The organism is Streptococcus sanguinis, assembly GCF_050225395.1.
In the GTDB taxonomy this organism is placed as follows: Bacteria; Bacillota; Bacilli; order Lactobacillales; family Streptococcaceae; genus Streptococcus.
On sequence record NZ_CP071431.1, the window covers coordinates 2,013,735 to 2,071,405 of the forward strand.

Consider the following 57,671-nt stretch of genomic DNA (forward strand, 5'->3'; position numbering starts at 1 on the left):
GGGTTGAGCAAGAGCTAAACCTCCATTTGCCAGTGCACCGATGATAGTATAAAACTTCGTTTTCTTATCCAGATAGTGAAATATTTTATTCATAATGCCCTCCTAGAAAAAGAGAGAGGCTAGCACTCCTCTCCATTTTTATTATATAAACTTAACAAATATTACAATTATTGCTTACAACTTCAGGTTTTTTTACAACCTTTTTGTTTTTCTTGATAGACATTTTTGCTTACCCCTCTCTAGTCCACATCTAAAATATCTTCATAGCATCCGGAAATAGCATAAAGTGCTAGATTTTTACGAATTTTCTCTTGCATATTCTTACAAATCACAGAAGAGCTTAATTTCGTAATATGCTTGGCCATTGGACAAAAGCCTGATTTACAAACCAAAACAAAGGGACATGTTTTACAATCTTCTCTAACAGATAGAAACCATCCTTTCATTTTATCTTTGTTAATAAATCCAGTATTGATATTTCCAAAAACATTTTGATTATCGTACAAAGCAACTGTACATGCTTGTACAATACCTCTAACATTAAACATATAGTGGTTTAAACGATTGGCATAACAAGAAAAGGAATTGTGAACCACAATGCTTGGCAAAGATAGATGGTATCCCAAATCAACTGCTTTCTTAGAAATACCAAAACTCATATCATTTTTAAATACTGTAACACAGTCGTCTTTAGAACGATCTCCTTGTCCCCAGTTACCAATATTATGATATAGAAGAAAAAATCTATCATCATTCTTAAAGTAACGGCCATCATTTAATAGAAATGACTCCATATGGTCATAATTTTCTTTCGATATATTGAATCTTAAAGTACAAATAAAATCTAAATCACTATCCTTCATTTTATGAAGATTGTTTAAAATTCGCGCATAGGAACCTTTTTGATTTTTTAACACACGTTGAGAATCATGACTCTCTCCATCACCATCAATAGTAATCTGAAAATTAGTAACATCATACTCTCTTACTAATTTTTCAAATTTGGAAGATGTTAACAAAAATCCATTAGTAGTAATACTTGCTGAATACGTTATTCCAAATCGCTCGCAAATTTTCAAAAATTCTAGTGAAAGCCGTTGAATTGTTTTATAGCCTAACAGAGGTTCTCCACCAAACCATGCTATCCTTAGGAAATGATATTGAGAATTACTCAATTTTTCTTCAGCAAATTTTAAAATAGCATTTTCTGTTTCAATAGACATTCCAATATTTTTAAAGTGTTCATAACAATACTTACATCGAAAATTACAATCTCCATGAGTAAGAATTGTAAACTCTAGTATCTCATTATTCCTATCTTCTATCTGTTTTAAATATTTGTTTACCTCATTTTCTTCAAGTAAATATTTATTCTCTTCCAAATAGGCAATATATTCACTTTCCGTTGTTTTATTTTCTTGTATATTCTTCTTCAATTCATTAGTAATCAAAAATGAATGATTATTTTTGGTATTAAAATATACACTACCATCTTCAGTATCATACCTTAAGACATATCGTGATAATTTCATATTACCACCTCTTTATTCTTTGATTTCTTTACATACATTATATACCTATTAAAATGATAATTCAAACAAAAGTCAGAAAATTAGAAAAGTTCTACATTTTAATAATTTTCAATCAAGTACAAACTAATTTCAAATCTCCTTATCTACTACTATACATGCCTTACTATCACATTTCTGTTCGTAGAGACACAATCTCGCTATTCCTTCCTCTGACGATTCTTATGTCCAACGTCATACTTAAAACGGGTCTATCACGAGACTGTTTTAATCCGTTACCTCACGATAGTCAAGCTCAGAAGTCACTATTAGGTTTACCTAAAAAAGACCGGGTTTCTCCGATCTTTCAATTGTTCATATTCTCACATTCTGTTTTAAGAATGATTAAGGTCAACTTCAAATGACTAATCGTCCTATTTCATTCGATAAAAATCAATCACTAGACCAGCAGGTCCTTTAACTAGTAGCGATTCCGTACCCCAATCAGTTACAGCTGGGCCGTGTAAAATCTCGGCACCAAGCTCTTTCAACCGTTTGTAGTTCTGCTCTACATCCTCAATCTCGATGTGAAGAATGATGCCTGACTGAAAACTTTCCAAAGGAATCAAATGATTTTGTGACAACATGAGGCAGTGACTGCCAATCGTGAACTGAGCAAAACTGTCGTCAACATAATCGGCTTTTTTATCAAAAATACGCTCCAAGTCAGCACAGACTTGGGGAACATCTGAAACAATAATATCTAATTGATTTAAATTCATTGACTATTCTCCATAAAAAGACCAGATTGCTCCGATCTTTTCAAGTTCTGCTCTAAGAAAATCAAAGAACAAAGTCTACAAAATTTACATTTGATTTTCGACGAGAGGAATTATTTAATTGCACGTGATTGCAATCCTTCTTCTTCCAAGAAGAGGCGGAATGGTACGAGTTCTTCTGCTTCGTATTTTTCCTTGAAGGCTTTGATTGCTTCTTCTGAGTGAAGTTTTGGATCTAGTTCAAGTACTTCTACTGGAAGCGGACGGTGTTGAGTGATGCGAGCATCGATAACAACAGTTTTACATTCTTTATTCAATTTAACAGCTTCTGCAACGACTGCATCGATATCTTCGATACGGTCAACTGTAAATCCAACGGCACCTTGAGCTTCAGCAATTTTAGCGTAGTCAGCGTTTGTGAAGTCTACACCAAACAAGTGTTTGTTTGTGTCTTCGTATTTGTTCTTGATGAAGGCATACTCAGCATTTGAGAAGACAAGGTTGATAACTGGAAGGTCGTATTGAACGTTTGTGATCACGTCTGGATAGCACATGTTGAATGCACCATCACCCATGATGTTCCATACTTGGCGATCTGGATTGTCTTTCTTAGCAGCGATACCACCAGGAAGGGCGATCCCCATTGTCGCAAAGAGTGGAGATGTACGCCACATGTTCTTAGGTGTCATGTGAAGGTGACGAGTAGATGTTTGAGTTGTGTTACCTACGTCAATTGAGTAGATAGCGTCTTGGTCAGCGTATTTGTTAACTGCATTGTAAACTTGGTACAACTGCAACTCACCCTCAGTTTTACCTTCGAGTTTGTTCATGTAATCACGCCAGTTTTGGTTGTTCTTAACGTTTGCACGCCACCATGGAGTAGATTCAACTGGGTTTACTTTGTCAAGAATCGCTTTAGCTGCTTGACCTGCATCACCAAGGATAGAAGCGTCAAGGGCATGGCGTTTACCAAGTTTGTAAGGGTCAATATCCACTTGGATGAATTTTTCAGTGTTCTTGAAGGCTTCGTACACTTCAGCAAATGGGAAGTTTGACCCAAGGAAAAGAACGGTGTCTGCTTCAAAGACTACTTCGTTGGCTGGTTTCCAACCAACACGGTAAGCAGAACCTGTCAAACCTTCATAGTTCCATTCGAAAGCTTCAAAGTTTTTACCAGTTGTGATGATTGGTGCTTTGATTTTACGTGACAATTCAGTAATCACTTCACCAGCTTTAACACCACCAAATCCAGCGTAGATAACAGGGCGCTCAGCCTTGTTCAAGATTTCAACTGCTTTGTCAATTTCAGTTTCGTTCAAGGCAGGAGCAATGAATGAACGCTCGTAAGAACCTGATCCGTAGTATGAGTTTTCGTCGATTTCTTGGAAACCGAAGTTTACTGGAATTTCAACAACGGCAGGACCTTTTTTAGAAACAGCAGCACGGCAAGCTTCGTCAATTACTTTTGGCAATTGCTCAGCGTAAGCGACACGTTTGTTGTAGACAGCGATACCGTTGTACATTGGGTTTTGGTTCAATTCTTGGAAGGCATCCATGTTGAGTTCGTTGACTGGACGTGATCCAAGAATAGCAAGGAATGGAGTGTTATCCATAGCTGCATCGTAAACACCGTTAATCAAGTGAGTCGCACCTGGGCCACCTGAACCAACTGCAACCCCGATTGAGCCGCCGAATTTAGCTTGCATCACCGCTGCAAGAGCACCAGTTTCTTCGTGGCGAACTTGCAAGAAGCGGATATCTTTGTCTTCAGCCAAAGCATCCATGAGTGAGCTGAGTGTTCCTGATGGGATACCGTAGATGGTGTCTACGCCCCATGTCTTCAATACGTTGAGCATTGCTGCAGATGCAGTAATTTTTCCTTGAGTCATAATAATAACTCCCCTTCAATAAAATAATTTTTCAGTTATTGAAAACATTTCCACTTGTGAATGAAAACGCTTCAAGCAACTTTACTCTATCAATTTATCATGTTTTTTCGCTCTTGTATAAGAATATGCTCATAGATGATATAGAACTATTACATAACACACAGCCCTAAATTTTTTCACAAAGTCCAATGTGTTTTATAATAATTTTCATAATCCCTTTGAAATCAAGCATCATTCACAGAAAATTTTTGTAAGTTAAGGAAAATAAAAAAGCTCTGTTCTGGTAAAACAGAGCTGTATCCTTACGAAGAAACTACAAATATTCCTGCAAAGCCTTGGACAGAGCAGCATAGCCAGAAATGGTCAGATGGAGGCCGTCAGTTGTATAATCTGGGCGCAGCTGGCCTCCCTCGTCCAGAAAAGCATCGTAGAGATCAATAAACTGGACATTCATGTAGGCGCTAGCCAGCTGGCGATAGGCTTGATTGAGGGCCTGAATCTTTTCATTGCTGCGGACATAGACCGTGCTCTTGTAGGCCGGAGCTTCATTGACGGGAAGGACAGACAGCAACTGGATCTGAGCCAGAGGATAATCACGAGAAATCTCCTGAATAATGGCTTCTAAATTGGCCAGCGTTTCTGTCTGAGGCATCTCCTTGCCAATATCATTGGTACCTATCAGGATAAAGACCTTATCCAAAGCCTGCCCAAAGAGATGGGCATCCAGATTTTCTAAAAGCAAATCAGTCTTATAGCCCCGAATGCCGCGGTTGACCAGTCTTTTATCCGTCTGCAATAGTTCCTGCAATGGATAGTATTCTACGATAGAATCTCCGATAAAGATGATGTCTGGATCCTTGACGGAGAGTTGATTGAGTTCTCTGTAGTTTTGCTGCAATTTTGCCTGCTCCTTGAGAAGCCATTCTTCTAATAATTGTACTGCCATTATCCTTTTTCCTCTTCTAAGTATTGCTCAAGCACCTGTAAAACACCGGCTTCTGTATTGACCGGCGCTAGGTAATCTGCTACCTTTTTGACTCGCTCATCGCCATTCTCCATAGCGTAAGAAATACCAGCTAATTCAAGCATTTCTATATCATTTTCACTATCGCCAAAAGCCATGATTTCCGAGCTTTGAATCTGCCACTTAGCCATCAGTTGCTGCAAGCCCCAAGCCTTGTGCATCCCATCTTGGAGGATGTCAATGGCTCCATAACCACTAGCAACCGCGCTCAATCGGCCTGCAAAATGCTGATTAATCAGACGAGCATACTCTGCTGCTGCCGCCTCTTCTACCATCATACTCATTTTCAAGACCTTGTCAAAGGAATAATCCTGAAGGCTAGGCACAAAGTTCATCCGTTTGTGGAAAAGCTGGGCCATTTCCTTGGTCATAACCTTTTCAATCAAGGGAAACTCTGTTCCCTCTTGAACAAAGCCGCCTCTTTCGGAGGTCACAACCAGCTGAAGCTCCCTTTCATGACCGGAAAAATAAGCCAGCGCATCCCTAATCAATCCAGGTTCCCAGAAGCTGCTCATGCTTAGCTGGTTCTTTTCAAAAATCCGGGCTCCGTTGGCGACTACCAAGGTCATGCGTTCTACCAAATCTCTCAATAGCAGACGCATCCGTGGAATTTCATTACCAGTAGCCACCACAAAGCGAATGTCTCTCTTCTCCAATTCATCTAAAATAGTAGCCAGACGCGGCAAATCCAGCTGTCCCTGTCCGTCTAGCAAGGTTCCATCCATGTCTGTCGCTATCATCTTTACAGTCATCTTTTTATCCATTTCTATCTTTATCATCTGGTTTTTACTGTTCCTTTTCCAGCAAGTTCCAAGAACCGCTGGCTTCGTAGGCGGTGATTATCTCCCTGGCTGTATCCGTGATCTCTTCTGGATAGTTCAGGCTCTCTAGTGTATTAACCGCATTCTTGGTCAAAGCGCTGCCTTGCTTAATCTTATAGTCAAAGACAATCTCTCCTGCTATATATTGACTGTCAAAGTGATATTGAGCATTGAGCTGACCAGAGGCTGCTACCAACTCCACATCATGACTCGAAATCATGTAAAGACAGGGCTTCTGAGCTAGCCAATCAATGATTGCCAGCCCTGCACCTATCCGCTCAACAGTATTGGTTCCCTTAAAAAGCTCATCGATGAAAAAGTAGTGCAAGCCCTCTTCTTCCAAGGAATCTATCATGCGCTCAATAGCCCTGCTCTCAGCGATAAAGTAACTATCCCCAGAGCCGATGTCATCGGTCACATCCATTGAGCTCAAGACATGACCATGCTGCAAGGTCATCTTCTCTGCGCAGGCAAAGCCTAAGCCCTGAGCCAAGATAGCATTGATAGCTGCTATTCTCAGGTAAGTCGATTTTCCAGAAGCATTATCACCACTAATCATCATATTCTTAGAAAAGTCCAAATCATTGCTGACAGGTCGCTCTAAGAGTGGGTGATAGAGACCCTTGCCCTTCATTCCAGATGAGCTTGTAAAACTAGGTTTCGCATAAATTGGCAGGCTTTCCTTGTAGTTAAGTACAGCAATCGCTGCCTCTAAGCGACCTAGAATCTCCAGCACTTGCCTAGCCTGTTGATTGGCCTTGACCAGACGATTGGAGATATAGGCCTGAGCCAACTGAGGTATCAGCAAGACGGAGTTGAGATAAAGATAGAAAATCTCCAGCTCAGAGGCACCCGACTGGGGCCGAAAGACTTCTCCAAAAAGCTTTATTCGGCTGAAAGAAGCCAACGCTTCTTTCAGGGCAGCTTGCTGGGGCAAGGGCAGGCGGGCAATCTTTTTACCAATATAGAAGATCCGTACCAGATAGCTCATGCTGTCCAACTTCATCTCGAGAGACCAGCGCGTGGCCATGGAGTAAACAATATTAAAGGCCATGCTGATGATGAGAACTATGTATCCCAGACTTGGATTGATAAAATAGAGGAAAGGAGAAAGTAGCGGAATCGAAGCCAAAAATAGGTATAAACTTCCCCTGTGATTAGCTTGAGCTGGTTTATAGATCAGTTTCTTTGCTTGATTGTGATTTTTCTTGCCAATCTCAGAAAAAAGTAGCTGCAGCTGACTGCGCACCTCTGGATGCTGAGCCAAATAGGACTGCAAATCATCAAATTCCTGATCTGCCTCGAAATGTAGCAGGCGGAGTTTGCTGTAAAGGTACTCTGAACCTAGACTGGATTGAGCTGCTGTATCAATATCCTGAAAAATATCAAAAAAGTCCAAGTCTCCCCAAGTCTGGTCGTCCACCAAACTATCATAGGTTCCAGCTTCTTCGTCTAATAAAAAGGACTCATATAGACTGGACTCACTGTCTGGCCGGCAATCCACCCGTTCACGACTTCCCCAAGCAGTAGCTAAACGTTTCTTAAAACGAAGCTTTCTCCGAATGGCAGAGACTATGACAAGCACCAGTACCGCCAAAAAGCCCGGTAATACCAAGATAAATTGTGACATAAATGTCCTCACCCCTTCCAGAAAACCTCTGACTTTTAGACATATTATACTACTTAAAAAAGTAAAAAGAAAGGCAAGAAGAGGTGGATAAGACGGTCGATTTTACAAAGGGCACTTTTCAATCTTCCAGTTTTATATTATAATCATAGCTATATTCCTGTCGTAAAATTGGAGGTCCTCATGAGCAAAAAAGAAGTCGCATTCCCACGCTACCAGCAGATTGCCGTCGCCATTGCCGAGCGAATCGTTGACGGCAAATATCCCATCGGCAGCAAAATCTATGCCCGCTCTACCCTAGCCAGCAACTTCAATGTCTCCCCTGAGACAGCCCGCAAGGCTATCAATGTGCTGGTAGATCTGGAAATCATGGAAGTCCGTCACGGCAGCGGGGCCTTCATCTCCTCCAAGGAAAAAGCTCAGCAGTTTCTCGAGACCTATAAAGATGTCAACTCTCTGCAGGACCTCAAAAGCAAGCTCCACCAAAGCATCCAGCGCCAAGAGGAAGAATTTGCCAACTTTTCCCAGCTGCTCAATCAGCTTCTCAGTCGAACTAAGGATGTCCAGCAGCGCTTCCCTTTCAATCCCTACGAGCTCCAGCTCTCAGCAGACGCCATCAACCTAGGAAAATCTATCAATGAGCTCAATATCTGGCACTCGACTGGCGCTACCATTGTCGCAGTCCAGCAGGGAGACCAACTCCTAATCTCGCCTGGTCCTTATACCAAGCTGGAAGCCGGCAATACTATCTACTTTGTTGGCAACGAATTATCAGTCGGTTTGATGCATAATTTATTTTTTAATGAAATTGAAACAAACAAGTGAAACAGCACTTGTTTTTTCTTTGTCAAAAAACAGAATAGACAGACGAATCCGCTGTCTGACAGGGTTTTTGCGGCTTTCAGAAATATTCCAGAAAATCAACCTCCTTTTTTATAATAGCCGAAAAATGCCGGTCTGACGGCCTTTTGGGTTTGACAAAGTGACCACACGATGTTATACTGTGATGGTCTTTTAAGTGACAACTTATCAAAATAAACATGTAGTCACTTGTGCAAAAGGAGAAATACGTTGAATAAACTAGAAGTAAAACATTTGACTAAAATTTTCGGTAAAAGGCAAAAGCAGGCACTGGAAATGGTGCAGCAAGCCAAAAGCAAAACGGAAATTTTAGAAAAAACCGGTGCTACTGTCGGAGTTTATGATGTAAACTTTGAGGTCCAGACCGGAGAAATTTTTGTCATCATGGGACTGTCCGGTAGTGGGAAGTCTACTCTTATCCGCCTGCTCAACCGATTGATTGACCCGACATCAGGCGACATTTACATAGACGGCCAGGATGTAGCTAAGATGAACGAAGAGGAGCTGCGTGACGTTCGCCGCCACAAGCTCAATATGGTCTTCCAGAACTTCGGACTATTTCCGCATCGGACCATTCTGGAAAATACTGAGTTCGGCCTGGAAGTCCGAGGTGTTGATAAGGAGGAGCGCACGCGCCTAGCTGAACAAGCTCTGGACAATGCCGGTCTCCTGTCCTTCAAGGATCAATACCCCGATCAGCTCTCCGGTGGGATGCAGCAGCGGGTCGGCCTAGCTCGAGCCCTGGCCAATAATCCTGACATTCTCCTCATGGACGAGGCCTTCTCAGCTCTAGATCCCCTCATCCGACGAGAAATGCAGGATGAGCTGCTGGATCTGCAGGCAGAGCATGAGCGTACCATTATCTTTATCACCCACGATCTCAATGAGGCTCTGCGTATCGGTGACCGCATTGCCATTATGGCTGACGGTCAGATTATGCAGATTGGCACTGGTGAGGAAATCTTGACCAATCCAGCCAATGACTTCGTTCGAGAGTTCGTTGAGGATGTGGATCGCTCCAAGGTCTTGACTGCCCAGAATATCATGACAACGCCACTGACTACCAACATTGACATCGACGGACCAACCGTGGCCCTTAATCGGATGAAAAAAGAAGAGGTCAGTATGCTGCTGGCTGTGGATAGGAAGCGGCACCTCAAGGGCAGTCTGACTGCCGAAGCTGCCCGCGATGCCCGTAAACAGCATCAAGCACTGGCTGAAGTGATTGATAAGAACGTCCGCAAGGTCACTCAGGAAACCCTGATTACCGATATTTTCCCGTTGATTTACGATTCACCAGCGCCTCTGGCCGTTGTAGATGATAAGGACAAGTTAGTCGGCGTTATTATCAAAGGTCGAGTCATCGAAGCCTTGGCCAATACTACTGAATCTGAAGAATAAGGGAGGTTCGCATTTTGAATATTTTACAACAGCCAATCCCCGTTTCTCAATGGGTTGAGGCCTTTACTAACTGGGTAACAGATACCTTCTCTGGGCTTTTCTCGGTCCTTCAGGCTATCGGAAATGCCATCATGAATGGAATGACAGATACCCTGCTCTTCATTCCGCCCCTGCTCTTTATCGCAGTCATCACTATCTTTACCTATTTGATTTCCAAGCGTAAGCTGGGGCTGCCCCTGCTCACCTTCCTAGGCCTGCTCTTTGTTTACAACCAAGGCCTCTGGGAAAATCTCATGAATACTGTGACCTTGGTCATCGTCTCCAGTGCCATTTCCATTATCATCGGTATTCCTCTGGGGATTTGGATGGCTAAGAGCAACCGTGTCGAAGCTGTCATTAAGCCCTTGCTGGACTTTATGCAGACCATGCCGGCCTTTGTCTACCTGATACCGGCCGTGGCCTTCTTCGGTATTGGTATGGTGCCTGGGGTCTTTGCCTCTGTCATCTTTGCCCTGCCACCGACTGTCCGCTTTACCAATCTAGCCATTCGTCAGATTCCAACCGAGCTGATTGAAGCGTCAGACTCTTTTGGGGGCACTGGCAAGCAGAAACTCTTCAAAGTCGAGCTGCCTCTGGCTAAAAATACCATCCTAGCTGGGGTCAATCAGACCATCATGCTGGCTCTGTCCATGGTCGTTACTGCCTCTATGATTGGGGCGCCAGGACTTGGCCGCGGCGTTCTTTCCGCCCTGCAGCATGCCGACATCGGTTCCGGCTTTGTCAATGGGGTATCTCTGGTTATTCTGGCCATTATCATTGACCGCCTGACCCAGAAGCTCAACCAGCCTCTGGCTAAAAAATCACCGGTCACTGCCAAGGAAAAACGCAACAAGATTATGCTCTGGTCTGCTCTGGTTGCTGTCATCCTGACAGCCTTTGTCGGAAATCAAGTGACCAAGCTTCAGCAAAGCAAAAAAGAAAAGGTCAACCTTGCCTATGTTGAATGGGACTCCGAAGTTGCCTCAACCAATGTCGTAGCGGAAGCTCTCAAGGAAATGGGTTACGATGTCACCATCACACCGCTGGACAATGCCGTTATGTGGAAGTCCGTTGCTAATGGCGAAGCCGATGCCATGGTTTCTGCCTGGTTGCCGACCACCCACGCTGCTCTCTATGAGGAGTACAAGGACAAGCTAGTGGACTTGGGGCCAAACCTTGAGGGCGTTAAAACAGGGCTAGTCGTACCAAGCTATATGGATGTCGACTCCATCGAAGACCTGTCAGACCAAGCCAAGAAAACCATCACAGGTATTGAGCCCGGCGCTGGTATCATGACCGCAACTGAGAAGACTATGCAAGAATACAGCAATCTCAGTGGCTGGAATCTTTCTTCTTCCTCAACAGGAGCCATGACTACTGCTCTGGATCAGGCTATTAAGAATAAAGAAGATATCATCGTAACCGGCTGGTCACCACACTGGATGTTCTCCAAATACGACCTCAAATACCTCAAGGATCCTAAGGGAACCATGGGCGGCAAGGAAGCTATCCACACTATTACTCGGAAAAATCTAGACAAGGACTTACCAGAAGTCAACAAGGTCCTAGACAACTTCAACTGGACTCAAAAGGACATGGAAGAAGTTATGCTTAAGATTAACGAAGGCAGCTCACCAGAAGCTGCAGCCAAAGAGTGGATTAAAAACCACCAGAAAGAAGTCGAAAGCTGGAGGAAATAAAAGCATAGAAAACCCTGAGATAACAGTATCTCAGGGTTTTTGATTGGCTTCTTCCTTGCCTTACAAGACTTTGGCATCTATTAAAGATTGCTTCTATTTGGAGCATCATTCTTTAATAGCATCTTCGTATCTGTCAAAGGCATAGTGGCTCTGTGCGTAGAGTGGATTATCCATGGCCAATAGCAAGTATTCGTTTTCTGTTTTATCGCTGTCTCCATCAGAGTCATTCCAGGTAACATCTAAAGCCAGCCACTGACCATCTACTTTTGCGAAGTTCCAAGTATGCGGGTCAAAATCATCTGTATTTCCACTCACATACATGGTTTCGAGACCAGCTTCCTGAGCAAGAGCCTGGAAGGTTACAGCATAAGCTTGACAAACTCCCTTACCCTCAAATAGCGGACCAGTAATATCAAAACTAGATTCATACTTGCGAATACCGTCCTGCATATCCTTAAACGCTTTTGAAATAGCTTCTTCTGATTCTTTATTCTCAATAGATGTTTTGTAATTCAAAAAGCCTTGGTAAGCAGCCTTATCATAGCTAATATGCTCAATCATATACTGATTAATTGCCTCAATCTTTTCTCTGTCGCTCATCTGGTCTTTGATGATGTCTTTAACAATCTCTTTGACTTTTTTCCGGGCCTTCTTATATTTGGCTGTTTCATCAGCATCGTATTTAAAACTTACCACATGTTGCTTAGCATCAATGGCAGGAACCACTCCCTGCTGAATGACTGGATTTTGCTCTAAAACATCGTGAAGCAATTCACTGACATCTCCTTCACTCAGCTCTGGAAACTCACTGTAATCGACATATTCTGCATCGGACAGAAGAGCCTTAGCAAAATATTCCTGCGCCGCACTTCTGGCTGCCACTCTTTCCTCAATATCACTAACATCATGAACGACTGTTTTACCCTTGAGATCCAAGTCAGCCTGCTCTACACTGATATATTTCTCTGAAACACCTGACTTGCTTTCCTCTTTATTGACCTTTTCATTATGCTTATCTACAACAGGCTGCACTTCTTCGACACTGGCCTGTTCAATGAAAAAGTCCGTTTTGACAGTAGGCATGCCCTTGATAGAGACCAGACATCTGACATCCCGACCTTCTTTTTCAATTTTTTCATAGACGATTGGAAAGTTCTGAGTCTGGCCATCCATCATCTGCAGTGGTGCTTCTTCAGGAATGTTTCCCTTCTGCCGTAGGGCGGAAACCTGGTCAGAAAAAGTCCGAAAATCGATTTGATTCGGCATCAGTTTCGCAAAGCTATCAGATGAGATAGGATTGCTGATCGTGCCTAAAGCTTCTTTGTCTTTGAGGGGAACAACAAGGAGTTCATAAGGCTTTTTCTCAACCGTTTTCTTACTGTAATCCTGATCGTAAGCCTGCAGCAACCGTTGTCTGGCAAGTATCGGATCATCTCCGGAACGGCCCCCGTTGCGGCTATCATAGTGGGTAGGCAAATCTGTCCGATACACTGTCGAAGTGACCCGATCGACCTCTTTATAGTTATAAAGACCTGTCTTGGTATCACTGCCAGGTATGGTTACATACTCTCTTTTTATAATGGAATAAGAGTCCGCTCCCGGCACTTCCGTCCATTCCAGCTGCAAGCGACCATCTCCGAGCAGACTGCTCTTGGTCTTCAGAGCTAGCTTATCGCGCCCTTTCTTATCTATCTTAACGATCCAAAGTTTTGGCTTTTTAAGCTTTTTACCTGTGCGCTCATCATCCCGTTGCAGCAAATAGAGCGTATCAAAGACACCCCAGCTCTCACCTTGCTTGGCTAGACCATATTCCGTATGCTCTCCATTTGCCTCCACTCTAGTCGCAGAGAAATGATAAGCTGGCTCAATCACTATCTGCCGCTTATCATTCAGCTTAAAGTCACCTCCTAAAATAGCTCGTAAGCTGCTATCCCCATAAATTTCAAAGGAAGAAATCAACTCAGTCTGTCCTGCATGTGGCAGTGTCTCAAAATCGTTAGGTTTTTGTACCTCTGTCGGAAATGTAATAGGCTCATTTTCCTTGATCTGAATGACCTTTTCTTGGACATCATAAGGAGTATTTTTGCTGTATTTTTCTCTCAGCTTACGAACACTTTCCGAAAATTGGCTGCCTTGCTCTCCTGGACCGCCACCGTTCTTTTGAAATAGACTGCAGCCCATCAGAAAACAAATCAACAGAGTAAGCAGAGAAATGAAACGGATTTTCCTACTCATGATTTTCCCTCCTGAAATAGATATTCTTAACATATTATACCATATTTTATTTGAGGCGTCTTTGTTTTTTTGCAAACGGATTCATGTATCTGTAATTTTGCAAATAAATTCTTACTTTTTTATAGAGACAGCTTTCCTTTGAAATCAAGAAGGTTCAACCAATTCCCATCTTAAAATATAGAAAAACCAAGCCAGATAGGACTTGGTTTATTTTATAAGGAGAGATTTTATTTTTTACAAGACTTTCAATCCCGATAAAGACTTTCACCATTCGACGCGATAACTTCTCTGTACCAATCAAAAGATTTTTTCTTATAACGGGCTAGAGTTCCGCTACCGTCATCGTTGCGGTCAACGTAGATAAAGCCGTAGCGCTTGCTGAGTTCTGCCGTGCTGGCTGAGACCAGGTCAATACAGCCCCAAGTTGTGTAACCTAGCAGTTCTACGCCATCTTCCAGCGCTTCTCCTACCTGCTGCAAATGCTGTTTGAGATAATCAATGCGGTAGTCATCTGCAACCGTTGGGCCAGTTGGACCATCCACCAAGACATCCTTGGCTCCGAGACCATTTTCCACGATGAAGAGAGGCAGCTGATAGCGGTCATAAAAGCTATTCAATACCAAACGCAGGCCAACTGGGTCAATCTGCCAGCCCCATTCTGAGCTAGCCAGATGAGGATTCATAATACAACCTAGCAGATTGCCTCGGCCGGAAGAATAATTTTCCGGATCATGAGCCGCAACCACACTCATATAGTAAGAGAAGGAAATGAAGTCTACAGTATTTTCAGCCAAAAGCTCTTTGTCACCTGGCGCAAACTGAATCTCAATCCCATTCTCCTTGAAGAAACGATTGATATAGGCAGGGTATTTCCCACGCGCATGGATATCAGAGAAGAGGTAGTTTTGATTTTCAAATTCCCGAGCTGCCAGCACGTCTTCAGGCTTAGGTGTCATGGGATAGGCTGGCATGGCGAGAACCATACAGCCAATCTTAAAATCAGGATTAATCTCATGACCAATTTTCGTTGCTAAGGCAGAAGCCACTAGCTCATGATGGACTGCTTGATAGAGGTCCTGCTTGGATAGTTCTTCAGCTGGCGTGGCAATGCCTCCGCTCATAAAAGGTGCATGGAGAACAGAGTTGATTTCATTAAAGGTCAGCCAATACTTGACCTTATCCTTGTAGCGAGTAAAAACCGTGCGGACATAGCGCTCGTAGAAGCTTATCAAATCACGGTTGGCCCAACCATTGTACTGACGAGCCAAATGCAGGGGAGTTTCATAGTGAGACAGGGTAATCAGCGGCTCAATGTCATATTTGGCCAGTTCGTCAAAAAGATTGTCATAAAATTGCAGACCAGCTTCATTGGGCTCCAGCTCGTCCCCATTTGGAAAAATCCGAGACCAGGCAATAGAAGTTCGGTAGACCTTGAAACCCATCTCCGCAAAGAGGGCAATGTCCTCCTTATAACGATGATAGAAATCAATCCCTTCCAGCTTGAGATTATCTGCTGTCGGCCCCTTGGTAATCAAAGGATTGCGGTCACCTGGCTTGGCTGGCACTCCGCCTTTTGGAGTCACATCCTGAACAGACAGGCCTTTTCCATCCAGATTATAGGCACCTTCATACTGGTTGGCTGCAGTTGCACCGCCCCAGAGGAAATTCTGCGGAAATTTACCCATTTGCATTTTCTCGCTTTCGTTTTTTTTATATTTATATTATAATAGTTGTCAAACATATTTTCTAACACAATTATCTTAATAAATTGTACTATTCTATGAAAGAGTGTCCCCATGATTGATTTAGGCCAACTACATAAAAATACCGTTTTCAAAAACCAAGGAACCCCTTATTCTCTGACTCGCACCATCACTGAGAATGGTCATCCAGATATTCTTTTCCACTGGCATACCGATGTTGAAATGATTTATGTCCACGAAGGAAAAGCACAATTTCATATTGACGACGACTACTTTAACAGCGAAAAAGGTGATATTATCCTGATTCGCCCCAATGCCCTACACTCCATCCACCCCATCAACGACGAGCACCATTATATGGACGCCATTAATTTTCATCTGGATCTGATGGGCTACTCTGCCATGGATCAGGCCAGCATCAACTACCTGCAGCCCCTCTACAATGGTCAGCTGGACTTGACTCATGTGATCAAGCCCAATGATACAGCCTATGCGGAGATTCGCCAGTGCCTCTTAGCAGCTATGGAAACAGGCTATTTCCGCAAATCTCACTACGAGTTTCAGCTCAAAGCCCAACTCAACCAGCTCTTCTACCTGCTCTTTGAGAACGGCTATGTCATTTCCAAAGACCTGTCACCCGAAGGCTACCGCAAGGAAGAAAAAATTCGCTCCATCATTGACTACATCAATGCCCACTACCAAGAAGACCTGAATATTGACCAACTGGCTGGCATTTGTGGCTACAGCTCCACCCATTTCATGAACTTCTTCAAGAAGCATCTGGGCGTTTCCTGCATTGAGTACCTAATCCAATTCCGTCTGCGCAAGGCAGCCGAACTCCTGCAGCACTCTAATCTCTCTGTACTGGAAATCTCCAGCCAAGTAGGCTTTAATAATCTGTCCAACTTCAACCGCCAGTTTAAAAAATACTACCAAATGACACCAAGCCAGTATCGGAAGAAATGAAGCTCTAAAATAGAAAATAAAAACGAATACCTGTTAACCAAAATATGCTGAGGGTATTCGTTTTTTTATGCTGATTTCAAAGAAAGACAGAAACAGCAGCATGTTTTGTAAGATATTATTCTATATCTCGATCCCTACCTTCTGAGCCATAGACTCTGTGATAGGCTTTGACATAAAAAGATATGGGTTTATCTGATTCGTTTTGGACAGTGATATCTTGATCACTGTCACTTACACTAAAAACAAACGCTCTATTTTGGGTAAAGTTGACATCAATGCTATAGCTTTCGTTAAACTCAACACCTAAATCGGATAAAGCCTGTTCGTTTGGGATTGTTATCCCTCCATCCTTTTCATTATAGTAGTAAACAGACTTTTTTTCTGCATCGTAGATATACTCATTTTCACCTATCTGCTCTCTCAAATAAGAATCGTATATTCTAATTTTCCCATCTGTTTTATCTTTAAATTTTAAAACACTGACTCCTGAACCCTGTATTAGCTCAAAATTAGGCTTTTTAATCTTTACATAAACAGCTTCGCCTGGTTTTAATTTTACTAATTGGTAAGAGCCGCCATGATCTTCTCCGCAAAAATAAACAAGATTCCAAATCAAAGTTCCCAAAAAGAGTAGACTAATCACTTTCCCATAAATGCTTTTATAGAAAGGCTTCTTTATACAGATATAAACTATCCATGAAACAATAAAAACAACAAAGATAAACAAGAGCGGTAAAAAGTGAATTAAAAAGTCTATTAAAAGAAAAAGTTGTTCAAAAAAGTTCATATTTCGCCTTTCTTTAATTTTCAATCAATATTTAGTTTTAACCAACAAGGATAAAGTTAGTCCCCATCATCCAATCATTTCATTTGGATTGTTCTCATTACGACCTCATCGTTTCTATACTAGCAAGTTCAACAGAAGATTGAAGAGCCCCAGCCAAAAGATAGCTAGTAGCAAATTGCGTCCCTGCTTTTCCTTGAAGAGATTTCTTCTCAGAAACAGGCAGAAAATCAACAAGACCAGGGAGCACACTAGCAACAAAAACAAGATAAACATGGGTATAATATACAAAAGCAGCCACAAACCAAAATGCATTTCATTTTCTTTCTAATCAAATAAGTCAAAATAATAGACGAGCTCGAAAGCTGTCAGTTTCACTCATTAACAGTTCTATAATCCTTTTTAATTATAACAAAGTCCTCAATTTTAAAACAGCAAAAACCAGATTGGCAAATCCAATCTGGCTAAAAATCTTAGTCAAGTAATTTATTGCCCCGGCCAATTCAGTCCAACATGAGAATTCATTTCCTGATAGGCGGTATCAATCCGTGCTCTGGTTTCTTGATCCAGTTTGTCTCGATACTTGCCACCTTCGACAAAGTCGTCCAAAATCCAGGTCTGGTAAGTGTATAAAGGTAGACCGTCTGCCGAAGTAGTGCCTTTTTCCACTCGGCTGACCCAGCTCGGATGAGCCTGAGCACTTTTTATCTGCGTGCCCTTTGTTGTCTTTTCAATGGTAACATCCATCAGCACTCCGCGCTCGGTCCAATGAGCATTTTCAATTCCCTCCATAGTTTCGATGCGCTGATTGGAAATAAAATTCCCCATAGAATACATAATCAGCTTCTTCTGGCCGTCTTTCTCTAAACTCTCCGCCGGCTGAACCACATGCGGATGCCCTCCAAAGACGATATCTGCTCCCCAGTCAACCATTTTATGGTAAAGGGTCATCTGCTCTTCTGTCGGCTCCAGCTGGTACTCTATCCCCATCTGAGGCATAACAACCGTGATGTCCGCTTCCTTTTCTGCCCGCTCAATCTCGGCTCGCATCTTTTCTTCATCCAGATCGGACAGGCGATTGTCATAGTCTTCCTGACTGAGAAGCCCCTCCATTCCATTGTAACCATAGGAGTAAGCTAGCAGTGCAATCTTAATGCCTTTAACTTCCTTTATCAAGAGCGGTGCCTGACTGCGGCTTTCATGCGGATAAACACCAATGGGAGTGATTCCCTCTTTTTCAAAAGCCTGAGCTGTAGTGAAAACTCCCTCCAAGCCAGAGTCTAAAATGTGATTATGAGCTAGGTCCATCACCTGATAGCCAGCATCCTTGATTGCTGGAACTACGGCTTCTGGAGCATTAAAAAGCGGATAGCCATTCAAGGGATAGTCCGGCCGAATCGTGCCTTCAAAGTCCCCTAAGACCAAATCTCCCTGCCGAAGCCATTCCTTAGCATATTGGAAATTCTCAGAAAAATCATAAGTGCCATCTTCTTTCTGAGCACTCAGATAAAGGCCGTCGTGATAAAGCAAATCTCCAGTCGCCATGATACGAACCGTCTGATTCTGTGAGGAATCTGACTGCTGCTCTTTCTTACTAGGCAACAGAAAGGAGAAGTCCTGCACATGCTCTGACAGCAGAATTAAGCCAGCTGACAGTCCAACAACTGTTAAAAGCACTCCGACAAACTGCCGATTGCTAAGCTGTTTTTGAAAGAACTTAGGACGAGGAAGCGGCAACTTCTTAATCCAATCCCGCCAAGCTTGGTAGGCATCTGTCAGAAGAGTGTGCTCCGTAGCAAAACCCGATATCTTTTTCCAAAGTTCCTGAAAAAAAGTCTGAATCTTCTCCCAAAGAAATTTTTTATCCATCGCATTTCTCCGCTTTTTCTTGCTTGATAACAGCACATCAACCTTTACTATATTGTACTATTTTTACTGCCAAAAGAAAAGGAAAGCAAAAAGCAGAAGCTGGGAGAAGCATGCTACAATCTTCAAATTGCGGCAATCTCTCCCAATCTCCTGCTTCATTTTCTATTTTTTCAATTCTAAGAGCTGATTGCCGAGCTGAAACTCGACTTTCATTCTTACACAAAACTCCCTACATCAACGGTCAGCACTTGGCCGTTTCGGACAACCTGCTGTCCTGCAATGTAGACATCCTGAACATCGCTGCCTTTGACTGCGTACACTAGGTGCGACAGCATATTTTCCAAAGGATAAAGATGAAGTCGTCCCTTAGGCTGAATGACAATGAAATCGGCTTGTTTGCCCGTTTCCAGACTGCCGATTTTTTTCTCTAAGCCCAGAGCTTTGGCTCCTTCAATGGTCAAAGCTTTCAAGGCCTGCTCAATCGTAAACTGAGTCGCATCTCCTGCTCGCATCTTCTGAAGGAGGGCAGCTGTCCGACCTTCTTCAAACATATCCAGATTATTATTGGAAGCGACAGAGTCCGTCGCTAGGCCAACGGTCACCCCAGCGGCTAGTAAGTCGGTCACCGGAGCTACACCAGAAGCCAGCTTGAGATTGCTGATAGGATTGTGGGCGATGCTGACTGGTGAAGTCGCTAAATCCGCAATCTCAGACGGATTTAGTTCAACCCCGTGAGCAAAAATACCTGGCTGCTCCAAGTAGCCCAACCCCTTTAAGAAAGCCAGAGGCCGTTTACCATAACGCTCCAGAATGATTTTATTTTCTTCCTGTGTCTCCGCCACATGGATATGAAGCTTCAAATCCAGCTCACGCGCTAACTCAAGACTGCCCTTGAGCAGTTCTTCGTCACAGGCATAAGGCGAGTGAGGCGCCACCATGACCTGAAAATCTCCATCATTATAGGATCGGATTTTCTCAATAATACCACGAGTACGAGCCAGAGTCTCTTCTGCTGTTTCTGACTTTGAGCTAAAGAGTGTTGGTGAGAAATAGCAGCGCATACCAGACTGCCGCACAGTCTGATAAATCCGGTCAATATCCACTCCCTGAGGATTATACATGTCGTTAAAAGTCGTTGTTCCTGACAGCAACATTTCAGCGAGAGCCAGCTGGACAGCCTCGGTCGTTAGATCCTCCGTGAATTGACTTTCTGCTGGCCAGATATAGTCCTCCAGCCATTCATGCAGATTGCTGTCATCACGAATCCCGCGCAGCAAGGTCATGGCCGAGTGAGTATGACAGTTGACCAGCCCTGGCATGATCCAAGCACCTTCATAATCCACTGTTTCACTGCATTTCCCTAGCCATTTTTCATCATAGGGACCACAGTAGGCAATGCGGTCGTCTTCAATCACTAGCAGCCCGTCCCGGTAAACACGAAATACGCTGTCACAGGTCACCAGATTGACATTTGTATAAGCTTTCATCCGCCATATCCTCACTTTCCCAACAATTGGCTTCAAGAGATTTTAGCTATTATAACAAGCCTAATCTAATTGTGCAAGTCTTTTAATAAAATCATGGCATAAAAAAGAGCCCCAGCTGTGGCCCTAGTTGTCAATCATTATCTATGACTAATCTTCCGTGTCAGGAAATCCCCAACAAACTGAATAAAGAAGATGAGCAGCAAAATAAGAATGGTCGCAAGAATAGTCACATCATGGTTGAAACGCTGATAACCATAAGTCAGGGCAACATTTCCCAGTCCACCAGCTCCAATCGCTCCGGCCATAGCAGTCTCACCAACCAGAGAGATGAGCGTAACTGTCGTCACACGAATCAAATCCGGCAGACCTTCCCGCAAGTAAACACCAACAATGTCCCAGAAGGTTGCTCCACTAGCCTGTGCCGCCTCAATGACTCCTCGGTCTAATTCGGATAAGACCACCTGAACCTGACGAGCAAAGAAAGGAAAAACAGCCAGTGAAAGAGGCACCAAGGCCGCAGTCGGTCCAATCCCAGTTCCCACAATAATCCGAGTAAAGGGATTGATAAGGGCTAGGAGAATGATAAAAGGAATTGCTCGGAAGATAGAGGTAACCTTGTCTAGGACGAAAAAGACCAGTCTATTTTCCAAAATACCTCTCGGCCCTGTCAAGACGAGCAAGAGACCAGCGATAAAGCCTAGAATCCCTCCGATAAAGAAAGGAATGATAGTCATATACAGAGTCAGGTAAATAGCTGTTCCCCAGCCAGCCTGCCCAGACCAGCCCATTCTATAAACATTGGGCATAAATTGTTGAATCAGCTGTAGCATTAGTTACTCCCTTCTTTCAGAACATGCAGCTCTACTCCTGCTTCGCGCAGACTTTCCTGCACCGCCGCCAGTTGCTTGGTCTCTCCAGATAAGATAACGACCATTCTCCGACTGGTACATGATCTAAAATCTCAATATTGGCGTGAAGAATATTGGCCGATATTTGATACTGCTTGTAAATGTCGTTTATAATGGCTGTGTCCGTCACCACACCTGAGTATTTCAGGTGTGCCAGAATGGAATTTTCCGGCAGTTTTTGCACAATCTTTTGCTGGTTGATTTTGATCATGGCCTCATTGATACCGGTTGCGGTCGTAATGAAATCTTGGGTCAGCTCATTCTTGGGATTAGAGAAAATATCCAGAACTGATCCTTCCTCAATCAGTCGGCCATTCTGCATAACTGCTACTCGGTTGGCAATGTCCTTGACAATCTGCATTTCGTGGGTAATGAGGACAATAGTCAGGCCTAATTTTTGATTCAAATCCTGCAATAAAGCCAGAATTTGCTTGGTCGTCTTCGGATCCAGAGCAGATGTAGACTCGTCCGAGATTAGGATTTTGGGATCATTGGCCAAGGCCCGCGCAATAGCCACCCGCTGCTTCTGACCGCCAGACAGCTGGGCAGGATAATTGTCCGCCCGATCTGCTAAGCCTACCAAGTCTAAAAGTGTATGAACTTTCTTCTCTTTTTCAGCAGCTGATAAAGGAGAATGCTTGAGCGCAAAGGCAACATTTTCCTTGGCTGTCATCTGAGCCATGAGGTTAAAATGCTGGAAAATCATCCCGATATCCTTACGCTTTTGACGTAGCTGAGCCGCAGTAAGCTGAACCTGATGATGATCATAGAAAACCGTATCATCCACCGTAATCTTACCAGCAGACGGCACCTGCAGCAAGTTAATGACACGGACCAGGGTAGACTTGCCGGCACCAGAATAGCCTACAATTCCATAAATATCTCCCTGATTAATATGAATGGTCACATCTTCTACAGCTTTAATGTCTTGCTTTTTTTGATTAAAAACGACATCAATGTGATCCAATTTGATAATTTCTTTGCTCATAATTTCCGATTCACTCCTTGATTTGTCCAATATGAGATTTAGCCACTATAGCCTTTTTTGTTTGATTTCGCCTGTCGCTTGACTAGGGAAATGTGATGCCACAAGCCGCAATCTTTACCGACCTAACCCAAAGCCAGATACTGTTCAAACTAAATGACCATAATAGCAGATAAAGGGCTGGAGAAGCTAATCTCCGCCCTTCTTAATCATTTCATTTATTCAATACAATGACCTTCTGCAACTTAAAAATTACCAAACTGGTTGATCCATACCATCTGATGATTCTTCGATAACTTTTTTCACTTCATCAGTGTGGTAAGCCTTGATAATTTTTTCAATCGCGTCAGCCTTGTCTGATTTCTTCCAATCTGGTTTCGCTGCAATCAGGTTATACCATTGTTTTGAGTTCTCATTGGCTTCTTCTTTGAAGAGGGCCTTCTTGTAGTCAATGCCTGCTTCGCGAACGAAAGTATTATTGACAACTGCAGCATCTGCTGAAGTCAGAGAAGCTGGTGTTTGAGAAGCATCCAACTCAGAAATTGTCAGATTCTTCTTGTTTTCTTTGATGTTGGCAACAGTCGCAAGTTCCTTACCTTTAACATCAAGCTTGATCAAGCCAGCTGATTCAAGAAGATAAAGAGCGCGGCTCTCATTTGTCGCATCATTTGGAACGGCAATCGTACCATTTTCTGGGATGTCTTTCACATCTGTATATTTATTTTTGCCGTCCTTTGTACCAGAGTAGAGACGAATAGGAGCGATATAGGTATCTGCAACAGACACAAGGTCTGCTCCCTTCTCTTTGTTCCAGTTTTCAAGGAAATTATAATGTTGGAAAGCGTTGATATCCACATCACCGTCAAGCAGAGCTTGGTTAGGCTGAGAGTAGTCGGTAAACTGCGTATATTCTAATTTAACGCCTGCATTTTCTTTGTCAAGAATCTCTTGAACCTTGTTCCAGCGCGCTTCTTCTGTATCACTCAGGCTCATCACCCCAACCTTAACGGTTACAGGTCCGTCTGCTGATTTGCTCTCCTTACTAGAAGAGCCGCCGCAAGCTGCCAAACCCAAGGCTGCAAGGCCGACTAAGCCGACTGAAAAGATTTTTTTCAAATTCATCATTGATTCTCCTTTGATGGATAAAATTCTAAATCTTCTATTTTATAAGATTACTTCTCATTTTACCATGTTAAAGAAGACTTGGCTTATATAAATAATTTATCGCCGTGATAAAAAATTTATATGACTGATTGAAGCATTTGAGTTGATTTTATGCCTTTTTACTGCATGAAAGTCAGCAGATAGCCATATCCTTCTGCTTCCATTTTTTCTTTTGGAATAAATCGCAGAGCTGCTGAGTTGATACAGTAACGTAGGCCTCCTGCTGCTTCTGGACCGTCTGTGAAGACATGACCCAGATGGGCATTGCCAGAACGGCTACGCACTTCGATACGCTCCATTCCATGGCTCTTGTCTTCATAGTATCGCAGAACTTCTCTGGCAATAGGCCGGCTAAAGCTAGGCCAGCCGCAGCCAGACTCAAACTTATCTCCAGCAAAAAAGAGGGGCTCTCCAGTCGTCACATCTACATAAATTCCTTCTTCAAAAGTGGCATTGTAGGCATTATGGAAAGGACGCTCTGTCGCACTATTCTGAGTCACCTGGTACTGCTCTTCCGTCAGCTGGTCTTTTAGTTCCGCATCTGTAGGCTTCTCGTATTGGCCAGGATCGACCAAGGGCTGATAGGCATCATTGACATTGATATGACAGTAGCCACCAGGATTTTTCTTGAGATAATCCTGATGATAGTCCTCAGCTAGAACATAATGGCGCAAAGGTTCTAGCTCAACAGCAATCTTTCGGCCCAGCTGCTTTTCCTGCTCAGCAAAGACCTGCTCAATGACTGTCTTATCGGCTTGATTGGTATAGTAAACGCCCGTCCGATATTGACGGCCAACATCATTGCCCTGCTTGTTGACAGACAGAGGATCAATAACTCGGAAATAATAGAGCAGGATTTCCCGCAGACTGACCCGCTCTTCATCATAAATCAGATGAACCGTCTCTGCATGGTCCGTCTGGTGAATAAGCTGGTAGTTAGTTGATTCCACCTGTCCATTGGCGTATCCCACTGTCGTCTCCTCAACACCCTCAATGCGGGAGAAGTACTCTTCCAAGCCCCAGAAGCATCCGCCTGCTAAATAAATTTCAGCCATAAAAACACCTCATTTCTTTGCACCTATTTTCTCATAAAAGAAGTTGAAATTATAGCAATTTGATTAGAACTTTCTTCAAATTGATATGAAAAAGCTGGGTCTTAATGACAATCAACCCAGCCATGTTCTTCATTTCAAATCACAACAACTCTTGTATAGAAGATTACTCCTCAATATACTTCAATTTCCCTCGGAAATCTTCTAAGCTTTCATAGCCTTTTTCTTCCATAATAGCCTTGAGTTCTGTGGTGATACGCTCGAAGGCTGCCACTCCTTCTTTATGAAGGGTTGTTCCTACCTGCACCATACTGGCTCCACAGAGGATATGCTCAAAGGCATCGCGCCCCGTCAGAACACCACCTGTTCCAATGATTTGGATTTCTGGTTTCAGGCGTTGGTAAAAAGCATGGACATTGGCCAGAGCAGTCGGCTTGATGTATTGACCTCCGATACCTCCAAAGCCATTTTTCGGACGAATGACCACTGACTCATCTTCTACATAAAGACCATTTCCGATAGAGTTTACACAATTGACAAACTTGAGCGGATATTTGTTAAAAATCGCAGCGGCCTGGTCAAAATGCACGATGTCAAAATAAGGAGGCAGCTTGATGCCTAGAGGCTTTTCAAAATAAGCAAAAACTTCTGACAAGATTTTTTCCGTCGTTTCAAAGTCATAAGCAATCTGCGGCTTGCCAGGGACATTAGGGCAGGAGAGATTGAGCTCAGTAATGCCTTTAAAGTCACTTGCCTGCACTTTCTGAAGAATGGCGTGGGTTTCTTCTGGCGACATACCGACCAAAGAGAGGAAAAAAGTGCGATTTGGTTCGCTTTCCTGGAGTTCCAGCAGGTAGTCAAGATAGTAGTCTAAGCCATTGTTGGGCAGGCCCATGGAGTTGATAGACCCCAGCGGAACATCCTGATAGCGCGGTTCTGGGTTTCCCTGACGAAATTCCAGCGTCGCTGTCTTGGTCACAAATGTTCCCGCAGCAGAATCTTTGACTACCGCCAGTTCCTCTTTTGTCATGCAGGCAACCCCAGCTGCATTCATCAGGCAGTTGTCAAATGCAAAACCAGCAATCTGTGTAGATGTCGAAACCATAGTAAAACGCTCCTTTTTCTTCTGAAGGCGAGTGCCTTTAGCTCATTTCCTCTATTATATCACCAAACTCCGCTTTTTCGTTTTTTAAACCAGCAATTCCTGACTAACGTTCGGAAAACATCCAGTTCGCTCAGCTATTTTCTGGAATATTTCAGAAAACAAATTGTGGAAATTTTTAGAAAATTCAACTTTTTTCTTTACAAGAGAAAAAAAGTCTGCTATAATGTTCCATGTAACAAAATATGACATCTAAAAGATGCCTGTTTTAAAAATTTAAACACATCCTCGTCACACAAGCTGCAAGCAGCTTCCGACAGGATGGTTTACTATTTTATTTAAAGGAGAATGACAGATGACAACTGCTAAAGAATATATCCAAAGCACTTTCGAGACCGTAAAAGCCCGCAACGGACACGAGGCAGAATTCCTCCAAGCTGTTGAAGAGTTTCTCAATACTCTGGAGCCCGTTTTCGAAAAACATCCAGAATACATTGAAGAAAACATTCTAGCGCGTATTACTGAGCCTGAGCGCGTTATCAGCTTCCGTGTTCCTTGGGTAGACCGCGAAGGTAATGTACAAGTCAACCGCGGTTACCGCGTGCAATTTAACTCAGCAGTTGGTCCTTATAAAGGCGGACTTCGTTTCCACCCAACTGTAAACCAAGGTATCTTGAAATTCCTCGGATTTGAGCAAATTTTTAAAAACGTCTTGACTGGCCTGCCAATCGGCGGTGGTAAAGGTGGATCTGACTTTGATCCCAAAGGTAAGACTGATGCTGAAGTGATGCGCTTCTGCCAAAGCTTTATGACAGAATTGCAAAAGCACATCGGCCCATCTCTTGACGTTCCAGCTGGTGATATTGGTGTCGGCGGACGTGAAATCGGCTACCTCTATGGCCAATACAAACGCCTTAACCAATTCGATGCTGGTGTCTTGACTGGTAAACCTCTTGGCTTTGGTGGCAGCTTGATCCGTCCAGAAGCAACAGGCTACGGCTTGGTTTACTATACCGAAGAAATGCTCAAGGCTAACGGCCAAAGCTTTGCTGGCAAGAAGGTGGTTATTTCCGGTTCTGGTAACGTAGCTCAATATGCTCTTCAAAAAGCAACTGAGCTTGGTGCAACTGTTATCTCTGTATCTGACTCAAACGGTTATGTTATCGATGAAAACGGTATTGACTTCGATCTTTTGGTTGATGTCAAAGAAAAACGCCGCGCTCGCTTGACAGAATATGCTGCTGAAAAAGCTACTGCTACTTACCATGAAGGTTCAGTATGGACCTACGCTGGGAACTACGACATCGCTCTTCCATGTGCCACTCAAAACGAAATCAATGGTGACGCAGCTAAACGTTTGGTTGCTCAAGGAGTTATCTGTGTATCTGAAGGTGCTAACATGCCGAGCGACCTGGATGCTATCGCAGTTTACAAAGAAAATGATATCTTCTACGGACCTGCCAAAGCTGCCAATGCTGGTGGTGTAGCTGTATCTGCTCTGGAAATGAGCCAAAACAGCCTTCGTCTGTCATGGACTCGCGAAGAAGTTGACGGTCGCCTCAAAGACATCATGACCAACATCTTCAACACAGCTAAAACTACCGCTGAAACTTACGGACTTGGCAAAGATTACCTGGCTGGTGCTAACATTGCTGCCTTCGAAAACGTAGCAAATGCTATGATTGCTCAAGGTATTGTTTAACTAGTCGATACATCCTATCGGAGGACAAATCATGAACTTACGGCCTATGGAAGTGAGAGACAATCTGGCTGTAGCGCAGCTCATTCGAGCCAGTCTAGAAGAATTCGGGCTTGACAAACCAGGAACTGTCTACTTTGATTCTCATCTAGATCATTTGGCCGACTATTATCAACATCAAGAGAGGGCAGCTTACTTTGTTCTGGAAGATGAAGGTCATCTCGTTGGCTGTGGCGGCTTTGCACCTGTTTCTGATAAGATTGCTGAATTACAAAAACTGTATGTTACTAAAAACAGTCGTGGCAAAGGTTATTCCAGTCGGCTGATAAAGCAGATATTCCAAGAAGCCCGCCTAGCAGGTTATGAACAGCTTTATCTAGAAACCACTACTGAACTGGCTACGGCCGTGGCCGTCTATCAGCACTATGGTTTTACATCACTGCAAAAACCAATTTCTAACGCTGCCGGCCACCCAGCTATGAATATCTGGATGATAAAATCCCTCTTATCAGATGAATAGATGTCAGTATACTCTGGCTGTCTCAAGAACATCATGACCAGCATCCCCAACACAGATAAAACTACCGTTGAAACTTACGGACTTAGTAAAGACTATCTGGCTGGTTCTAATATCGCCACCTTCGAAAACGTAGCCAAAGCTATGATTGCTCAAGGTATTGTTTAAGCACTATCAAACTAGAATAAATCCGACTGCTTATAAAAGCAGTCGGATTTTTATATATCTAATTTTTCAAAAAATGTGCCTGCTGACTGCTTTTCTTTTAGCTTCTCCAGCAGCTCATTCTCCAGAAAAGGACTTAGTTCGTCAAAATCTTGACAAACCTTAAAGACAGTTTCTCTGTCCAACTGGCCATAAGTTAGTTCATAATAGTCCTTATTATGATGCCAGTTCTGGTCATAGTTGACATCTGTCCGTTGATAGTAAACAATGTTTTGCTTCGGTGTCAGGTAAATCTTCTGCGTCAGAATGCTTTTCTGATCTTTGGAGAGCTTGCTGCGGCTGAAAATTTTAACACCTTGAAAAATCTTGCGCTCATGGATACCTTGATTTGTGACTTTTAATTCAATTCTTTTATAATGCATACTGATACCTCCAGAAATCACCTACATTATATCAGGTTCTGGTAGATTTTCAAGTAAAAATGTGTCATTTCCAAAAGTCTTTAGTCGCTTCTAAAATTTCTTCTGTCGGTGTCACCGTAGCCTCAGTAATGCTCTTGCCAGTCTTTTTCAGATAAGCTTGTATCAGATGATAGCCATAAGCATAGCCTGCAGCATAGGGCATTCCAACCGGTATTTGACCTTGAATCTCAGCGATTTCATCACCGTAGAGATAAGGAGCCATTTCCGCCATCCCCGTTAGCTGAAGCTGATTTGAGATGATGGTCTTAATCTCTTCTAACTGCTCGGAACTAGTTGAAGTGACCCAAGGTCCGATGAGCTCCTTGCCATAGAGCTCAGCAGCAAAAGACTCTGCCAATCCTTCACTGACTACCCAGTCTGCTAATGTCGTCTGCTGGTTCCATTTGATAAATTGGAAGCGGACATTATGATTGCACTCGTGGGCCAGCGCCGCCTGCACACGTGGCAAAGTATAGTCATTTGGCAGCAGACTAAGCATGAGGTATCCTGGAATTCCACCATCTCCGCTGTAACCCTTATTGAGCTGTAGCATAGGTTTTTCAGGATTGCCCAATAAAATAGTGAAATGATAATCCTCAACCTCTAAGTCATAGCCAGCCTGCTCGAAAAGACTGATACTCCTCTTGATGGTAGTCTGGCAATCTTGCCAGAGTTGATCAGAGCTCAGAGCGTCAATAGCTGGTCTATCCTTCTCTGACAGAGTTCCGGGTAGCTGATTCATAAAACCAAGTAGGAACAAAGCATCAAACCCTCCGGGGTACTTCGCTTTCAGAGGAATATGTTGAGTTTGGTATTTGGGAGCAAAAGGCGCTAACAATTTAGCTCGAAAACATCCCTCTCTCTTTTCCAAGGGCAGCTCGAGCATCTCTTGATAAACTTTATCTGAACGAATGATATTGATTTGCATGGTAATCTCCTTTTCTAATTTTCACCAGTATACACCCTCCTCTAAGGTCAGAGTCAAGAAAAAGATTTGAAACTTTCGCCTCAAATCCTCTTTTATCTATACAGTTTGCTGCCTCCACTTTCAAATCTGGGTGCGGAAAGTAGCAAAGGCATTAGAGTAATAGGATAATTTTCCCTATTGCTCCTTCTTTTTCTCTTTCTGTGTCTTTTGTTTCTCCTTTTGCCACTTAGCATTTTCGTAGGTCACGGTATAGGTATCCTCATCGCCGCCTTCCCCGTCAAAGATTAGGTCAAAGCTGATCGACTTGCCAGGCGCCAGATTGGTGCCGATTTGGGTATTGTCAAAGGTTGAGCCGTCCAAAATATAGACATTTTCTTTCTTGTCATAGAGTCCAAAGTCATAAGGACTGACCAGAATGGGCTTTTTAGAAGTATTTTCAACCGTGATGGTCGCAACGACAGCTACTCCTGTCGACTCATCGCTCATGACTCGCTTGCTGTCTTCCACTGCCGAATGAACTGTCACCTTGAGTCCACTGGAAAATTCAACTGTTTTCTCAAAAGCATGGCTGTTATAGGACTCTAAAGGCGAGTTATGGTAGCCTGTGAGGGACTTGAGATGGTCATTTTCCTCCATAAGGCCAATCGTGGTGATGACGAGGAGAATGCTGAGCAAGGCCAGAAGAAAGATGATAATACCAGACACCAGAGCTGCCCAAAAGAGCCCCTGCTTGTGGAGAGGACGTTTTAAACGGTAAACAAGATTGTCCTCACTGACAATCTCCTGCTGAATTCGCTGATTCATAAGGACCTTTCTAAATCAATAATTACTTGCCTTTTGAAAGAGGTCCAAGCGTCGGAAGCTCAATCCCCTCTCGTAAAAGCGCCTCATGGTAAAGACGGTAGAAGATATGGTAAATAGAAATCTGCATGCCTCCCTGCACTATCATACTGATACGGAAGTTGAACTGGCCATTTGAAGCCATCTGTGGCCCCAAAATATTCGGTTCCTTGAGAATCTCTGGATGTTCTGGCACGGCTTCTTCATTGACCTTAGAAATGATGCGGTAAATCTCGTCCAAATCCGTCTGGGCATAAATGGGGATATCAATCAGAACCCGCATATCTCCACGAGACAGATTACTGACAACCATGATATTGCGGTTAGGCACAAAATGAAGCGTTCCGTCCGCGTCCCGTACCTGCGTCGTCCGAATCCCTACACTGATTACTGTTCCAGCGATGTTGATAGGGCCGTTAGTCAGTCGAACATTGTCACCGACATCTAACTGTCGCTCGAGAAGGATAAAAAAGCCATTGACCAGATCCGACAAGAAGCCCTGGGCTCCCATCCCGATGGCCACCCCGGCAATTCCGGCACCAGCTAAAAGGCTGGAAACCGGCAGTCCCAAGATGGATAAAACCCAGTAAATCAAGAGAAAATACAAGACATAATTAAGCAGATTTTCAATCAAACGAGTAATGGTTTTCTGTCTGGCTACATCCTGCTTGGATAGTTTGAGAGAAGGGGCAATAATCTTGGTCACTGACAAATGCAGGATTTTCTTAACGATGTAAAATAAGATAAAAAGCAGAAGTAAAGAGACCAACTTGGAAAAAAGGTCATCTGCAATCTTGCTCCAGTCAAACTGCTGGATATAGCGGGAAAAGACATTTCCGGTCTTAGACATAGGCTACCTCCAAAAAGATTACTACCATTATACCACAAAGACCAATCTGCGCGGACATAGAATGGTTAGTCCGACCTAGCATTGCCTTCAGCAGCTTTCTATCGTATAATAAAATAAGTATCTAAGTCAAGACAGGAACTGACATGCTCCATCGCTTCATCACCATTTGGAATAAAACCAATCTAATCAAGCGGATTTCCAATGATTTGGCCATGTAGGTAGTCAGCGTCGGCTTTGTCATCGGTGTCATTCAGGACTCCTGCGAGACCGCCCTCAACTCTTCTACTGACGTTCTCTTTACAGCTGTGGCCGAGATGAGCAGCTGGCCAAAAGAAAAACGCTATTAATTTCGACAAAAAACCTCTAGACTTCCATCATTACAGAAATCTAGAGGCTTTTTTATGTGCGAAGATTAGTTCTTTCGATGCTTGTCAAAATATTTCTTTGTTTCACTAATGACAATTGGAGACAAGACTAATAAGGCAATCAAGTTTGGCAAGGCCATGAGTGCATTGACAATATCTGCAATAATCCAGACAGCTTCCAATCCTACAAAACCACCGAGGACAATCATCAGGACAAAGAGCAGACGATAGACACGGATATAACGCACCCCAAAGAGAAATTCAAAACAGCGCTCACCATAGTAGTTCCAGCCCAAGATAGTCGTAAAGGCAAACAGGACCAGAAAGACTGAAAGCAGGACCGGACCAAAATTAGCAAAAACAGTCGCAAAGGCTGCCTGAGTCAGGGACACACCATTGAGATTGCCATCCCAGACCCCTGTGATTAAAATCGTTAATCCTGTCAGACTACAAATAATCAAGGTGTCGATAAAGGTTCCGGTCATAGAAATCAAGCCCTGTTCTACCGGTTCCTTGGTCCGAGCTGCCGCCGCTGCAATGGGTGCTGAACCCAAACCAGATTCATTGGAGAAAACTCCACGCGCGACCCCGTTTTGAATTGCCATCTGGATGGTCGCACCGGCAAAGCCACCGACAGCAGCTGTCTGGCTAAAGGCTGAGCTAAAGACCAGCTGGAGAGTGGGCAGCAGACGATCTAGATTGACCGCTAAGACAGTCACAGTGCCCAAGATATAAATAGCTGCCATAAAGGGCACAACCTTGGTCGATACTCGAGCAATAGACTGGATGCCGCTGAAAATAACCAGAGCCACCAAAATAGCCAAGATAGAAGCTGTCACAGCTGGAGGCAGCTGAATAGTATTCTGCATGGCCTCTGTGATGGAATTGACCTGCGTAAAGGTCCCAATCCCCAAAAGAGCCACCAAGATACCAGCTAGGGCAAAAAAGATGGCCAGCGGGCGCCACTTCTCGCCCATCCCTAGTAAGATATAGTGCATAGGACCGCCTGCCATGGCTCCATGAGCATCCTTGCGGCGGTACTTGATAGCCAAGAGACCTTCGGCATACTTGGTTGCCATTCCAAAGAAAGCAGCTACCCACATCCAGAAGAGAGCACCCGGTCCACCGGTTTTAATGGCCGTTGCCACTCCGATGATATTTCCCGTTCCCACCGTCGCGGCTAGAGCAGTACAAAGAGCCGCAAAGCTAGAGACATCGCCCTGATGCTCCTCGTCTGATACAAAAATTAGCCAAAAGGCACGCGGAAGTCGAAAAATCTGTAGCAAACCCAGACGCAGACTGAGATAGATACCGGTACCAACCAGCAAAATGAGCAGGGGCGGACCCCAAACCAAAGAATCCAGACGATTCAATATTTCCAACATGATATAAGCTCCTTTTCACACCGAGAAAAAGAAAGAGCACATGCAAAACATGTACTCTGGATGTGCTGGAGTAGGGAAAGCCCTGCCTCTTCGCTCTGTCCTTTTACCTGAGAGTTTGAGCGATTCTAAACCGCCTTGCCCCTTCGGTGCCATTCATGGTCTCTCCAGAGTTCCGTCCATTTCACAGTCAGAGGTGCCTGCCTCTTTCTGAAAAACTTCGTTCGGTGTTGATTATTAATTTTCTATTATTCTAAAAGAACATTCGCCTTTTGTCAATATTTTATGAAAATTTTTGAGCATGTAAACGTTTTTTGATACAAAAAAGAAGCCCTCAGGCTTCTTTCAGATCGGAGACAAACATTCCAAATGGTGTTTGTCTTCGGTCTGAAATTCTCTAGCTAAGTAGAGAATTTTTATTTTTCCAAACAATTTTTTAAAATAAAAATAGATTGAGGAACATCTGAGAAAACTTGGCTTAAAAATTCCAAATGTTGCTGATCTTTGCTATCTAAAGCTACGGTGTGCTTGACATTTACAGTGCCATCATCGTTCTCAATGATCTGATGACCAAAAAGGATATCTCCAAACGGAGTCGCTGTTTTATCCCAAAATTCCTCAAAGGGCTTGACAAGTGTCAGCTGATATTCCATTGGGGGCATTCCTTCGAGTTCCATCATCCCACAAGAACCTGTCTTAAATCCACCATTTAATGTAATATTGTTTAAATCTTCTTCCCATTCATACCACTTTTCAATATTTTCATAGTAGGACCATACATCTTCTTTTGCTACTTTCATGCTTAAACTGAAACTAAATTCCATTACAATAACTCCTTTATAATATGTATACTTATTATAAGCGTATTTATAATATTTGTCAAACGTTTTTTCTTTCTAGCACTAGTATTTCTTCTAAAATAGTCTACTTGTTTTGGTTCTGCTTTTCATACTGATAAAATGGGATAAGAACGATATCTTGGTCGTATGGCTTGATATTCGCTCTCTTGTTTAACCATTTAGGCAATAGTGCGATTCCTTTCCCGTTCTCAACTAAGCTGATAATGTTTTCAAAAGAATCAATTTCTACAACTGATTTTAAATGAGCAAACTTCTTTAAGCTTTGTTTTCTAAAAGGACAATTTTCATCTTTATTAACGAATATGGGCATTCCCTCACTAGCCTTTATGATACTCGAACAAGCATAAACTGACTCAATATGTCCGATAGTCTCATCATAATGCTTTAAATTTTCAATTTTTTGAAAGCAAAAAATTTTATCAAAATCTTCCTGATGAGCAATGATTGGTATATCCGAAGTTTTTTGGATATTGATCTCACTTTTATTCAAATCAATTGTTTGTGAATTATTAATATCGTGATTGAACAATAATTCTGAAATTAAGATGGATATTTTCGAGGTTTCACATTTCTTTTTTAATTTCTCTAAATTGTTAGAAGTTTCCTTACAAAATTGATAAAATAAATCTCCACTTTCTGTCGGAATTAAACCATTATATTTTCTGTAAAATAATTTTGTATCTAATTCAGTTTCAAGCACCTTTAATCTAACACTGAGATTAGATTGCGCATATTGTAAGATCTTTGAACTTTTGTTTATTGACCTTGTCTCATAGATTGTCACAAAAATGCTCATATCATTAAAATTCATTTAAAACACCCTATCACTTTTTATGATAATTATATCATTTTTAAGTATTATTCAACATGATATAAATCATTTATACTGTCAATAGTTCATTAGAAAAGGGGTACTGCAATGCAAGCAATGCAATATACTATAAAATTACCAGCAGATTATGATATGGATATCATTAGACAACGTGTCCGAAATACAGGTCATTTGATGGATGGATTCGACGATTTGTTTTTCAAAGTTTATTTAATCTCTGAAAAGCCTGAAGGCTAATTATTTAACAGTTATTGTCCGCTATATATTTGGAAAGATACCAACGGAATGACAAAATTCATATTTGATGGTTATTTTGATCATATTTTAAATTCGTTTGGCTGGCAAAATATTGAAATCGGAGTGACTTCATCAGTCGAAATATCTGATCATTTTGACTCAAGTAAATATGCTACATTAGAAGTCATTGATATAGAAGCATCTGAAAGTTTAAAATCCTTTGCCATTCATGAGCAAATGCAAAATAACGAAAGTGGCAAAGCCGTTATTTTTAATCCTGATAAATGGAAAAAATGTATTTTTACTTTTTATACCAATAAACCCGATACACAACTGCCAACATTTGAAATTTTGCATATTTCACAATAAGTAGCATATGATAAGTAATAGGGAAATGCCTGAGCAAACGATTTTTCATTTTTTTTGCACACTATGATAGTATACTTGCTCTTCCCAAAATTGTATGGCCTTTACTGTCATCGGCTAAATAATGAAAAAATCGTTACGACATGTAACGATTTTTTCATTATGCTATTAACTCAATTCGGCGATAATAGCCTTGAGCTGGTCTTTGGTGTGAACACCTGCGACTTGCTTAACGACTTGACCGTCTTTCTTGAACAGAAGGGTCGGAATAGACATAATGCCAAATTCACGGGCAGTATTCGGATTTTCATCCACATCCATTTTAAGGATTTTCAATTCATCCTCATGGACTTCTCCTGCCAACTGCTCCAAGATAGGCGCCTGCATACGGCATGGACCGCACCAAGTTGCCCAAAAGTCAATCAGAACCAGTCCGTCTTTTGTTTCTTCTGCGAATGTTGCATCTGTAACTGCTGCTACCATAAATTTTCTCCTTTAATAGCTTACTTTTGTTAACATTTTACAACAAAAGCAGGAGAAAGAAAAATATTTGCTACGGGTAGGTTCTTAGTCACTCAGTGAGAAATGGTTGGTCATGAGATTGCTGGCATCCAAGAGAACTTTCTCCAAGAGCTGGTCTGTCGTTTCTTGCACCTTGTCGCTCATAGCTTGATTTTCAGCTTCAAAATCCACATCCTCGCCCTTGGCCAGAGCTCGGTCTACCCGACCGATCATTTCATGGCCCCAAGCCATGGTCTTTTCCTGATAATCATCCAAATCTCCGACATGACCGCTAAAATGAGCATCAGCCAGCCCAGCAATCAGGCGATTGGCCCAGTAGAAAGAATCTGTCGAAACCTTGTCCGTTGTGTTGGCAAAGTAGTCTGGCGTTGTTGAGACTTGAGTAAAGAAAGGAACAGCTGTATTGTAAGGCATGGAGCCATAAGATAGCCACTGGATACCCGTCGTTGCCTGCGGTTTGTTATGGCGCAGCTGTAAGATAGCTGTCTGACTGGTCCGATTGATACCAATAGTCCGGAAGGCCCGTCTGCTGTGGTAATCTCCCTCTGCTCCGTAAGGATCATAAGGCGAATCCTGATAGTGACTGCTCAGAACATACTTGACATCTTCGATCGTGATCTTGCGGTAAGGCTTGCGGCACCAAGGAATGAAGAAACTCCTTGGATCTTGCTCCACTTCTGGATTGAGAAAACGCTGGATATCCCAAGCTCGCGGTGTATTGTAATGACGGTCCTTATCCTTCTGGCTGCCAAAAGCATAGCGTGGATTGAAGCCCTCATCTGAGTAATTCAGATTGAGATGGTTTTCCTCGATAAAGTTTTTAAGATTTGGATGACAGAGGAAGTGCTCAGGATTGTCAAATTCAAAATAATCACTGCCCAGCTGATTGGGATTGGTCACATAGGCATCATCTGGCACGCGCCGCGCCATCCAATGATGCCCCCCAATGGTTTCCAGCCACCAGATTTCATTGACATCTGAGATAGCAATCCCATTGGACTCATAAGTGCCGTACTCCTCCAGGATTTTTCCTAAGCGTAGAACCCCTTCGCGAGCCGTCTTGATATAGGGCAAGACCAGCGTAAGGATATCTTCCTCGCTGATACCTGATTCTATCAAAGGATCAGCCCCCAGTACGCGGCTGTTAGTCGTAATTGTTTCCGTTGCGCTGACAGCGACATTATAGCTGTTAATCCCAGCAGCTCCCCAAATCCCATCCTTGGGAACTGCGTCAGGCACCGCCGTATAGCGGACTGGATTGTCCGGCAAATCCATCTCAAAAGACGTCAAAACAGACTGATAATGGCAGGGCTGGTCTTGTGGCTCCACTACGACAAATTTCTTGGGCGTAAAGACCCCATTTTGTGAATCCTCTGTACGAGCCACAATGGTTGAACCGTCATAACTGGCTTTCTTTCCAACCAAAATAGTCGTGCAGGAATCTGATGCATGTTTTATTCTCATTATTTTCCCTCCGAAACACTTTATGCTGCTTACATTATAGCAAAAAGCAGGCCCTCATAAAAGGACCCGCCGTTATCTCTCGCTGAAATTTCTAATGCCCTATTCGATTTTCAAGACATAGGTATGTTCTTTGTAAAGTTCATCAATATCAAAATTCTCTAAATCTTCTTTCCTTGAGACAATATAATGCCCTTCTCTTTGATAATAGCCTAAGGAATTTCCCGACTTATCTGTCAGACAGATTGTCTGCTGCTTCCTATCAACGCTGAAAGAAAACGGTGTTTGATCTTTGGGGCGTCCGACAACCAAGTACTCTTGACAAATCAGCTTGCCGCCCCACTTCTGATAGAGGTGATTTGCTTGTTCTCCGTCTCTGGTAAAGATGATCAAGGCCTCAACTTTCTTTTCTTGCAGCTTCTCCCAAGCAGTTTGAAAGAGTTGGCTGGCTATGCCTTGATTCTGAAAATCAGGATGGACAGCCAGATTAGCGAAGTAAGCTATCTTTTCTCCCGGATAATATGGATAAGCATGGCTTGCTTCTTCGGTGTAAATCCCAACATCCAGAAGCCCCACAACCTGATCATCTTCCACTGCTATGAGCTCAACCGAATCTTGGTAAGGCTCTTCAGTAAACTCATCCTTGATGCGGCTCATATCATCAAAGAAAGGCGAAAAGAGATAGCTCAAAGCTTTTGTATAAACCCAACTTTTCTCATAAGTCGAGTCATAGGTTTGTATTTTCATTTCTAGCCTCTTACTTAAATATCACAATCGTCGCACCGCTCCCGCCGGCATTTTGCGGAGCATAGCCAAAGGACTTGACGTGCTTGTTGCGGCGGAGATATTTGGTCACCCCTTCACGGATGACGCCGGTCCCGATACCGTGGATAATATCCACCTGTGCCATGTTATTGAGGAGGGCCTGATCGATAAAGGCATCAAGCTCTTCCATAGCCTCTTCATAGCGTTTGCCGCGCAAGTCCAGTCTGGCTTTGGGTCCAGAAGTATTGGCTCGCTTGACCACATTGACCTGCTTGCGCTTAGGTTGCTGATCTTTTTCAGCCTTGAGAAGATTAAATTCCTGCTCTTCTAGAGTCATCTTGATAAGACCGACCTGAGCTTCCCAACGGCCGTCCTTGAGTTGCTTGACCAAGGTTCCCCTCTGACCATAGCTGGTGACTAGGATATCATCTCCCACCTTGGGCGCCCGATTTTTCTTGGCCTGCTTGAGCACCTTATTCTTTGATAAATCAACCGTTTCTGGTGCCAACTTTTTGAGTTGAGCCTTGGCTTCAATAATCTCATGCGGTTTGAGACTGGACTTATCATGGAGACTTTTGAGAATGCTCTCACTCTCTGACAAAGCCAAATCAACGATTTCCTGGGCTTCCAAGCGCGCCTTATTGAGTTCGGTTTCCTTTTCTCGGTTAAACTCATTGTAAAGTTTTTTGAGGGCTCGGTTAAATTTGAGATTTTCCTGCTCCACCTCGCGGATATTATCCAAGCGCTTGCGGCTTTCCAGCGTCTGCTCCTCTAGGCGCTCAATGATTCGATTGACATCACTGTCTGTGTCAGTCTGCTCTTGGGCATGGCCAACGATAACTTCCGCCAAGCCCAAACGTCGAGCGATTTCAAAGGCATTGGAGCGGCCAGGAACTCCCTGCATAAAGCGATAGGTCGGCCGCAAACTATCTGTATCAAATTCCATGCTGGCATTTTCCACCCAGTCTGTCTCAATACCATAGGCTTTGAGCTCAGGATAGTGGGTCGTCGCCATGGTTTTAATCTGTCTCAAACGCAAATCTTCCAAGATAGCAATAGCCAGAGCTGCCCCCTCCTGTGGGTCAGTCCCAGCTCCCAGCTCATCCAGCAGGACCAAACTCTCGCTATCAACCTGCTCTAAAATAGAGACGATATTGGTCATGTGACTAGAGAAAGTTGACAGGCTCTGCTCAATGGACTGCTCATCACCAATGTCTGCAAAAATCTGACTGAAAATCCCGACGCGACTACCCTTGTCCGCCAGAATCGGCAGGCCTGACTGGGCCATGATCTGAGCCAAACCCAAGGTCTTCAGCATGATAGTCTTACCACCCGTATTAGGCCCGGTAATGACAATCTCTGTCAAGTCTGGCCCGAAATGCAAGTCATTAGCCACTGCATTTTCAATCAGGGGATGACGGACACTGAGCAGTTGGATATCCTGCTCTTCCGACAGGTCTGGCACCACCGCTCCCGTCTCCTGCATGAAGCGGACCTTGGCACGCACCAGGTCCAGATGTCCGATAATCCAAGCACTGTTGGCAATTTCAGCTGCATGGGGACGGAAGAGGTCCGATAATTCCTGCAAAATCCGCTGAATTTCATAACGTTCGTCCGCCCGACTGCTGGCGATTTCTTCGTTGAGATTGACAACTGCTCTAGGCTCGATATAGACGGTATTGCCACTGGCTGAAATATCGTGAACCACACCTGAAATGCGGTTGCGGTAGGTATTTTTCACGGGCAGCACATTGCGGCCATTCCGGCTGGCCACTACCTGATCCGCCAGCATCTCTCCCTTATTTTTGAGAATCTCCTGCAGAATCTCCCGCACCTGGTTTTCATTTTCTTGAATTTTTCGGCGGATACGGCTCAAATTTTCGCTAGCAAAGCTTTCGATAAAGCCGCCATCATTCACAGCCTGCAGACTTCCTTGCAGCTTAGGGAAAACAACTAGATTATCAAACAGACGGTCCAGCTTTTCCAAGTGCACATTTTCCAAGTCCTCATAAAAGGACTTGAGCTCCTGAGTCACAGCCAAGACGCGCTTGAGGGCTAAAAACTCCTCGATATTCAAGTCGCTTTCCAGCCCCAAGCGCTTGGTCAAGGCAGTAATATCCTGAGTCGCAGCCAGACTAAAGTGCGGATGCTGCACAAAAATCTGCTGCATATCTGTCATTTCCAGAAAAGCCGAGGCCATTGTCTCCTTCTTGCTGGTCGGCAAAAGCAGGGCCAGCTCCAGCTGCCCCTGCTCTGTCAAAAGATAGGGAGCAAAAAGTTCTTTAATTTTGCTAAATTCTAAGGTTTCTAAAATTTTTGTGTTCATAATTTTCTTTTCTAGTAAAAAAGAACCCAGCTAGCAGGCCAACTGAGTCGTCTCTTATCCGATAACTTGATTCACCCAGAGATCTTTGAGGATATTGGATGTGATAGGGGTATACTTGACAATAAAGCGAATCATGAAGCTGCTATTGAGCCGCTCCTGAACCATCTCCATCGGCACCGTTGCTAAAATGGTCAGGCACATTCCCAAAACAAAAATAGAGATGCAAACAGCGATGGCTCCGCTGGTCACATTGTACCATTTGGTGTCTAGCTTATTGGGGTAGGGAATCAGATTCGCAAAAATCCCAAAAAAGCGACCAAGGATGTAGACAGCTGTAAAAATAATAAGATAGGCCAAACCAGCATAAAAAACCTGATCCAACTGAAAGAGCTGGGAGCTAGGGAAAAAATAGGTCGAAGAGCCCTGAGTCGCACTGGCATAAGGCACCCAAAGGCTGATAAACTTAGCCAAACTCTTATAAAAAGCTCCAGCTACCAGCATAGAAACCATGGTCGCAGCGGCATAATAGCCCTGCAGAACAATACCACGCGAGTAGCCAATATAAAAACTCCAGGCCAATATTAGTAAAATAATAATAGAAAACATTATTTCTCCTCTATTTACCCGACTTTTCTCTCAAATCACTGAGCATTTTGTGACGAAAATCTTCTAGTTCTTTTTCTTTGTCGTCAAACTCAATCTCGCGGCTGAGCTGGGTAGATAGGCTATTGACCGCCAGCAAAATCGCCAGGACTTCATCATCTGCCGCAGGCATCTGCTCTTTGATAGCCTTGTATTTTTCCTTTGCTACCCGTTCTACTTCTTCCATAAAGAGATTATCGTGTTCTGTTGTTAGAGTTAAGGTCTTGTTTCCAAATGTAAATTTATATCGATTCAAATTTGCCATAAAATCACCTCATTGTATTATATCAAAAAAGAAGCCCTTTGTCAGTTATTAAAACACTTGGAACTAGACTGGGACTTTCTTTTTCATCTTTTTTGACATTGTAAACAGCGGTGCTCTCCTACAAAATTTTTGTAGGATTTTCAATCTTATGGCTTTCGACTTTTCCTTTTTATGGTACAATAGGGGGTATGGAAAGTATCACCCTCAGTCCCAAACAGCACGAAATTCAGGCTTTTGTTGAGAAATATCAGAGCCAGCTGGCTCCCAGCAAAAACCCACATATTCAATATTTCTTCCGGCTGGATCAGGCAACGGTCAGTGTCTTTAGCTCTGGCAAAGTTCTCTTTCAAGGGGCAAAAGCTGCTCACTACGCTGGCTTTTTTGGCCATCAAGTGACCAAGACCAGTTCTAGTCCTGCTTCTCAGAATTTTGCCCTCATTGGGACCGATGAGGTCGGCAACGGCTCCTACTTTGGAGGTCTAGCCGTCGTAGCTTCTTTCGTCACTCCAGATCAGCACGACTTTCTGAGAAAACTTGGTGTCGGTGATTCTAAAACCTTGAACGATAGCAAGATTCGCCAACTGGCACCGGTCTTGAAAGAAAAAATTGCCCACCAAGCTCTGCTCTTATCGCCAGAGAAATACAACGAAGTCATCGCTTCTGTCTACAACGCCGTCTCTGTCAAGGTAGCTCTGCACAATCAAGCTATCTACCTGCTGCTGCAGAAAGGCATCAATCCCGAAAAAATCGTCATCGATGCCTTTACCAGCCAGCAAAACTATAATAAATACCTAAAGCAGGAAAAAAATCATTTTCCAAATCCAGTAAGTCTGATTGAAAAGGCTGAAGGAAAGTTCCTAGCTGTTGCGGTCAGCTCTATTATCGCTCGTGACCTCTTTCTGGAAAATCTAGAAAACCTCAGCCAAGAGTTAGGCTATACCCTGCCTAGCGGGGCCGGAAGCAAGAGCGATCATGTTGCCAGCCAGATTCTTCAAGCCTATGGAATGGCCGGTCTGCAGCATTCTGCTAAACTCCACTTTAAAAATACTGAAAAAGCACAAAAAATTCTAGAAAGGTAACCTATGAAAAAATCAAATACTGCCGTTGTCATTCTCAAAGAATGGGGGCTGTTTATCATCTTTATCTCTATCATTATCCTATCACGGCTCTATCTCTGGTCCCCTGTAAAGGTAGATGGCCACTCTATGGACCCTACGCTGGCTAATGGGGAATACCTGCTTGTCCTCAAACATCAGTCTATTGACCGATTTGATATCGTTGTCGCCACTGAGACAGATAATGACGGAACGACCAAGGAGATTGTCAAGCGGGTCATCGGTATGCCGGGCGACACTATTCAGTATGAAAACGATACTCTTTACATCAACGGCAAAAAAACAGACGAGCCTTACCTGATGGACTACATCAAGAAATTTAAAGAAGACAAGCTCCAATCCACTTATACTGGGGATGATTATGATGACAATGGTGTGTTTTTCAGAAAACTCGCAGCTCAGGCTCAAGCTTTCACTGTTGATAGTGAAGGCAGCCCTGTCTTCACCATCAAGCTTCTGGATGATGAATACCTACTTCTGGGTGACGACCGGATTGTTTCCAAGGATAGTCGCCAAGTCGGTACCTTCCAAAAAGAACAAATCCAGGGAGAAGCCAAGTTCCGCTTCTGGCCACTGCTGCCTTTTAAGACCTATTAAGCATACCGAACTCAGTTGAACGTCAACTGGGTTCGTTTTAAAAGAAGAACCTATAAATTATGGAATTTTACTTTTCAGGAACGATTGAACGGATTATTTTTGAAAATCCCAGCAACTTTTTCCGCATCCTGCTCTTAGATATTGAGGATACGGATGCCGAGGATTTTGAAGATTTTGAAATCATTGTCACCGGCTCTATGGCAGATGTCATGGAAGGCGAAGATTACACCTTCTGGGGCAGTCTTGTCCAGCACCCCAAATATGGTCAGCAGCTGAAAATTTCCCGCTATGAGCGAGCAAAACCCAGCAGCAAAGGCCTAGTAAAATACTTCTCCAGCGATCATTTCAAGGGCATCGGAGTCAAGACTGCTCAAAAAATCGTCCAACTCTACGGAGAAGATACCGAAAACACCATTGACAAGATTTTAGCAGAGCCGGAAAAGCTAACCCAGATAAACGGCTTAGCAGCTAAGAACCGCGAGGCCTTTGTCGCCAAGCTCAGACTCAACTACGGAACTGAGATGGTACTGGCCAAGCTAGCAGCCTACGGCATTCCCAATAAGCTGGCTTTTCAAATCCAGGATACCTACAAGGAAGAAACGCTGGATATTGTCGAAAAATATCCCTATCAGCTGGTAGAGGATATTCAGGGGATCGGCTTTAAAATCGCTGACCATCTGGCAGAAGAGCTGGGGATCCAAAGTGATGCCCCTGAGCGTTTTCGGGCTGGTCTTGTCCACACCTTGCTGACCCAGTCCATGGAGCGGGGAGATACCTATGTCGAAGCTCGTGATTTACTAGAACATACCATCGAGCTCTTAGAAAGCTCACGCCAAGTGGAGCTGAACCCTAGTCTAGTCGCTGATGAGCTGGCTCATCTGATTGAGGAAGATAAGGTCCAGAATGTAGAGACCAAGATCTTTGAAAACAGCCTATTTTTTGCTGAAGAAGGAATAAAAAGTAATCTGGTTCGTCTGTTGGAAAAAGGAGAGCAAGACTGCTTTGACGCAGATAACATTACTGCGGCTATCCAGCAAGTGGAGGAGAACTCCGGTATCTCCTATGACAGTATCCAAAAAAAAGCCATCCGTCAGGCTATCAATCAAAAGGTCTTTATCCTAACTGGCGGACCGGGTACTGGAAAAACTACCGTTATCAACTGTATCATCGCAGTCTACGCCCAGCTTCGCGGTTTGGATCTGCGAAAGGTCAATGATCTGCCTATTCTGCTGGCAGCTCCCACTGGACGTGCTGCTCGTCGCATGAACGAATTGACTGGTCTTCCTAGCGCCACTATCCACCGCCACTTGGGGATGACTGGCGATGATGATACCAGTCATTTGGATGATTATCTGGATGCTGATTTTATCATTGTGGATGAATTTTCCATGGTCGATACTTGGCTGGCTAATCAGCTGCTCAGCAATATCTCCTCTCAGACCAAGCTCTTGATTGTCGGAGATGCGGATCAGCTGCCCTCTGTCAGCCCAGGTCAGGTACTGGCGGACTTGCTGCAGATACCAACTATTCCACAGACTAAGCTGGAAACCATCTATCGGCAGAGCGAAGAGTCTACAATCGTCACACTGGCTAGCCAGATTCAGAAGGGCATTTTACCAGCGGACTTCACAGAGAAAAAAGCGGATCGCTCTTATTTTGAAGCTAGAAATGAGCATATCCCGCCTATGATTGAGAAAATCGCTAGCGCAGCCATCCGCAGCGGTATCCCAGCTCAAGATGTTCAGGTATTAGCACCTATGTATCGGGGGCCAGCCGGCATTGACCAGATTAACAATCTTATGCAAAATCTCATCAATCCTGTAGAGAAAGAGGAACTGACCTTTGAAGCTCCCGACTGTCAGTATCGCCAAGGAGACAGGGTTATCCACTTGGTCAATGATGCCGAAAGCAATGTCTTCAACGGTGACTTAGGCTATATCAGTGACCTTCTGCCTGCTAAGTACAGCGACTCCAAGCAGGACGAGCTGACCATTGCCTTTGATGGCAATGAACTTGTTTATCAGCGCAGCGAGTGGTATAAGATTCGCCTGGCCTACGCTATGAGCATCCACAAGTCTCAGGGTAGTGAATTTCCGGTGGTTATCTTGCCCATCACCAAGAGCAGTCATCGGATGCTGCAGCGCAACCTCATCTACACCGCTATCACCCGCGCCAAGAGCAAGTTGATCTTACTTGGGGAAAAAGCAGCCTTTGACTATGCTGCAAAAAACACTGGCACCGCCCGTAAAACCTATCTCATCGAGCGCTTTGGAGACCTCCCGCAAGCCGAAAGCAATATCCACAATCCTGTGGATAAAATGAAAACACCTGTGGAAAACTATGTCCTAACTGAGGAAAACTTCCAGAAAATTGACCCTATGATTGGGATAAGAGAAGAAGATATAAAGGGAATTTTTAAGTAATCCTTGACTCCCTTCTTTGCTCTGTGTATAATGCTAAAATGCGGCTATACGACCAGACAAAACAACAATTAACTTTCTTCAAAGGAGATATTAATGAAATACAATAAATATGCCTCTCTAATAAAATGGGTGCTTGTAGGATGCTGTCTCATCTTATTTGGTACCCGTTCATCAACAAGAATTAAGGATATCAGTGTGGAAACCTTGCGAAAAGAAGGAAAAATTCTTTCTGCAAAAATCTCTGACACCTCCTACAGCCAAGCAATACAAATTACTCATATTGATGGACCGGTTGCAGAGTTAAAAGAAGATCATGACTCAACCTATTTCTACAGAGTAACTTATATAGATAAAAATGGTAGGGAAGCCGATGTTGGCCTGCGCAATGATTCTTCAACTAGCCGCTTCGTAGATGAACTAGAAAAAGCGAATACTTTAGGAGGAGAGCCAAAATGGTTGATTGCCTCTGTACACTCAGCTTCAGGTATTCCTGATTACGCTAAAATCATGAACTCGTATCTATTTAATGATGAAAATAACCAACAACTGAAATACTACATCACTCTCTCTGATGACAAAGAATTCCAAAAAAGTGGAACAACTTCCTTCACTTTCTTCACCTATATTACTATATTCTGCATTTTGATCGGGTTCATCCGTTATTACTTAAACCATAAAAGATTGAATGATTTTTTCAAACTCTATCCCGAGTTGAATGAAACGCTGGATCAGATTGAAAACAATGGTGGCTATGTTGACCCAGATATCCGTGTCTTCTTTTACAAGAATCATCTGGTCAGTTACAAATCTAGCTTTAAAACATGTGACATACATGACGCGCTAACAATTTATCATCATAGCAATTCATTCATGATTTCTATCTTTCCAATCATCAGAAAAAATGAGATTCGGGTTGTCCTTTCTGATGGCAACGAAGAGAAACTGCCTCTAAGACATCAAAACGTTTCTAAAACTGATCTTGCTTTAACTCGTTTAAAAAATCAAATCCATGACAAATTTCCAAATATTGAATTATAAAGAGGACAGCAAGCTGTCCTCTTTATATTAACTTTCTACAATTGTATTTGGAAAATTCGGTGTACCAATCATCGCTTAGCTTCGTTTTAAGTATGTCAGAGTCTGTTCCATCAGATCGTCACTAAGAATATCAATGCCAATAGATTCCAGCATAAAGCGGATAGAGCGGAGACGCTCAGCCTGCTTTTCAAAACTTTTCTCTGAAAATCGACCCCCTAATCGGCCTGACCGAGGAAGATATCCACAGTATATTCAGCACATAAATAAAAAGGCTGGGACAGAATTAAATTTTTTAGTTCTGTCCTATCGCCTTTTTTTTATGCCTTATTTTTCTGGCTAAAGAGCTGCAGGAGCTCGTCAGTAAAGATATCCAGACCGACCGAGGTCATCATAAACTGCAGAAAATGGAAGCGTTCTGGCAGTTTTTCAGGATCGCTTTCAAAAACGGTCCCATGCATCCAAAAATTCACCAGCAGCAGAAAGACTTCCGCAGCCTGGTCCGGATACTGGGTCTGAAGGGAGCCATCTGCCATCCCCTTTTTGATAATGTCACTGACCAGAGGGGCGCTTATCCACAGATTGTCCCGCATCATGGTCAAAATAAAGCCCGCGTCCTTCTCATACTCACCCAAAATGCCGTCCGTAGCCCGGGCTGTCTGACTTTCCAGATTAGACTTGAGGATGGTCTGCAGCTGCTCTCTGCCAGTCAGATTTTCCGTAGCCTTGAGCCACTGCTTCATCTCTTCTTCCATCAGCTCCTGCCGGCTCCTCATCACCGCCAGGACAATCTCATCTTTTGACTTGAAATGATGATAGATAGCCCCCTTGGAGATGCCCGCCGTCTGAGCAATATCCTGCATACTGGTCTTTTCGGACCCCTTTTGGATAAAGAGCTGGGTTGCTGTATTTAAAATTTTTTCTCTCATGGCCTGGGATTTGTCTTTTCGCTGCGCCATTCTGTTCCCCTTTGTTTCTAGTATAGCTTTATTCTACCAAAAAAGCCGGAGAAATACAAAATCATAAAAATATCTTTAAGCCTTGTCTTGCTGATCCCTTTGATACCAAAGATAGATACTGTAAGCCGCCATCAAGATATAGCCTAGGAAAAAGAGCGGATTTTCCGTCCCCTTCCCCAGGAAAATGCCTTCACCAATGGTATTGATGGCCCCGTGGAAAAGAACACAGTAAAGGATGGACTGACTGACCTTGTAAAGAGCCGCCAGCCAGAAACGGGCGAGCAGGCAACCGGCTGTAAAGAGCAGAAGAGAGGTCCCCGCCTGACTGCTGCCGGGGGTAAAGAAGAGGGGCAGATGCCAGACAACCCAGATTAACCCAGTTGTTACAGTTGCCAAAGGGAAGGGCAGGATCTTCTCCAGACTTGGCTGCAGGAAGCCCTGCCAGCCAATCTCTTCATTGCCGCCTGTCAGAAAAGTCGTCATGAGAAAAAGCAGAGCAATCCTGAGGGGGCTAAAACCAGGCAGGAGCGGGCTCCAAAAGACTATGGAAAGGGTATAAAGAATTGTCAAAATCAAGAGATGGACCCAAGTCCTTTTTCGGGCCAATCCGATAGAAGCCAAGAGCTCCTTGAACGATTTTCCTAAGACCAGTTTGGCTCCAATGGCCGGGCCAAAAACACCAGCGATGGTTAGGAGCTGGGAAATAATAGGAATCCTCAGGAAAGCCGAAGCCAGCCAGGCAGACCAGCTGATACCAAAGGTCCAGGCCAGAAAGGGCAGGATATGCCTTGTCTCTGGCTCTACATGTGTTTGTGTTTTCATATGATTACTCCTTTTTCTTTGGCAGAAGAGCGATCGCCAAGATTTTTAGCTTGCATCTTTCTGAACTCCTTTCCGATTGCCCTTCCAATACCACCAGCCGACCAGCAGGGCGGTCATGACCAGATTAGCAACCTGGAAGCTGAGATACCTTCCGCCATTTGTAGCACTGCCGACAATCGTCGCCTGAGCAAAGTTAATGCAGCCGTGAAAGACCATGCAGGCAAAGACAGAGGCCGTCTGCTTGTAGAGAGCCGCCTGACAGAAACAGAGCAAGATACCAAAGGAGAGATAGAAGGGCAAAGAAATCTGACTTTGACTCGTTCCCGGAATCAGCCAGAGGGGCAGATGCCAGGCCACCCAGACCAGAGCCGTGATGACAGTTGCCAGAGGGAAGGAGAATTTTTTCTCCAGAGCCGGCTGCAGGAGGCCCCGCCAGCCAATCTCTTCATTGCCGCCTCCAGCAAAGGTGACAAAGGTCCAGCCCAGGGGAAACATCAGAATGGCATTCAGGGGCGGCAAGGCTGGATTAGCGATAAAAAGGGTCAAAACCCGAACCAGACAGAAGACCAGCATGTAAATCCACCAGCCTTTGGCATGGGAGAAGATAAAGTCCAGCATCTTCTTGGGATGAGAAATTTTGAGGCTGATAAAAGTTCCCAAGGTCGGTCCGAAGCCCCCGATGAAATTGAGAGCAAAGCCCAAAGGCTCAGCCCCGCTGGTCAGCTTCAGGGCGGTTAAAATATACTGAAGCAGCCAGGCTCCCCAGGTAATGCCAAAAGTCCAGGCCAGAAAGGGCAGGATATGCCTTGTCTCTGGCTCTACATGTGTTTGTTTGTTCATACGATAACTCCTTATCAAATGTAGAATAGTGAAAAGTCATCCGAAAACTGGACAAAGGCATCCTTTACTCTCAGTCTTTCAGATGATTGCCTGTTTTGAAACGCAGATTTTTAAAATCCGACCATTCGGTTTGTTTTGTTATAAAAAATAAAGACCTGCGCCAAATAGAAAACGTAGTCTTTTAGTCCTTGCTTAAAATAAAAAGCAAAGATAGACTAAATAATGCTAAAAGCTATGTCAGCACCGTTTAGCTACTGCCTGCTGCTTTTAGTTTCTAAGTTGTCCTGACTCTGATGCTTAAGACAGGCCATTTCTCTGCTACTTGCTCCTTTCTTGATTTTGCAATCGCCGAATTTGCCAGAGATTGGAGGCAAGGCTCAGACCGCCTACTGCCATAATACCCAGTCCTCGCCATGGGCTAAAGACAGAAGTCAGCAAGCCACCAGCAAGGACAGCATATCCAGCTTTGACTCCCCACTTAGAATAGCGTATGCCATTCTCACCCTGTGACATCTTTTTCAGCTTTTCTGCATGCTGCTGCAAAAACTCTTTCTGACCTTCCAGCTGCCGATCCAGCTCCTGATTAAACTTGAGGATGTGCTCGCTTGTTTTTTCTACTACAGATTTCTTCATTTCTGCTCCTTTCTTTTTAAAAACCGACCAGACGGTTTTTTATTTTATAAACTCAGTATAACAGACACAGAAAACTTTGTCCAGTATTTTTTCAAAAAAGATTATTTTTAGTCAATGAAAATTATCAGACAACTTAGAAACTCGTCACAAGCAACTCTCTCATACTAAAAACTATATCTAAAAAAGCCCGGTAATGAACCAAGCCTTTATCTTTATTCAAACCCCGTCACTGTCAGTCCTAGCAGACGAATACCTCGTGGTTGTTCTTCCAAGCTATCGTAAATCTCATGAGCCGTTCGCTCGATTTGCTCCTTGTCTTGAGTGGCTAGATTCAAACTTTTCCTTTTAGTCAAGGTGGAGAAATCAGCATAGCGGATTTTCAGAACGATAGTTCGCCCTTTCTTGTCATGCTTAGTCAAGCTATTTTCTACCTTCTGTGCCAGCAGGGTCAGCTCTTTCTTGATGTCCTCCTCACTATAGAGCAGTTTGGCATAGGTCCGCTCCTTCCCGATCGACTTACGAATACGATTGGATTTGACTGGACTATTGCTGATGCCACGCGCTTTACGATAGAGATCAAAACCAAAGCGACCAAACTTATCAATCAAGGTCATTTCTGATACCTTGAGCAGATCTGCACCGGTATAAATACCCATGCCATGTAGTTTTTCAACGCTCTTCTTACCAACTCCATGAAACTTGGCAATATCCATAGGCGCCAGAAAGGCCTCTGCTTCCTCAGGCAGAATAACAGTCAGACCATGAGGCTTCTCATAGTCACTGGCAATCTTGGCCAGAAACTTATTATAAGAAACGCCTGCCGAAGCTGTCAGATGGAGTTCATTCCAGATATCATGCTGAATCAGCTTGGCTATTTTGACTGCGGATTTAATCCCAAGCTTGTTTTCCGTTACATCCAGATAAGCCTCGTCGATGCTCATGGGTTCAATCAAGTCCGTATAACGTTTGAAAATTTCTCGGATCTGCAATCCGACCGCCTGATATTTTTCGTAATTCCCCGAGATAAAAATCCCCTGGGGACAACGCTCATAGGCTTCCTTGGAGCTCATAGCCGAATGAACTCCGAACTTTCTGGCCTCATAATTGCAGGTGGAGACGACACCACGACCTCCAGTCAAGCGTGGGTCGCTGCCGATGATGACCGGATGCCCCTTTAACTTAGGATTATCCCGCTCTTCCACCGAAGCGAAAAAAGCATCCATATCAATGTGGATAATCTTCCGAGATGTATCGTTAATCAGTGGAAAAATCAGCATGCCCTCCTCCTTTCTCCTGCCATCAATCTCAGCTTACAAGCTTTCACAAAGTCAGCCCATTTTGCTCAAATAAATCTGAAACAGTTTTTCGTTCTTGTAAAAAGTATTTTAAACGTAAGATTCTTCGTCAGCAATTTTTGTATGACATTTTAATTACTTTTATTATAACTTTTTTACCCATTTTTCCAAAATATTTGAAAAGAGTTATGTTTTTCAAATCTATAGTACACATCCGCGACTTTTTACTTTCTGTATTATAAAAGAAAGTCTTTCTTTCTGCCGAAAATGGTTTGTGAAACCGATTACCGTATGATATACTTTACTTATAAATGTAACAGTTTATGTTGCTAGAATAAAGAGGAAAATCAAATGGTTGTAAAAACAGTTGTTGAAGCTCAAGATATTTTTGACAAAGCTTGGGAAGGCTTCAAAGGTGAAGACTGGAAAGAGAAAGCAAGTGTTTCTCGCTTCGTTCAAGCTAACTACACACCTTATGATGGAGATGAAAGCTTCTTGGCAGGTCCTACTGAGCGCTCACTCCACATCAAGAAAATCGTAGAAGAAACAAAAGCTCACTACGAAGAAACTCGTTTCCCAATGGACACTCGTCCAGCATCTATCGCTGATATTGACGCTGGTTACATTGACAAGGACAACGAACTGATTTACGGTATCCAAAACGACGAACTCTTCAAATTGAACTTCATGCCAAAAGGCGGTATCCGCATGGCTGAAACTACTTTGAAAGAAAATGGATACGAACCAGATCCTGCTGTTCATGAAATCTTTACTAAATATGTTACTACAGTAAATGACGGAATCTTCCGTGCTTACACTTCTAACATCCGCCGTGCTCGTCACGCCCACACTGTAACTGGTCTTCCAGATGCTTACTCACGTGGACGTATCATCGGGGTTTACGCACGTCTTGCTCTTTATGGAGCTGACTACCTCATGGCTGAAAAAGTTCGCGACTGGAATGGTTTGACTGATATTGACGAAGAAACAATCCGTCTGCGCGAAGAAATCAACCTGCAATACCAAGCACTTGGTGAAGTTGTAAAACTTGGTGACCTTTACGGAGTAGATGTTCGCCGTCCTGCCTTTGACGTTAAAGAAGCTATCCAATGGACTAACATCGCCTTCATGGCTGTCTGCCGTGTCATCAACGGTGCTGCTACTTCTCTCGGACGTGTGCCTATCGTTCTTGACATCTACGCAGAACGTGACTTGGCTCGCGGTACTTACACTGAATCAGAAATCCAAGAATTTGTTGATGATTTCGTTATGAAACTTCGTACAGTGAAGTTTGCTCGTACGAAAGCTTACGACCAACTTTACTCTGGTGACCCAACCTTCATCACTACTTCTATGGCAGGTATGGGTAATGACGGTCGTCACCGTGTTACAAAGATGGACTACCGTTTCCTTAACACACTTGACAATATTGGTAACTCTCCAGAGCCAAACTTGACCGTTCTCTGGACTGATAAACTTCCATACTCATTCCGTCGCTACTGTATGCACATGAGCCACAAGCACTCTTCTATCCAATACGAAGGTGTAACAACAATGGCTAAAGACGGCTACGGTGAAATGAGCTGTATCTCTTGCTGTGTGTCTCCACTTGACCCTGAAAACGAAGAACAACGCCACAACATCCAATACTTTGGTGCCCGTGTAAACGTGCTGAAAGCCCTTCTGACAGGTCTCAATGGCGGTTACGACGATGTTCATAAAGACTACAAGGTATTTGACATCGAGCCTATCCGTGACGAAGTTCTTGAATTCGAATCAGTTAAAGCGAACTTTGAAAAATCTCTGGATTGGTTGACTGACACTTACGTAGATGCCTTGAACATCATCCACTACATGACTGACAAGTACAACTACGAAGCTGTTCAAATGGCCTTCTTGCCAACTTACCAACGCGCTAACATGGGATTCGGTATCTGTGGATTTGCCAACACTGTTGATACCTTATCTGCTATCAAGTACGCAACTGTTAAGCCAATCCGCGACGAAAACGGCTATATCTACGACTATGAAACAATCGGAGAATACCCACGTTGGGGTGAAGATGATCCACGCTCTAACGAACTGGCTGAATGGTTGGTAGAAGCTTACACAACTCGTCTGCGTAGCCACAAACTTTACAAGAACGCTGAAGCAACAGTATCACTCTTGACTATCACATCTAACGTTGCTTACTCTAAACAAACTGGTAACTCACCAGTCCATAAAGGGGTATACCTCAACGAAGATGGTAGCGTAAACTTGTCTAAATTGGAATTCTTCTCACCAGGTGCTAACCCATCTAACAAGGCAAAAGGTGGCTGGTTGCAAAACCTTAACTCTCTTGCTAGCTTGGACTTCAGTTACGCAGCTGACGGTATCTCATTGACAACTCAAGTATCACCTCGTGCGCTTGGTAAGACTCACGACGAACAAGTAGACAACTTGGTTACTATCCTGGATGGCTACTTCGAAAACGGTGGTCAGCACGTTAACTTGAACGTCATGGACTTGAAGGACGTTTATGACAAGATTATGTCTGGTGAAGATGTTATCGTTCGTATCTCAGGTTACTGTGTAAATACTAAGTACTTGACTCCAGAGCAAAAGACTGAATTGACTCAACGTGTATTCCACGAAGTACTCTCTATGGACGATGCTTTGAGCTAATAAACGACTAAGGACTTACAAACCATTTGAAAGAAGATTGGAAATCCCAATCTTCTTTTTTGTATTTCAGACTCCAAATGACTGCCAACTTGATGATATTTTTAAGAGGCTTTATGGTATAATGGTTCTATTGCTATACTAGGAAAAGGACTGGGGAAATGACAGAGAAAGGTATCAGGGAAGAAGCCAAAGATTTCAATCTGGCGGTAGATGTCATCATGCTGGCTGGGACACTGCTGCTGCAGAGCGGTTCCGAAACTTATCGGGTGGAAGACACCATGATTCGTATCGCTCATTCGCAAGGGATCATCGACTGCAATGCCTTAGCAATGCCAGTGGCTATTTTCTTTTCGATTGAAAATACAAATGTTTCACGGATGAAGCGTAATCTCAAGACCAACTACAATATCGAGAAGGTCTGTGATGTCAATCAGGTCTCCCGTCAGTTGGTAACAGGAGAAATCAGCCTTCAAGAGGCTTTTGATGAGCTGAATTGCCTCAAAGTTAAGGAGCTGCCCTATAACAACAAGCAACTGATTGCTGCCGCAACGCTCAGTGCTCCCTTCTTCTCCATCATGTTTGACGGAAATTTCTACGATGCTTTGGGGGCTGCCATTGCTACCTTCTTTGGCTTTGCCTTCTCTTTGTATGTTGACAAGTATATCCGCATTCCTTTTGTGACAGCTTTTGCTGGAGCCTTTGTCTTCGGACTGCTGGCTCATATCTGGACGCGCTATTCCGGTTTTAACTCCACAGATGATTTAATTATTGCAGGTTCTGTCATGCCTTTTGTGCCCGGCATTGCTCTGACCAACTCTGTGCGTGACATCATGACCAACCATATCAACTCTGGGATGAGCAAGCTCTTTGAATCGCTCCTCATCACTCTTGCTCTCGGTGCAGGTACCTCTGTCGCCCTCCTTATTATGAAATAAGCCTATGACAATCTTGACATTCTTACTGCAAGCCGTTGCCAGTCTCCTGGCCATCATTACCTTTTTAATCGTTCTAAATGTCCAGCGCAGTATGCTGATTCCCGGCGGAGTGCTGGGCATGGCTATTTGGCTACTCTATCTCCTGCTCAAAGGACCGACCAACGTCATCATAGCAACCTTTGTGGCAGCTATCCTTGGTTCCTGCATCAGCCAAATTCTCAGCATTATCTATAAAACGCCCGCTGTTGTTTTTATTTTGGCTATTCTAGCGCCTCTGGTCCCAGGCTACATTTCCTATCGGACGACTGCCTTCTTTGTCACTGGTGACTATAGCCAGGCCATGATTCACGCCACTCTGGTAGTCATTCTAGCCTTGGTCATCTCAATTGGCATGGCCAGCGGCACCGTCGTACTCAAGCTCTATCACTATTTAAAAAAGCGCCAAACCAAACTCACAGCAAATAAACAGTAGAGCCATCTGCTGTTTTTATTTTGGAAAATACATCTTAAGCCTGATTTAGCTGAGATTAGATGTTTTTTGTAAGAGTTTTATTCCTAAGTATGGTAAAATAGTTTTCGGAATATACTAGAATAAAAGGATTTAAAGAGGTCTTATAATGACAATCGGAATCGACAAAATCGGTTTTGCGACCAGTAATTATGTCTTAAAATTAAATGATTTAGCGGCAGCCCGTGGGACTGACCCAGACAAGCTTAGCAAGGGGCTCTTGCTCAAGGAACTAAGCATTGCTCCTCTGACTGAGGATATTGTTACCTTGGGAGCGGCGGCAGCAGAACCCATCCTGACAATAGAGGACAAAGAAAAGATTGATATGGTCATCGTGGCTACTGAGTCAGGGATCGACCAGAGCAAGGCGGCAGCCGTTTTTGTCCACGGCCTTTTGGATATCCAGCCTTTTGCCCGCAGCTTTGAAATCAAGGAAGCCTGCTATGGAGCTACTGCTGCACTGGACTATGCCAAGCTCCATATCGAAAAACATCCAGACAGCAAAGTTTTGGTGCTAGCTAGCGACATTGCCAAGTATGGCATTAACACACCTGGCGAGCCAACTCAGGGAGCGGGAGCTATTTCTATGCTGATTAGCAGCAATCCCCGTATTCTTGCTTTCAATGATGATAATGTAGCTCAGACACGCGATGTCATGGATTTTTGGCGCCCAAATTACTCGACAACACCTTATGTCAACGGCCTCTATTCAACCCAGCAGTATCTGGATAGCTTAAAGACAACTTGGACGGAGTACCAGAAGCGCCACAAGCTAGCTCTCAAAGATTTTGCGGCCTACTGCTTCCACCTGCCTTATCCAAAACTGGCCCTTAAAGGCCTCAATAAAATCATGGATAAAAGCCTGCCCCAAGAGCAGCAAGACCAGCTTAAGGAAAACTTTGAAAAGTCAATCCTCTACAGCCAAAAAGTTGGAAATATCTATACAGGCTCCCTCTTCCTAGGCCTCCTGTCTCTTTTAGAAAACTCTGACAACCTCAAGGCTGGCGATCGGATTGCTCTCTTCGGCTATGGCAGCGGAGCTGTGTCCGAGATTTTCAGCGCCAACTTGGTCCCAGGCTATGAAGAACACCTTTCGCGGACACGCCTAGAAGAATTAGACCAGCGTCAGGCTCTTTCCATCGCAGACTACGAGCGCATCTTTTTTGAAGAAGCTGAGCTGGATGCGGAGGGCAATGCCAGCTTCTCTGGCTATGAAGACCAAAGCTTTGCTCTGGCGGAAATTGCAGAGCACCAGCGCAAGTACATCAAAGTTGAGAAATCATCATGAAAGTAAACTGGACTGGATTTTCCAAAAAAACTCCTGCTGAACGGCTGCAGATGTTGAAAGAAAAGGGGCTTTTACAAGATGAACATTGGCAGCTGCTAGACAGTCAGCAGACTTTGCCTCTGGAAACGGCCAACCAGATGAGTGAAAATGTACTGGCCACTCTGGCCCTGCCCTACTCTCTAGTGCCAGACTTTTTGGTGGATGGCAAAAGCTATCAAGTTCCTTTTGTGACAGAAGAGCCATCTGTTGTAGCAGCGGCTAGCTTTGCGGCTAAGATTATCAAACGGTCAGGTGGATTTGAGACCGAGGTTCACAAACGCCAGATGATTGGGCAAATCGCCCTCTATCAGGTTGATAAGGTCGACCAAGCCATCAAAGATGTTCTCAGAAAAAAGAAAGAGTTGCTGGAACAGGCCAACCAAGCCTATCCATCAATTGTTGCCCGTGGGGGCGGAGCTAGAGATCTCTGGCTGGAGCAAAAGGATGACTTCCTTATTTTCTATCTATCTGTGGATACGCAGGAAGCCATGGGAGCCAATATGCTCAACACTATGCTGGAAGCTCTCACCCTTTCTCTGGAAGAGCTGACTGGTGGTAAGGGTCTGATGGCTATCCTATCAAACTATGCAACAGATAGCCTGGTAACAGCCCGCTGTGTCATCGACTATCGCTTTCTCAGTCGGGATAAGGCTGAGGCGGAACTTCTTGCGGATAAAATACAACTGGCTAGCAAGCTAGCCCAGGTCGACCCTTACCGAGCAGCTACCCACAATAAAGGTATCTTTAATGGTATTGATGCTTTGGTGCTGGCTACTGGAAATGACTGGAGGGCTATAGAAGCTGGCGCTCATGCCTATGCCAGCCGAGAAGGAAGCTACCGCGGCCTCTCTACTTGGACTGCGGACCCAGACAAACGCCAGCTTCATGGTCAGATGACCCTGCCCATGCCTATTGCAACTAAGGGAGGCTCCATCGGCCTCAATCCCACAGTGACAGCCAGCTTTGACTTGCTGGGGCAGCCTCAGGCCAAGGACTTGGCTTCCCTCATCGTTTCAGTCGGATTGGCACAAAACTTCGCTGCCCTCAAAGCCCTTGTCAGCACTGGCATCCAAGCCGGACACATGAAATTGCAAGCCAAATCTTTAGCATTACAAGCTGGAGCCCAAG

Annotated in this window: 51 protein-coding genes, 4 pseudogenes and 1 riboswitch (2 of these 56 cut by a window edge); of the genes and pseudogenes, 18 read left to right on the forward strand and 37 right to left on the reverse strand. The window is 43.8% G+C overall.

Annotation, left to right across the window (positions count from 1 at the left end):
* From J1C81_RS09780 to J1C81_RS09810, 7 genes are all read right to left on the reverse strand, one after another.
* A protein-coding gene (locus J1C81_RS09780; RefSeq protein WP_002915980.1) for an ATP-binding cassette domain-containing protein crosses the window boundary here: on the reverse strand, positions 1-93 show its 5' portion. 1,482 nt of this gene lie to the left of the window's left edge; only the first 93 of its 1,575 coding nucleotides appear in the window; the start codon lies at positions 91-93; its stop codon lies off the left edge, out of view.
* A gap of 146 nt (positions 94-239) precedes the next feature.
* Positions 240-1,532 carry a radical SAM protein gene (locus J1C81_RS09785; protein WP_002915982.1) on the reverse strand — a complete coding sequence of 431 codons (1,293 nt, stop codon included), beginning with the start codon at positions 1,530-1,532 and terminating at the stop codon, positions 240-242.
* Between the two features lie 410 nt (positions 1,533-1,942).
* A complete protein-coding gene (locus J1C81_RS09790) occupies positions 1,943-2,290 on the reverse strand; it encodes a VOC family protein (protein ID WP_002915984.1) in 348 nt (115 codons plus the stop codon).
* A 110-nt stretch (positions 2,291-2,400) separates the two neighbouring features.
* A complete protein-coding gene (gene spxB, locus J1C81_RS09795; RefSeq protein ID WP_002915987.1) occupies positions 2,401-4,176 on the reverse strand; it encodes a pyruvate oxidase in 1,776 nt (591 codons plus the stop codon).
* A gap of 313 nt (positions 4,177-4,489) precedes the next feature.
* Positions 4,490-5,122, reverse strand: coding sequence for an SGNH/GDSL hydrolase family protein (locus J1C81_RS09800; protein WP_002915989.1), 633 nt, complete (start codon positions 5,120-5,122; stop codon positions 4,490-4,492).
* The gene (locus tag J1C81_RS09805) at positions 5,122-5,979 is read right to left on the reverse strand and encodes a Cof-type HAD-IIB family hydrolase (protein ID WP_002915994.1); all 858 of its coding nucleotides are present in this window, start codon (positions 5,977-5,979) and stop codon (positions 5,122-5,124) included. Before J1C81_RS09805 ends, J1C81_RS09800 begins: the two co-directional genes overlap by 1 nt.
* Positions 5,980-5,986: 7 nt before the next feature.
* The gene (locus J1C81_RS09810) at positions 5,987-7,651 is read right to left on the reverse strand and encodes a MutS-related protein (protein ID WP_002916002.1); all 1,665 of its coding nucleotides are present in this window, start codon (positions 7,649-7,651) and stop codon (positions 5,987-5,989) included.
* Between the two features lie 180 nt (positions 7,652-7,831).
* Between J1C81_RS09810 and J1C81_RS09815 the strand changes: the two genes are divergently transcribed.
* The 3 genes from J1C81_RS09815 (at position 7,832) to J1C81_RS09825 (ending at position 11,649) form a co-directional block, all read left to right on the forward strand.
* On the forward strand, positions 7,832-8,473 hold the full coding sequence (locus tag J1C81_RS09815) for a GntR family transcriptional regulator (RefSeq protein ID WP_002896558.1): 642 nt from the start codon (positions 7,832-7,834) through the stop codon (positions 8,471-8,473).
* A gap of 246 nt (positions 8,474-8,719) precedes the next feature.
* Positions 8,720-9,910 carry a quaternary amine ABC transporter ATP-binding protein gene (locus tag J1C81_RS09820; RefSeq protein WP_002898349.1) on the forward strand — a complete coding sequence of 397 codons (1,191 nt, stop codon included), beginning with the start codon at positions 8,720-8,722 and terminating at the stop codon, positions 9,908-9,910.
* A 14-nt stretch (positions 9,911-9,924) separates the two neighbouring features.
* Entirely contained in the window at positions 9,925-11,649 is a 1,725-nt protein-coding gene (locus J1C81_RS09825) for an ABC transporter permease/substrate binding protein (RefSeq protein WP_002916004.1), read from the forward strand.
* A gap of 105 nt (positions 11,650-11,754) precedes the next feature.
* Here the strand turns inward: J1C81_RS09825 and J1C81_RS09830 are convergent, their stop codons facing one another.
* Positions 11,755-13,884 (reverse strand): transglutaminase domain-containing protein, encoded by a 2,130-nt coding sequence (locus J1C81_RS09830; RefSeq protein ID WP_032909771.1) that lies wholly within the window; start codon positions 13,882-13,884, stop codon positions 11,755-11,757.
* Between the two features lie 245 nt (positions 13,885-14,129).
* Entirely contained in the window at positions 14,130-15,575 is a 1,446-nt protein-coding gene (locus J1C81_RS09835) for a glycoside hydrolase family 1 protein (RefSeq protein WP_002916006.1), read from the reverse strand.
* Positions 15,576-15,680: 105 nt separating this feature from the next.
* On the opposite strand from J1C81_RS09835, the gene J1C81_RS09840 reads away from it, so the two are divergent.
* A complete protein-coding gene (locus J1C81_RS09840) occupies positions 15,681-16,553 on the forward strand; it encodes a helix-turn-helix transcriptional regulator (RefSeq protein WP_002916007.1) in 873 nt (290 codons plus the stop codon).
* A gap of 115 nt (positions 16,554-16,668) precedes the next feature.
* On the opposite strand, the gene J1C81_RS09845 is transcribed toward J1C81_RS09840, so the two are convergent.
* The 9 genes and pseudogenes from J1C81_RS09845 to J1C81_RS09885 form a co-directional block, all read right to left on the reverse strand.
* Positions 16,669-17,340 carry a hypothetical protein gene (locus J1C81_RS09845; RefSeq protein WP_002916008.1) on the reverse strand — a complete coding sequence of 224 codons (672 nt, stop codon included), beginning with the start codon at positions 17,338-17,340 and terminating at the stop codon, positions 16,669-16,671.
* Between the two features lie 97 nt (positions 17,341-17,437).
* Entirely contained in the window at positions 17,438-17,638 is a 201-nt protein-coding gene (locus tag J1C81_RS09850) for a hypothetical protein (protein ID WP_002916009.1), read from the reverse strand.
* Between the two features lie 185 nt (positions 17,639-17,823).
* Complete coding sequence (locus tag J1C81_RS09855; RefSeq protein WP_002916010.1) at positions 17,824-19,206, reverse strand: CapA family protein; 1,383 nt, start codon at positions 19,204-19,206, stop codon at positions 17,824-17,826.
* A gap of 215 nt (positions 19,207-19,421) precedes the next feature.
* Positions 19,422-20,693, reverse strand: a complete 1,272-nt coding sequence (locus tag J1C81_RS09860) for a TRZ/ATZ family protein (RefSeq protein ID WP_002916012.1) — start codon at positions 20,691-20,693, stop codon at positions 19,422-19,424.
* A gap of 137 nt (positions 20,694-20,830) precedes the next feature.
* Complete coding sequence (locus J1C81_RS09865; RefSeq protein WP_002898357.1) at positions 20,831-21,523, reverse strand: methionine ABC transporter permease; 693 nt, start codon at positions 21,521-21,523, stop codon at positions 20,831-20,833.
* A pseudogene (locus tag J1C81_RS09870) lies at positions 21,523-22,589 on the reverse strand (methionine ABC transporter ATP-binding protein). The gene J1C81_RS09865 and the pseudogene J1C81_RS09870 overlap by 1 nt, the downstream one beginning before the upstream one ends.
* Positions 22,590-22,838: 249 nt before the next feature.
* On the reverse strand, positions 22,839-23,711 hold the full coding sequence (locus J1C81_RS09875) for a MetQ/NlpA family ABC transporter substrate-binding protein (RefSeq protein ID WP_002896572.1): 873 nt from the start codon (positions 23,709-23,711) through the stop codon (positions 22,839-22,841).
* 158 nt (positions 23,712-23,869) lie between these two features.
* Complete coding sequence (gene msrB / locus J1C81_RS09880) at positions 23,870-24,805, reverse strand: peptide-methionine (R)-S-oxide reductase MsrB (protein ID WP_002916014.1); 936 nt, start codon at positions 24,803-24,805, stop codon at positions 23,870-23,872.
* Between the two features lie 163 nt (positions 24,806-24,968).
* Positions 24,969-25,907 carry a dihydroorotate oxidase gene (locus J1C81_RS09885; protein ID WP_002916015.1) on the reverse strand — a complete coding sequence of 313 codons (939 nt, stop codon included), beginning with the start codon at positions 25,905-25,907 and terminating at the stop codon, positions 24,969-24,971.
* A 352-nt stretch (positions 25,908-26,259) separates the two neighbouring features.
* Here J1C81_RS09885 and gdhA point away from each other — a divergent pair, with 352 nt between their 5' ends.
* The 3 genes and pseudogenes from gdhA to J1C81_RS09900 all read left to right on the forward strand — a co-directional run.
* A complete protein-coding gene (gene gdhA, locus J1C81_RS09890) occupies positions 26,260-27,606 on the forward strand; it encodes an NADP-specific glutamate dehydrogenase (RefSeq protein ID WP_002916016.1) in 1,347 nt (448 codons plus the stop codon).
* Between the two features lie 31 nt (positions 27,607-27,637).
* On the forward strand, positions 27,638-28,123 hold the full coding sequence (locus J1C81_RS09895) for a GNAT family N-acetyltransferase (protein ID WP_002916017.1): 486 nt from the start codon (positions 27,638-27,640) through the stop codon (positions 28,121-28,123).
* Between the two features lie 15 nt (positions 28,124-28,138).
* A pseudogene (locus tag J1C81_RS09900) lies at positions 28,139-28,288 on the forward strand (NADP oxidoreductase); the annotation flags it as partial.
* A gap of 50 nt (positions 28,289-28,338) precedes the next feature.
* Here the strand turns inward: J1C81_RS09900 and J1C81_RS09905 are convergent.
* From J1C81_RS09905 to J1C81_RS09925, 5 genes are all read right to left on the reverse strand, one after another.
* Positions 28,339-28,707 carry an EXLDI protein gene (locus J1C81_RS09905; protein WP_002916019.1) on the reverse strand — a complete coding sequence of 123 codons (369 nt, stop codon included), beginning with the start codon at positions 28,705-28,707 and terminating at the stop codon, positions 28,339-28,341.
* Between the two features lie 64 nt (positions 28,708-28,771).
* Entirely contained in the window at positions 28,772-29,674 is a 903-nt protein-coding gene (locus tag J1C81_RS09910; protein ID WP_002916020.1) for a DUF2268 domain-containing protein, read from the reverse strand.
* Positions 29,675-29,848: 174 nt separating this feature from the next.
* Complete coding sequence (locus J1C81_RS09915) at positions 29,849-30,478, reverse strand: DUF4352 domain-containing protein (RefSeq protein ID WP_002916021.1); 630 nt, start codon at positions 30,476-30,478, stop codon at positions 29,849-29,851.
* A gap of 22 nt (positions 30,479-30,500) precedes the next feature.
* Positions 30,501-31,364 carry a mechanosensitive ion channel family protein gene (locus tag J1C81_RS09920; protein WP_002907299.1) on the reverse strand — a complete coding sequence of 288 codons (864 nt, stop codon included), beginning with the start codon at positions 31,362-31,364 and terminating at the stop codon, positions 30,501-30,503.
* A gap of 121 nt (positions 31,365-31,485) precedes the next feature.
* The gene (locus J1C81_RS09925; RefSeq protein ID WP_002916022.1) at positions 31,486-31,614 is read right to left on the reverse strand and encodes a hypothetical protein; all 129 of its coding nucleotides are present in this window, start codon (positions 31,612-31,614) and stop codon (positions 31,486-31,488) included.
* Here J1C81_RS09925 and J1C81_RS09930 point away from each other — a divergent pair.
* Positions 31,559-31,711: pseudogene (locus J1C81_RS09930) on the forward strand (serine/threonine transporter SstT); the annotation flags it as partial. The gene J1C81_RS09925 and the pseudogene J1C81_RS09930 sit on opposite strands and share 56 nt — an antisense overlap.
* 65 nt (positions 31,712-31,776) lie before the next feature.
* On the opposite strand, the gene J1C81_RS09935 reads toward J1C81_RS09930, so the two are convergent.
* The 3 genes from J1C81_RS09935 to J1C81_RS09945 all read right to left on the reverse strand — a co-directional run bounded on the left by J1C81_RS09935 (position 31,777) and on the right by J1C81_RS09945 (position 34,782).
* The gene (locus J1C81_RS09935; protein ID WP_002916023.1) at positions 31,777-33,114 is read right to left on the reverse strand and encodes an alanine/glycine:cation symporter family protein; all 1,338 of its coding nucleotides are present in this window, start codon (positions 33,112-33,114) and stop codon (positions 31,777-31,779) included.
* 85 nt (positions 33,115-33,199) lie between these two features.
* Positions 33,200-33,292: riboswitch (glycine riboswitch) on the reverse strand.
* A gap of 235 nt (positions 33,293-33,527) precedes the next feature.
* Positions 33,528-33,935 (reverse strand): hypothetical protein, encoded by a 408-nt coding sequence (locus J1C81_RS09940; protein WP_002916024.1) that lies wholly within the window; start codon positions 33,933-33,935, stop codon positions 33,528-33,530.
* Between the two features lie 100 nt (positions 33,936-34,035).
* Complete coding sequence (locus tag J1C81_RS09945) at positions 34,036-34,782, reverse strand: LysR family transcriptional regulator (RefSeq protein WP_002916025.1); 747 nt, start codon at positions 34,780-34,782, stop codon at positions 34,036-34,038.
* Between the two features lie 108 nt (positions 34,783-34,890).
* On the opposite strand from J1C81_RS09945, the pseudogene J1C81_RS09950 reads away from it, so the two are divergent.
* Positions 34,891-35,409: pseudogene (locus J1C81_RS09950) on the forward strand (DUF4865 family protein).
* Between the two features lie 165 nt (positions 35,410-35,574).
* Here J1C81_RS09950 and trxA read toward each other — a convergent pair.
* From trxA to J1C81_RS09980, 6 genes are all read right to left on the reverse strand, one after another.
* Complete coding sequence (gene trxA, locus J1C81_RS09955; RefSeq protein ID WP_002898369.1) at positions 35,575-35,889, reverse strand: thioredoxin; 315 nt, start codon at positions 35,887-35,889, stop codon at positions 35,575-35,577.
* Between the two features lie 84 nt (positions 35,890-35,973).
* Positions 35,974-37,392, reverse strand: a complete 1,419-nt coding sequence (locus tag J1C81_RS09960; RefSeq protein ID WP_002916028.1) for a C69 family dipeptidase — start codon at positions 37,390-37,392, stop codon at positions 35,974-35,976.
* A gap of 99 nt (positions 37,393-37,491) precedes the next feature.
* Positions 37,492-38,136, reverse strand: a complete 645-nt coding sequence (locus tag J1C81_RS09965; RefSeq protein WP_002916029.1) for a GNAT family N-acetyltransferase — start codon at positions 38,134-38,136, stop codon at positions 37,492-37,494.
* Between the two features lie 10 nt (positions 38,137-38,146).
* Positions 38,147-40,480: an endonuclease MutS2 gene (locus J1C81_RS09970; protein WP_002916030.1), complete on the reverse strand. Its 2,334-nt coding sequence runs from the start codon at positions 40,478-40,480 to the stop codon at positions 38,147-38,149.
* A 54-nt stretch (positions 40,481-40,534) separates the two neighbouring features.
* Complete coding sequence (locus J1C81_RS09975) at positions 40,535-41,086, reverse strand: CvpA family protein (protein ID WP_002903748.1); 552 nt, start codon at positions 41,084-41,086, stop codon at positions 40,535-40,537.
* Between the two features lie 10 nt (positions 41,087-41,096).
* Positions 41,097-41,387, reverse strand: coding sequence for a hypothetical protein (locus J1C81_RS09980; RefSeq protein WP_002896593.1), 291 nt, complete (start codon positions 41,385-41,387; stop codon positions 41,097-41,099).
* 188 nt (positions 41,388-41,575) lie between these two features.
* Between J1C81_RS09980 and rnhC the strand changes: the two genes are divergently transcribed.
* From rnhC to J1C81_RS10000, 4 genes are all read left to right on the forward strand, one after another.
* The gene (gene rnhC / locus J1C81_RS09985; RefSeq protein ID WP_002916031.1) at positions 41,576-42,466 is read left to right on the forward strand and encodes a ribonuclease HIII; all 891 of its coding nucleotides are present in this window, start codon (positions 41,576-41,578) and stop codon (positions 42,464-42,466) included.
* Positions 42,467-42,469: 3 nt separating this feature from the next.
* On the forward strand, positions 42,470-43,099 hold the full coding sequence (gene lepB / locus J1C81_RS09990; RefSeq protein ID WP_002916032.1) for a signal peptidase I: 630 nt from the start codon (positions 42,470-42,472) through the stop codon (positions 43,097-43,099).
* Positions 43,100-43,158: 59 nt separating this feature from the next.
* Positions 43,159-45,522 (forward strand): SF1B family DNA helicase RecD2, encoded by a 2,364-nt coding sequence (gene recD2 / locus J1C81_RS09995; protein WP_002916033.1) that lies wholly within the window; start codon positions 43,159-43,161, stop codon positions 45,520-45,522.
* Between the two features lie 93 nt (positions 45,523-45,615).
* On the forward strand, positions 45,616-46,560 hold the full coding sequence (locus tag J1C81_RS10000; protein ID WP_002916034.1) for a hypothetical protein: 945 nt from the start codon (positions 45,616-45,618) through the stop codon (positions 46,558-46,560).
* 317 nt (positions 46,561-46,877) lie between these two features.
* On the opposite strand, the gene J1C81_RS10005 is transcribed toward J1C81_RS10000, so the two are convergent.
* The 5 genes from J1C81_RS10005 to dinB form a co-directional block, all read right to left on the reverse strand.
* Positions 46,878-47,516, reverse strand: a complete 639-nt coding sequence (locus J1C81_RS10005; protein WP_002907310.1) for a TetR/AcrR family transcriptional regulator — start codon at positions 47,514-47,516, stop codon at positions 46,878-46,880.
* 75 nt (positions 47,517-47,591) lie between these two features.
* Entirely contained in the window at positions 47,592-48,338 is a 747-nt protein-coding gene (locus J1C81_RS10010; RefSeq protein WP_002910689.1) for a CPBP family intramembrane glutamic endopeptidase, read from the reverse strand.
* A gap of 45 nt (positions 48,339-48,383) precedes the next feature.
* Positions 48,384-49,178 (reverse strand): CPBP family intramembrane glutamic endopeptidase, encoded by a 795-nt coding sequence (locus J1C81_RS10015; protein WP_002916035.1) that lies wholly within the window; start codon positions 49,176-49,178, stop codon positions 48,384-48,386.
* A gap of 318 nt (positions 49,179-49,496) precedes the next feature.
* On the reverse strand, positions 49,497-49,811 hold the full coding sequence (locus J1C81_RS10020) for a hypothetical protein (RefSeq protein WP_002916036.1): 315 nt from the start codon (positions 49,809-49,811) through the stop codon (positions 49,497-49,499).
* Positions 49,812-50,023: 212 nt separating this feature from the next.
* Entirely contained in the window at positions 50,024-51,088 is a 1,065-nt protein-coding gene (gene dinB, locus J1C81_RS10025) for a DNA polymerase IV (protein WP_002903390.1), read from the reverse strand.
* 369 nt (positions 51,089-51,457) lie between these two features.
* Here dinB and pflB point away from each other — a divergent pair, with 369 nt between their 5' ends.
* From pflB to J1C81_RS10050, 5 genes are all read left to right on the forward strand, one after another.
* Positions 51,458-53,773, forward strand: coding sequence for a formate C-acetyltransferase (gene pflB, locus J1C81_RS10030; RefSeq protein ID WP_002896602.1), 2,316 nt, complete (start codon positions 51,458-51,460; stop codon positions 53,771-53,773).
* Between the two features lie 158 nt (positions 53,774-53,931).
* Entirely contained in the window at positions 53,932-54,708 is a 777-nt protein-coding gene (locus J1C81_RS10035) for a threonine/serine exporter family protein (protein ID WP_002916037.1), read from the forward strand.
* Between the two features lie 4 nt (positions 54,709-54,712).
* Positions 54,713-55,180 (forward strand): threonine/serine exporter family protein, encoded by a 468-nt coding sequence (locus J1C81_RS10040; protein ID WP_002916038.1) that lies wholly within the window; start codon positions 54,713-54,715, stop codon positions 55,178-55,180.
* Between the two features lie 145 nt (positions 55,181-55,325).
* A complete protein-coding gene (locus tag J1C81_RS10045; RefSeq protein WP_002916040.1) occupies positions 55,326-56,504 on the forward strand; it encodes a hydroxymethylglutaryl-CoA synthase in 1,179 nt (392 codons plus the stop codon).
* Positions 56,501-57,671, forward strand: partial view of a hydroxymethylglutaryl-CoA reductase, degradative gene (locus J1C81_RS10050; RefSeq protein ID WP_002916042.1) — the 5' portion only. It continues 104 nt past the right edge of the window; 1,171 of the gene's 1,275 nt are visible here — the first part of the coding sequence; the start codon lies at positions 56,501-56,503; the stop codon falls past the right edge of the window. Before J1C81_RS10045 ends, J1C81_RS10050 begins: the two co-directional genes overlap by 4 nt.

Coding starts and splice junctions, on each gene's coding strand:
- J1C81_RS09785 (WP_002915982.1), bottom strand. CDS start 1,532: ATGAAATTATCACGATATGTCTTAAGGTATGATACTGAAGATGGTAGT.
- J1C81_RS09790 (WP_002915984.1), bottom strand. CDS start 2,290: ATGAATTTAAATCAATTAGATATTATTGTTTCAGATGTTCCCCAAGTC.
- spxB (WP_002915987.1), bottom strand. CDS start 4,176: ATGACTCAAGGAAAAATTACTGCATCTGCAGCAATGCTCAACGTATTG.
- J1C81_RS09800 (WP_002915989.1), bottom strand. CDS start 5,122: ATGGCAGTACAATTATTAGAAGAATGGCTTCTCAAGGAGCAGGCAAAA.
- J1C81_RS09805 (WP_002915994.1), bottom strand. CDS start 5,979: ATGATAAAGATAGAAATGGATAAAAAGATGACTGTAAAGATGATAGCG.
- J1C81_RS09810 (WP_002916002.1), bottom strand. CDS start 7,651: ATGTCACAATTTATCTTGGTATTACCGGGCTTTTTGGCGGTACTGGTG.
- J1C81_RS09815 (WP_002896558.1), top strand. CDS start 7,832: ATGAGCAAAAAAGAAGTCGCATTCCCACGCTACCAGCAGATTGCCGTC.
- J1C81_RS09830 (WP_032909771.1), bottom strand. CDS start 13,884: ATGAGTAGGAAAATCCGTTTCATTTCTCTGCTTACTCTGTTGATTTGT.
- J1C81_RS09835 (WP_002916006.1), bottom strand. CDS start 15,575: ATGCAAATGGGTAAATTTCCGCAGAATTTCCTCTGGGGCGGTGCAACT.
- J1C81_RS09840 (WP_002916007.1), top strand. CDS start 15,681: ATGATTGATTTAGGCCAACTACATAAAAATACCGTTTTCAAAAACCAA.
- J1C81_RS09845 (WP_002916008.1), bottom strand. CDS start 17,340: ATGAACTTTTTTGAACAACTTTTTCTTTTAATAGACTTTTTAATTCAC.
- J1C81_RS09855 (WP_002916010.1), bottom strand. CDS start 19,206: ATGGATAAAAAATTTCTTTGGGAGAAGATTCAGACTTTTTTTCAGGAA.
- J1C81_RS09860 (WP_002916012.1), bottom strand. CDS start 20,693: ATGAAAGCTTATACAAATGTCAATCTGGTGACCTGTGACAGCGTATTT.
- J1C81_RS09865 (WP_002898357.1), bottom strand. CDS start 21,523: ATGCTACAGCTGATTCAACAATTTATGCCCAATGTTTATAGAATGGGC.
- J1C81_RS09875 (WP_002896572.1), bottom strand. CDS start 23,711: ATGATGAATTTGAAAAAAATCTTTTCAGTCGGCTTAGTCGGCCTTGCA.
- msrB (WP_002916014.1), bottom strand. CDS start 24,805: ATGGCTGAAATTTATTTAGCAGGCGGATGCTTCTGGGGCTTGGAAGAG.
- J1C81_RS09885 (WP_002916015.1), bottom strand. CDS start 25,907: ATGGTTTCGACATCTACACAGATTGCTGGTTTTGCATTTGACAACTGC.
- gdhA (WP_002916016.1), top strand. CDS start 26,260: ATGACAACTGCTAAAGAATATATCCAAAGCACTTTCGAGACCGTAAAA.
- J1C81_RS09895 (WP_002916017.1), top strand. CDS start 27,638: ATGAACTTACGGCCTATGGAAGTGAGAGACAATCTGGCTGTAGCGCAG.
- J1C81_RS09905 (WP_002916019.1), bottom strand. CDS start 28,707: ATGCATTATAAAAGAATTGAATTAAAAGTCACAAATCAAGGTATCCAT.
- J1C81_RS09910 (WP_002916020.1), bottom strand. CDS start 29,674: ATGCAAATCAATATCATTCGTTCAGATAAAGTTTATCAAGAGATGCTC.
- J1C81_RS09915 (WP_002916021.1), bottom strand. CDS start 30,478: ATGAATCAGCGAATTCAGCAGGAGATTGTCAGTGAGGACAATCTTGTT.
- J1C81_RS09920 (WP_002907299.1), bottom strand. CDS start 31,364: ATGTCTAAGACCGGAAATGTCTTTTCCCGCTATATCCAGCAGTTTGAC.
- J1C81_RS09925 (WP_002916022.1), bottom strand. CDS start 31,614: ATGACACCGATGACAAAGCCGACGCTGACTACCTACATGGCCAAATCA.
- J1C81_RS09935 (WP_002916023.1), bottom strand. CDS start 33,114: ATGTTGGAAATATTGAATCGTCTGGATTCTTTGGTTTGGGGTCCGCCC.
- J1C81_RS09940 (WP_002916024.1), bottom strand. CDS start 33,935: ATGGAATTTAGTTTCAGTTTAAGCATGAAAGTAGCAAAAGAAGATGTA.
- J1C81_RS09945 (WP_002916025.1), bottom strand. CDS start 34,782: ATGAATTTTAATGATATGAGCATTTTTGTGACAATCTATGAGACAAGG.
- trxA (WP_002898369.1), bottom strand. CDS start 35,889: ATGGTAGCAGCAGTTACAGATGCAACATTCGCAGAAGAAACAAAAGAC.
- J1C81_RS09960 (WP_002916028.1), bottom strand. CDS start 37,392: ATGAGAATAAAACATGCATCAGATTCCTGCACGACTATTTTGGTTGGA.
- J1C81_RS09965 (WP_002916029.1), bottom strand. CDS start 38,136: ATGAAAATACAAACCTATGACTCGACTTATGAGAAAAGTTGGGTTTAT.
- J1C81_RS09970 (WP_002916030.1), bottom strand. CDS start 40,480: ATGAACACAAAAATTTTAGAAACCTTAGAATTTAGCAAAATTAAAGAA.
- J1C81_RS09975 (WP_002903748.1), bottom strand. CDS start 41,086: ATGTTTTCTATTATTATTTTACTAATATTGGCCTGGAGTTTTTATATT.
- J1C81_RS09980 (WP_002896593.1), bottom strand. CDS start 41,387: ATGGCAAATTTGAATCGATATAAATTTACATTTGGAAACAAGACCTTA.
- rnhC (WP_002916031.1), top strand. CDS start 41,576: ATGGAAAGTATCACCCTCAGTCCCAAACAGCACGAAATTCAGGCTTTT.
- lepB (WP_002916032.1), top strand. CDS start 42,470: ATGAAAAAATCAAATACTGCCGTTGTCATTCTCAAAGAATGGGGGCTG.
- recD2 (WP_002916033.1), top strand. CDS start 43,159: ATGGAATTTTACTTTTCAGGAACGATTGAACGGATTATTTTTGAAAAT.
- J1C81_RS10000 (WP_002916034.1), top strand. CDS start 45,616: ATGAAATACAATAAATATGCCTCTCTAATAAAATGGGTGCTTGTAGGA.
- J1C81_RS10005 (WP_002907310.1), bottom strand. CDS start 47,516: ATGGCGCAGCGAAAAGACAAATCCCAGGCCATGAGAGAAAAAATTTTA.
- J1C81_RS10010 (WP_002910689.1), bottom strand. CDS start 48,338: ATGAAAACACAAACACATGTAGAGCCAGAGACAAGGCATATCCTGCCC.
- J1C81_RS10015 (WP_002916035.1), bottom strand. CDS start 49,178: ATGAACAAACAAACACATGTAGAGCCAGAGACAAGGCATATCCTGCCC.
- J1C81_RS10020 (WP_002916036.1), bottom strand. CDS start 49,811: ATGAAGAAATCTGTAGTAGAAAAAACAAGCGAGCACATCCTCAAGTTT.
- dinB (WP_002903390.1), bottom strand. CDS start 51,088: ATGCTGATTTTTCCACTGATTAACGATACATCTCGGAAGATTATCCAC.
- pflB (WP_002896602.1), top strand. CDS start 51,458: ATGGTTGTAAAAACAGTTGTTGAAGCTCAAGATATTTTTGACAAAGCT.
- J1C81_RS10035 (WP_002916037.1), top strand. CDS start 53,932: ATGACAGAGAAAGGTATCAGGGAAGAAGCCAAAGATTTCAATCTGGCG.
- J1C81_RS10040 (WP_002916038.1), top strand. CDS start 54,713: ATGACAATCTTGACATTCTTACTGCAAGCCGTTGCCAGTCTCCTGGCC.
- J1C81_RS10045 (WP_002916040.1), top strand. CDS start 55,326: ATGACAATCGGAATCGACAAAATCGGTTTTGCGACCAGTAATTATGTC.